The following is a 56999-nucleotide window of genomic DNA, read 5'->3' as shown; positions in this document are numbered from 1 at the left end:
GACCATACTCTTGCTGCTGCAACTGGCCGGAGACATCCTGGCAAGGCTGCTGCAACTTCCGTTGCCTGGCGGCCTTGTCGGCATGCTGTTGCTGCTGGGCGGGCTGATGGTTCGCGGGCGTCTGAGCCCGGAGCTGCAACAGACCAGCCAACTGCTGCTGCAGAACCTGATGCTGCTGTTCATTCCGTTCATCGCCGGCATTCTTGCGCAGCTTGAACACGTGCGTGCGCAATGGTTACCCTTCGTGGCCGCATGCGTGCTCGGCGCCCTGGTTTCGCTGCTGGTCACCGCCTGGACATTCCGCTGGATGCTGGCACGTCAGGAACGCAGGTCCCGCCATGGCGCATGATCCCTCCTCCCTGCTGGCACAGGCAGGCAACTGGCTCATGCACATTCCTGGCGACGCGAACCTGTTCTGGATCAGCGTGACGCTGATTGCCTATGCCTCGACGATGGCACTGTACCGCCGCAGCCGGGCTCATCCGTTGATGCTGCCGGTGGTAACCGGCACCGCCATGGTCGTAGCCCTGCTGGTGGCAACGGACACCCCCTACCCGCACTACCTTTCGGCGGTCTCGCCGCTGGTGTTCATGATCGGGCCGGCGACGGTCGCCCTGGCGGTGCCCTTGTTTGGTCAGGTACCGCGTCTCAAGACGCTGTGGAGGCCGGTGATGGTTGCATTGCTCGCGGGTTGCGTGGTGGCGATGGGGTCTGCCTGGCTGATTGCCTGGGTCTTCGGCGGCAACGCACAGACCCTGATCTCGCTGGTCCCGAAGTCATCCACCATGCCGATCGCCACCAGCCTGAGCCAGCACTTCGGCGGACTGGTGCCACTGGCTGCCGCGGCGGTTGCACTCACGGGAATCTCCGCCACCATGCTGTCCGGCCCGGTTCTTCGCTGGTTCTTCGGACCGCTCGACGACGCGGCGCATGGGTTCGCACTCGGACTGAGCGCGCACGCAATCGGTACCGCGCGTGCATTGCAGATCAGCGAGACAGCAGGGGCTTTCGCGGCGATGGCGATGAGCCTCAATGGCCTGATGACCGCATTGCTGATGCCGCTCGTGGCCGCAGGGATTGCGGCGTACAGATAGCGCCGAAGTCCTTGGGCGCAGAAACGTCATACCCCGAGCAAGAAAAAGGCCAGCTCTCCTGAGGAGACTGGCCTGCAATCGGACTTCCTGGAAGCCTATCGAATTGTAAATTGGTGCGGTTGTCGGATTCGATATACGATCACAACTTATTGTTTTTCATGTAAATTTTTCCAATAAGACAGGCAAAGTACCAACAAAAATACCAACAAACTCGTTTGATACCCCCTGCCTGGCAGTGGCGTCCATGCACCACGCCAAGCCATAGGGCATCCTCATCGTGCCAGGCCGGTTTCTGGACCATTGGGTCAGCTCATGTCCAAATGAAAATCCCGATCTGAAAATCCAAATATGGGCCTAATGGCACCCCCGTAAACCCCCAATACCTATTCCAACCTCATTTTGAAATGAAATACGGGGTATATACACCCCCGTAAACCCCGAAACCAGAAGAGGCATCATCGGGGCGATTCGGCCGGATCAGGCGTCTCCCTCTTCTGGCCAAACAGAAGCGCGGCGACACCAGCCGGGACCGCCGGCGTAGACACTTGCCTGGCGGCCGGAACAACCAGGGCCGGCGCCACCTGCGTGGCCGCTTTCTCCTGCGCCATGCGCACCAGCACGCTGATCTGATCGCCAATCCCCAGCAGCTTGAGTTTGCCGCCCAGACCACCCAGCGCGTCGAGAGCCTTGCCCACCATCATGGCGCCCGTGTTGCTGTTGTTCACGGCGCTGCCGGCAGGCTGGACCTGGACATAATCGGCCACCCGGCCCAGCGCCTTCAGGCCCTCGATCTCCTCCGGGGAGAAAAACGCCTTCAGCTTCTCGGGACCGAACAAGGCAAGCCCCCGGCGATAGCCTGCTGCACTGAACTTGGCCACTTCGTCCGGCGCGCCGTTCACGGCCTTCTGCTTGATGGCGTGCAGCATGCCATTGCGCACCACCTCGAAGGCCTCCGGGCTTTCCTGCTTCAGCACAGCCGCCAGGCGCGATACTTCGTCAACCTTGGCGCTGGATCCGATGTGCTGCCGGATGAAACCGTCAGGCGTGAGCGTGCCATCGTGCAGTGCTCGCAAGGCCGGGATGCGCTCGATCTTGCCCATCATGTTCCGGTTGGCCGTGCGCGCCAGGTTGAAAGCAGCGATGGCATCATCACCCGCTTGCGCCACCTGGCCAGCTGCCGGCATCACAGGTGTATCGTCAAGCGCCTGCCGTACCAGCCCCAACGCCATGCGCTGCTGCCCGTCGCTGGTATTGCGCTGCAGCTTGCCGATCACGGTCTTGAGCTGCTCGGCATAGTTCACATCGAAGGGCACTTCACCCATGGCAATGCGGTTGAGGTGGGTTTCCACACCCTTGGGCAAGGCGTGGCCCAGCAGGTTATCGTCCAGCAACTGGCTGGCCTGCTTGGTAAAGGTTGCGCCATCGAGCTGCACAGCCCGGCCAGAGGTGTCGCGCGCAGCGGTGTACAGGTCATTCACCGCCGCCTTCTGCCCAGTCAGCCAACCATCGAGGGCATCTACCGCCCGCTGGCCGGTCTGGTATTCGTCCAGGGCCTGCCCGGCGCCGAGCTTGTTCAACTGCTCCAGCAGTGTGGCGTTGTTCTGGTTCTCCAGCGCGGCCAGGCCCTGCGCGTCCGGGTTGCCACTGTTGGCACCCACTTTCGCCAGGTTCTTCTCACGCGTGAGCTGCACCGGGTCCAGCGTGAGGGTGCCGCGTGTCGGCGTAGTTCCGACCGTGCGGAAGTCCACCAAGCGGCGCAGCGCATCCGGCGATAGATCGTCTCCGGTCTTCAGCGCCTGCTGCACGTCGGCCCGAATGCTCTGGCGGACTTGCTCGGGGATCTGATCCCAGTCCATGCCGCCACTCTTGAGGGCCGCGCTGATTTCCACGTCCAGCCGCTGCGGCTGGCCTACCGACCGCGGAGCAACCGCCCTTGCTGCGGACTTTACGCCCTGCGCGACACGCTGCACGGCACCGGGAGCAGTCGCGCCGGCAAGGCCACCGCCCAGAGCCGCCAACGTCTGCACCACCGGCCCGGCGCCTCCCTCCCGCGCTGCGCCACCAGCAGCACCAGCCCCCGCACCAGCTGCAATCTGCTGAACGGGGTTTGCTGCAAGAGCCTTCAGTGAGCCGGACACCACGGGGCTGGTGGCTACTTGCGCCAGTCGCCCAGCAGTACCGGCCACGCCGGCGCTGCCGGCCATCAGCCGCGTGGCATCGGCCACAACCCGCTCGGTTGCGTTTTCCGGCTTCGGCAGACCCAGCCAGTCGGCCACGCCAGCCACAGCCTGGCTGCTGGACTGGTTGGCCAATGGTGCGCCTACAGCGCCGGCCACCTTGTTCTGCACGTACCTGATCGGCTCAGTCACGATATCGGCCGCGCTTGCCAGCCCCTCGATGCCATGGCGGACTGTTAGGCCTGCCTGTCGGCCCAGCTCCTGGAAGAATCCTCGTTTTGGAGCCTCTGGCACCAGGGCCATATAGGGGTTGTCCTGCGCGCGCACGGGCGAGGCTTGGGGGGCGCGCGGCTGCTGCTCCGGTTTCGGTACCAGTGCCAAATAGGGGTTGCTCATGGGAGTGACTTTCGGTTGAGTGGGTGCCGGTGCCGGGGATGGTGCGCCAAGCGCAGAAGCTACGAAAGCGGCCGATTTTCGCGGCTGGGCATAGGGGCTGCTCGGCAAGCTCGCCCAGATGCGGCCGGTCTTGGCTACGGCACGATCAAAGCGGCCCTCGAGCACATCGCCAAGCGCCCCGGCCTGTCGGATCAACTCCAGGGCGCCAAGGTCTTGACTGCGCGGGCTGAAGTCTTTAAGGCCCAACTGCTTGGCCAGGCCGTCCCACGTTGATGCGAGAAACTGGTATGCGCCGGCAGCGCTGGTTCGGTTCACCTTCCCATCAGTCTGGCGAAACTCCCGGGTGACCCGCGGGTGATCCGCCAGGCTCGCTATCTGAGAGCCGCCGAAGCCCACGCGGTAAGGGTTGCCGCCGCCCTTCTGCAGGGTGCCTTCGGCCTGAGCCAGCATGCGCAGGAAGCGCTGAGCATTTGCGTTTGACAGCGCAGTATTCAGATCCATGACGCCCCCTTACAGCTTGCTCGGGTCTACACCGTTTTGCCGCAGCATCGCTTCCACAGCTGCGCGCGGCGCCCCCTTGCGCAAGGCTTCCCGCGCCATGTTCAGGTGCTGGCCAGCTGATGGACTTGCCTGCCGACCGGTTCCGGTACCGGGCGCACCAGCCCCGCCACCTGCCCCGCCGACAATGCCCGCCTGGTACGACTGCAGATTTGGCACCTCGGCCAGCATGCCCTTGATTGCGATCTCCCGGTTCCGGGCCTTCTGCGCAATGACTTGGGGAGAGTCGCCAATCTGCGGGAAGTATTGGCGCTCCGCATTGGAGAATTCAGAATCGGAAATCACAGCGCCAGACTCCCGGCGAAGCACCGCATTGATGAAGTCGCGTTTTGCCTGATCCAGTCGCTGATGCTGCGGCCCTTGCACAGCGCTGACAACATCCCCCACGATAGGCAGGCGCGATCCAGGAATGGAGGTGTTCACGCCGGAACGGCCCAACTCCGCCACGATGGCATCCGCCTCTTGCGCACGGGTTCCGAATAGAAGCGCCTTGGACTGGCCTTCGGTGAGGGCCTTATCCGTGCCCACCTTCGTGGGACCGATGACGGGCTGGCCACCCTGTCCGGTTACAGGAGCGGCGCGGCCGGTGCGTCGATCGATCAGCAGAACGCCGCCGCTTCCATCCTGGAACACCTCGTTGCCGCCGTAGCGCATCGAATCACGGTCCTTTTCGGCCTGGGCATAGTCCTTTTGCGCCTGCGCCTGCTCCTTGTTCCCGAACAGCCAGGCCAGTTTCGGATCAGCCACGGTCATGGATCCTGTCGCCTGGTGCATCACACGGCCAGTGTTCCCGACCGACTGCATGGGCATGTACTGGGTACCCGGCTTGGCCAGCGTGTTGTACCGGTTCATGAGGTCGACGTTACCCACGTTGGCGGCTGCAAGGGTGGTCATGTCGGTGTTCAGGCCCGTCTGCATGGCGTCGGCCGCCTTGCTCGGATCGCCGCCGATGAACTGCCAGGCTCGGATCATCCGCTGCTGGCTGGGCGAGAAGCCTTCCGGAACCGGTCCCATGCGGTTCTGGTTCGTCATCATCTGGTCTTGTGCCTCGGCACCATACTTGTTGCCGTGCATGTTGTGCGCATAGATTTGCGCCTGCTTCAACGCGGCTTCCTGCTCGGCCTGCGCTCGCAGAAACGGAGCCTGAGCCATGGCCGTAAAGATGCTTCCAAACCCGTCGCCGGCCGCCTTCCATGCCTCAGCTTTCGTGATGCTTGCCATATTCCCGCCTCCAATCACTTGAAACCAGTACCGATGGCGCCAAACCGGCGCCTGTAGCAATTGAACCCCAGGCGGCAGAGGCTCGGGGAAAATTGTCAAACCGCAGGCGATGGCTGGTAGCGATTGAGGGTCAGCCGGATGACTGGGCGGCCGCGGCCTTCAAACGTTTTGACCCGACCGTCAAAGGCCGCCAGGTCTGCAGGGGAGCCGGCTTCAGGCGCCACCATCACGATGGCTGTCAAAAGGCCGGCGCGCCAACCACCAGCCCGCTCGAGCTCAGATACACGCTTTTGCAGACCCTTCATGTCGTACCCCCATCCTCACCAGATCGCTGCATCATTGCCTCCCATTCGGATTCGGCCATCGCTTCCGGTACCACCAGGAACGAGCCGTGCCGCCCCTGAGCCACTGCCCGAGCCACCGCATCAGCTGAGCCTTCGCCGGGCTTCATCATCACCACGCCACCAGCCACCTGTGCAGCCTTGTGCAGGTCCTTCTCCAAGGCGGCCAGGCGTGCGCTAAGGGTTGCCATGGCTCCGCTCCAGTTGCTCGATCCTGCGGGTCAGCTCATCGATTTCCGCCACGCGCGCCAGCTGGCCAATGGCGGCAACGAGCTGGGCACCTTGGCCAGGAGCCAGCACGCCAGCGGACACCGCGGCGAGAACGGCCCGCCCCTGATCTGTCAGCGTTCCATCGGGCAAGGTAAGGGGCTGGGGTGGCTCTACAGCCTTCAGGGGCGCCACGGTTCGCTCGAGCAGCAGCCGCGCCGCCTGCACGTCGCCGCCAAGTGCCTGATCGGTCAGCTGCTTGATGATGGCCGGCACATGGGCGGCAATTGCCTTGCGCAACTTGCCAACTTCACCGGACCCCTTGGGCCGACCGGCCGGGTTTCCGGACTGCCCAGGCTTCCAGGGTGGCGAAAGGGATTTTTTGCTGCTGCTCATGGTGTTCCCATCATGCTCAATCACCGGTGCACCTGCCGATTTTTGGCAGTCGCGCCAGACAGTCAGTGCGGCATCAGGTGCCGGCCTTCCTTCATCTCCAGATAGGTGGCCTCGTACTGCACAACGCGCTGGACCAATCCCGCCATCATCTCGCCCGAGACCTCCAGCAACTCTGACATGGCGGCGGCATTGACCGGCACCATGCCATCGTCCGGTTCCTCTGCGGCTACGATCTTGATGAACCGGGCGACCAAGTTGCAGTCATTGATCAGCTTGGAAACCGCCTGCTGTTCGTTCTCCTTCATTTCGACTACCTCAATCACGGGTTCCACTGATCGCCATCATCCGGCCACTGGCCGCCGCTGTTCGGCAGGTAGTTGCCATGCTGGCCGCCGTCCTGCTGCTGACCGTCATCACCCTGCACGCGCTGGCGCTTCTTGCGCAAGTGGTACATGGTCAGCACCTGCTGTACCTGCATGTCGAGCGCCGGATGTGCCAGCCCCTCCCTATCCGTCCAGGTCTTGGGCGTGATGCTGCCAGCCGCCGCAACTGGGTCGCCATCGCCCAGCGCCAGAAACTGGCTGGCCGCATCGCCAAACACAATGCAGGACACGAACAGGCTTTCACCTGCTGCCGTGGCCGCCCGTATCTTGCCCAGCGCAAACACCCGGCCCCGGCTGTCCGTTCGGCTCTGTGGCTGGCCGTACACCTTGCCTGCAATCAGTCCATCAATCATTTCCTTCCCCCTTTCGCTGCCCACGGTACCGGGGCCTCTTCATAGCTGCGCCATAGGGCGGCGCCAATACTGCATCGCTCGCCGCGCCGCCTGCCAGCCGTTTTGCACTGGAGGCAATGAGCGTGGTGGTCCAGGTAAGCCCGGTCCAACTCGCGCCAGTCCAGGAAGGTCGGATCGTTCGCTGGCTCGCGTTGTTCGCTCCCTGTCGGGGCTGACTGGTGTGGTTGCACCGGGATCGGCCCATAGTGACTGCAGAAGTGATCAATCCACCCCTGCCGCTCGTCCGCCGCCAAGCTCGCGCAATCGTCCAGCATCTGCCGGCGCGCCCTCGGACCATCACCCAACGCGAAGCACGCACGCAATGCGGCCATGCCCAAGTGCTCCAAGGTCGGATACGGCACACCATTGAGCTGCCGAACCAACACCGGCGTGATTGCGCCGCCGCATGGCTGTTGAGGCTGCTCCAGCTTGGCAACGGCCTTCGTCGCCGAATGCGCCTCCTCGCGCTCCTTCAACCTTGTAAGCCAGCTCATGATGACCTCCGAATGTTGGAATATGCCCATATACACACCCCCGCAAACCCCTTAAACCAGATTTCGGGGTTTAGGGGGCTGGATGCCGTAGCGGAATTCAGGATTTCCATAAGTCCTCCGCCTTCGGGTTAATCGCCCAGGTTTCTGCCGGCCTGCCTCCCTTTTCGCCAGCAGGCGTAACGATGCAGCGGACCCATCCGTATTCCTCAAGCATGGCCGCTGCACGCTTCACATCCTCGGTCGTGGAAAGCCAAGCCCATCCGTTCTGCTGCACCTGCTTCAGCTTGAAGCCGTCTGTCACCTTGCCCTGCCGGATCTTCACAAGCAGAGCATCAGCTGCAGCCGAATCTGGCTGCGTGGCGGCCGCATAGACGCGCGTGGCATGGCTTCGCAAGTAGTCGCCCCAAGCGAAAGCACGCAGCAGCTCAGCTGCCCCCACAGTCTGCGGAGCGTCCGGCGTATCCACCAACGCGAACACCAGGGCAAGCGCAGGAATCAGCTTGCGGTACTTGGACAGATGGCTTTCCATAGCCACGTGCAGTTCACCGCTGCGCAGCTCAGTTTCAAGTTCCCGCCACCACTCATAGAACAGCGTTTGCGCCTCATCATCGAACCGCCAGACTTCTGGCTCATCATCCAAGGGCTCAAGCTTGGCCAGGCGATCAAACACTGCATTAGCATCCTGGCGTGCGCTGGCGCTCGGATGCTGGTCCACGATCCTGAAATCCCGGCCCGCATCCGGCCATACCGCCATGCCAAAGCGCTGCAACAGTCCGTCATCGCCAGCACCCCCGCTGGTGGCGCTGCGCACATACTCCTGCAGCCGCGCTGGCTGAATCCCGCCCAGCAAAGCCAGGCACACGCGCGGGATAGTGGTTTCTCCTCGCCCAATCCGGTCAAAGGTGTACCCTTGGTTGCCGTCGTAGGCTTGCAGGTAAAAGGCACGTGCACCCTCCTGCCCCTGCTTGTCCATGCCCGCTAGCAGCCCGTGCAGTTCGTCGCGATAAGCCAGAAGCCCCCAAGGGTTGGCTGTCAGCAGTTCTCCCAGCTTCTCTACTGTGGCATCGTTCACTACGAAGCGGCGCATCCGCGGTTCTGGTGGCGCTTCCACAGGGGTAAGCAGATGTCGCGCCCGTGCTGGATCCTTGATGGCCACCTTCTTGGCTTCGCTCTCGCTTGCCGCGGCCTGCAGATCTGCCACCCGACAATCCAACTTCCAGGCATCGTGCTCTGCCTTCCACTGTTCGCGCTCATTCGCTTCCAACCTTGAAAGCGGCTTCATCACCTCGGACAAGGTCGGGCTTTTCATGCTGCCCGGCCTTCCCGCAATCAGGCCCCATAAGACTGGAACCACGCGCCAATCGTCATACCTCTTGGGCTGGATTACCGCACGCGCGCCGATGAGGCTGGAAAGCGCCACAACTGCCCCCACGGCCGCAAAGTCCGGCGGTTGCTGCATCCGGTAGGAAATATCGCCGACCCACCACCGCAGGCCATGGGGCAAAAGCTCCAGATCAAAAGGCAGTACAGCTGGCAATGCGCACGGCAGCGGCTCCGGGTCTGGCCAATTCTCCGCATCAGCTACGTTGGGCAAGGCGGCGGCTTCAATACAGGCCCGCACGTCCTCCAGCCCCTGCAACTGGTGCAGGTCGTTGAAGTCGGTAGCGCCTGCCGGTCGGTCGGCAAATGCCGGTACCGCCAAACGCCCGCCAACAGCCTTGGCCGCGTCGTTCGCCTTGGTCAGGCCCGGATTGCCCGGCGTGGCGTGGTCGTCGTCAGCCGCCACGATGATCTGTAGGCCCGGGTGTCGTTCATGCAGCGCCTGCGCCACCGCCTGCAGGTTCCCCGCGTTGAAGGCCACCGCCACAGCGTGGCCGGTCGCTTCGTGGATGCTGGCCCCGGTTGCGTAGCCTTCGCACACCACGATGACGCCTGCAGGCTTGCCAATGGCGTGGTAGCAGCCAGTCACGCGCCCGCCGACGTGGAATCGCTTGCTGCCGTCCGCCGTGATTGACTGCAGGCTGTGCAGTGCGCCGGTCGTATCCCGCAGCGGTACCAACAAGGCATTGCCGTTCTGGCGCAGCACGTATGCCTGCACACCCTTGCGCGTCAGGTAGGGGTGGCCGGTGCAGGGGCTGGCCTGCTCCCAGCGTTGCGCGGCTGCCTGCTGGGCCTCTTGCTGCTGGCGCTGCCGCTCGGCATCCCGCTGGGCCTGCATGGCCTTGATGCGCTGCCGGTGGGCATCCCGTTCGGCTGGCGTCATGGCGTTGTCGTCCTTGCCGCACCAGGTCTGTGTGTAGCCCTGCCGCCAGTCGCCAAAGCTGCCAGCCGGTACGCCGTCCAGGTGAAGGCAGTACCAGCCCGCCATGTCGCTGCTCTTGCCGTTGCTGCTGCAGCGGTGGATGGATCCGTCGGCCTCGATGTGATCGGGTGGTGTCAGGCCAGCCGCTGCCATGGCTTCGCGGAATTGCTCGATGGTGTCTGTCTCGACGGTCATCATGCCCGCCCTCCAATCTGTTTCAGGAAATCCCGCACTTCGTCCAGGTTCGCCAGCGGCTTGCAGTAGCCCCATGCGCTGGCGTAGTACTTGGGCTGGCCGGTGTGCAGGTCGGCCACCTGCCGCAGCGCGTGGCCGCGCTCTCGGTATGCCAGCACCAAGCGGGCAAATTCGCCCGTGGCTGCGTCGTTGGTGTCGGTCTTGCTCATGGCCGCGCCTCCGTGCGTCTGCGCTGCTGGCGGGCCTTGCGTGCTGCCAGCGCCCGGTAGATGGTCCTGCCGGTCATGGCCGCGTCGTTGGCCGCCTCCAGCCCCGGTGGCTCTACCTCAAAGCCGATGGCCTGGGCGTGGGCCTGCAGGTAGGCCACACCAGCCGCTGCCGCTTCGCCTGCCGTGCGGTAGGTGGTTGGCATCCTCTCGCGCCGCAGCAGTGCGGCACTGGTGCCGCTCCATGCGGTGTAGATGGCAAGTCGGAAGGTCATGCCCCGCCTCCCTTGCCTAGCTTCAGCGTCATGTTGTGGATGGTCTCCAGCTCATCATGGATTGCCGATATGGCGTCTCCGGCCAGCTCGGCGATGGCCTTGGCCATGGGCAGACTGGCGAACTGCAGAGACCCCGTATCGCCATGCTCCGTGCGCTGCATCAGCATTCCGGCCAACTGGTCGATCTGGTACAGCGACTCCAGGGCAATCGCCATTCGTTCCTCGCACCAGTAATCCGCATTGCTGGCCGGGGTGGTGGTGGTGGTCGTGGCCATCACGCTGCACCTCCATTCCTGGCATCGCCCCATGCCTTGATGCGTCGCAGCGCCATGTGGTCCGTATAGCCGCAGTCGATGGCCTCCGCTGTGCAGTCGATGGTGTTCTGCATGTCCTGGGCAAGCGAACGGATGACGCTGAAGGCGTGCGCCAGCGGCTCGGTATTGAGTTGACCGTTCGGGGTCTCCATCGCCAGCAGTGCAAGGCGTGCCACTCCTGCGATTTCGTCAAACGCCTGATGCGCGTAGCCGGTGATTTCTTCGACGGCCAGTCGCAGTTGCTGCGTGCTGGGCTGATGAGTGTCGCCAGCGGTGGACGTGGCGGTGCTTGCGCTCGGTGCGCGGGTCTTGGTTGTCATGGTCAGGCTCCTTCGGGAACGATAGGGAAGCCACCTGCTGCCTTACGAAGGGCATAGGGTGGGCAGGATGTTCGTAACACGTCCGAAGCCGTGCCGCCGCCCTTACGGGTAGGCGCATCCTGCCCGCAACCGTGACGGCTGGACGTGGATACACCACGGCCCGCCTGTGGTTCGGACATGACAAAACGCCGCTTGTCGGTGGGCGTTGCAACCGCTTCGGATTTGGTGTTACGAGCACCAGCGCCTTTCAGCGCCGGGGATATTGTGGCATGGGCTGGATGACTCGTGCAAGTGGTCAAGGCGATGGCCGCCAGGGTTGCCAGCGTGAAGGTGAACACGTCACAATGGCGCGTCAGCTTGCTTTGCACAGCCGCCCGGTATGCTCCCCAGCGCCGGGCGGTTTTCCTTTGGTCAGCTCGCTGCATGGCTGGCCTCCTTGTCCACGAAGAACAGGCCCACGCGGTGCAGTTCGCCCGCTTCGGTTTCCTGCTGCACCCAGCTCATGGCAATGCCGACGCCTTCCCGGTGGCGCAGCTCGTGGATGCGTGCATTGGCGTCGTAGCAGTCAAGCAGCCGGATCAGCTCGAAGCTCGTGCAGGCTGCGTGAGACAGCGCCTCCTTGATCCGCTGGCGCTGGCTGTCAGCCCGATTCCCGGGGAACCGATGAAGGACACCGGCCAATAGCGACCGCTTGCATGGCGTGGTCGTGTGGATTGGCAGGCAGCTCATTGCGTCGCTCCCTGCTGTGAAGCAAGCCACGCATTGATGGCCGAGACGTTGAACAACGTTACCCGCGGCCCTGCCTTCACAGGCCGAGGAAAGTCGGTCCGGTGTTTGACCCAGTGCCACAAGGTCGTTGGGCTGATCTTCAGCAGGTCGCAAATGTACTGTGCGCGCTCCCACTGGGGCGCTTGTTCTGCCGGGATCTCCGGCTTAGGTTCGTTCGTGCGTTTTGCCACTGTGGCCTCCTGGTTAAGTTGACAGGCACAAGTAGAAGCCAGGACGCAACCCCCGCCGGATTTTTGTCACTTATCGGCCCTTGCCGATGCAAGCCATACGCTGTGCTAGTTCTCAAGTTCTAGCAAGCGACATTGAAAAACCCAAACTAGCGGACCCCAAGAGCCCGAAAATCTCCTTTCTTTCAATGGCTTACTCCATGAATTTTTTCTTTGTGCCGACGATCCATGCCGGCACCTCGGGCCGTCGAAGTGGACCGCACAGGCAACAAAAAAGCCCACCTAAACAGTGGGCCTTTGGGTCAATGGCCTAGGGTGCTACCGGCGGAACGCGCGTACCGCCTGGGAGCAGTTGACTGGGAAATGCTGGTTATGCCGACTTTTTGTGCTTACGCTTGTTGGCGGCAGGCTTCTGCGGCGTTGACTCTGAAGTCAGCAGCAGCATCTTGTCCAGTACGGGCAACGCCGCTGGGTCACGCGGTTTGAAGTAGCTGACAGCCTTTTGCGGCATCCACCGTTCGGCCATGAGTTTGCGGAAGAGAGGCAAGTGCTCAATGTCGTACAGATTCGCCTCCACTTCACGTCCATCTGGGAAGGTGTGCGTGTATTTGTCGACTGATTTAGTATCGACTCCAAGCGTTTCACGCAACTCTTTGCACAGCATCTTCGCCTGAGAGATGTCCGGCATGAGGTTTTCAGGCATGGTGTAGCCGTGGCTTTCCATGGGGCCAAGCAGGTAGATGGCCATCTCCTGGAGAACTGAAAACTTATTCGATGGCACCTTGTGGTTGTTCAGCACATGGCGCTCAAGGTGATAAGGTAGCTTTCCTGGACGGACTTTTCCGCTCATCCAGTCAACCACCCATTTCGACACCATGACAGCGAACTTGGGGGAAAGCCACTGCGCCAGGTGGATGGCTACCTGGGGATGGACCCACGTACCTTGCTGCGTAGGATCGCCTCCCTTAACTACTTGATTTAATTCCGATATGGGAATTCCCATATCGGAGCTGAGCGCCGCCAGAAAGTCCGAAGTAGTCTTCAAACGCAGGTAGTCTGCCATCAGCTTGTCGCACGCCTTGCACATGGCAGTTGCGTTGATGTAGCCGTCTGCAGCGCGCTGCTCGATGACGTTGTCGTTTACTTTGTGGGGGATGAGGGAGAGAGAGTATTGATGGTCTGGCATCTTGGTACAAAGTTAGCACAGCGGCTAAATTTTGTAACAGAGGCAGGTTTGATGACGTGCATTACTAGAATTCAGGGCTGTGCAAGTGAGAAAACTGCTCGTTGGAATACTTTCCTAGGGTGATCCACCGAACAGCGCTTGATACCCATGATTGCTCCGTATGCCTATTGGCAGCGGGGTTTTTTGTGGGCAAATGAATTCTAGTTGAGCTCAGGCGGCTTTTTGGGAGGATTTCGTCTCCCATCGCAAACGACAGGATTACTGTGTTTCCGCCCATTAGTTCCAGGTAGTCAGATATGCGTCTGGCATCTATGGCCTAGGCCAAGTCCACCTGCTGCACCGGGTCAACGGCCGCATGCGCCAGCATCTCGACCGACGGCAGTCGAATCAGTGCACGCGCCTGCTCTGGCTCCCCGTTGAGCCACACGTCCCAGTCGTCGGGCTCCAGCGGCACGACGGCGCGCTTCTCTTTTCCGGGCCGGTGCATCTTGCTCAGCACCGGATGTTCTGCAGCGGGCTGCGTGATCATCGTGTAGCTGTGCAGCACCTCCCCCGTCTGCCGGTCCGTCCATATCTCCCACAGTCCGGCCAGCGCCCACGGCAGACCATCTCCCCGCGCAAACCGCCACCAGATGTTTTTCCCGGTACCCCAGTACGGCTCGTCCCACGATTCAGCAGGGATCAAGCAACGCTGACTGCGCTGCCACGCATGCCGGAAAACCGGGCTGCTGTGCATCGTCTCCATCCGGCAGTTGTTCGTAGAGAGTGGTCGGCCCTCTCGGCTGATCGCATTTCGCACGGCCGAGTAGGGTGGAATCAGTCCCCATTGCCCGACTTCACACGCACCTGGCGTGACGAATGGCCCAGGCGCTCGCGGCACGATTAGATCCTTGTAGGTGCCCTTCGGGTTGACGCGCCAAGTCTCGTAGATCCTGTCCGCACGTGGCGGGGTGTAGCGATTGCACATTGACAGTCAGCCTATAAACCGGAGGTTCAGTGCGTTCGACACGGCCCCAACCGACCTGTTACTTTGCGCCTGGCAGCTTGAACGCAGTTGCGCTTGCCTTGTGAACGGTCCAACAGTTTCGCAACAGCCCGCTCTCTGTCGAATAGGAAAAGCCTGTGAGCCCGTCATAGCCTTGAGCGTACGCGGCCATGATCAAGTCGTCCTTGAGAGTGTCTTCCGAAGGACGCTCAGAGGTCAGATATTGGTGACATCTTTGCGTCCAGAGTTTCCGCTGCTCCGCAGCGTTCGAAGGCACGGTATCGGTAACCTTGATTGCCAAAACCGCCTTTCGCTTGTCTTCCAGGCCATATCGAGAATTAAGCGCGTTGCCTTCAAGTCCAGCAAAATTCGGATGCGCACAACCACCAAGGAATGCTGCGATCAAAACCACAAATAGCAAGTAACTGAATCTTTGCATGAGCGCCTCCGAGTAATTATTTGTAATGCTACCATCGCCCGGGCACGCACTGACCCCGGCACCATGAGGTTTCAGGGGTTTGCGGGGGTACCACATGGGCCACTTTCAAAAATAACAGGCATCGACACCAAATATAAATGCCTGCATTTTTCTTTGAAATATAAAATAAATAAGAAAAAAGTTAGTATATAAGACAAAACCAGTGTACTGATACAGCCCTGTTGGTGTACCGCCCCGTGTTTCACCTGGTCAGGCCGCCGCCCGCTTGGGCATCATGATGATGTTCTCGGCCGTGCAGGTCGCGACGTAATCGCCCCACCACTGCATCAGTTCAGCGCGTTTGGGCAGGTGAACGGCATCGTTGTAGGCCGCCCGCACCTTGTTGCGCTCCTTGTGGGATAGCTGCAGATCCACCAACTCGATGGGGAAGCCATGCTCGACCAGAATGGTGGTAGCCAGCCCCCGGTACCCGTGGCCAGTCATGATTCCCTTGTAGCCCATCCGATGCAGCGCCTGCAGCATGGTGCCGTCGCTCATGTGCCGGCTGGCGCTGCGCTGGCTGTAGAAGATGAATTCCCTGTGACCATGCATCTGCTGGAGCTTGCGCAGCACCTCCAGCGCCTGGGAGCACAGCGGCACCACGTGATCGGTCATCGGCCTGCCCCGCACCTTCTTCATGCGCTCAGCAGGGATGGTCCAGCGGGCATTCTCCCAATCGACTTCTTCCCACCGGCCGCCGATCAGCTCGCTCGTGCGTACGAACGTCAGGCACAGCAGCTGCAGCGCATAGCTGGTCTGCCACTCCCCGCGGCCAGAGTAGCCGTACACGGCCCGCAGAAGATCCGGCAGGCCCTGCTCTGTCACCCGGGCGAAGTGCTTTACCGTGTGAACAGGCAGGATGTCCGCAGGCCTCACATCCACCGCCGGGTTGCGATCTGCATCACTGTGGGCAACGGCGTAGCGGAACACCTGCGCGCAAGTGTTGAGGATGCGCTCTGCCACGTCCCTGGCGCCGCGCTTGTTCACGGTTTTCACCGCGGTCACCACCATGGGAGTCGTCACCTCCCTGATCGGCAGCGAACCGAAGTGCGGGAACACGTCCTGCTCCAGGCGCTTCCACTTGGCCGCCTTGGTGCCCTCTGCCTTGTCCACGGCCCATTGATCAAACCAGCGCTTTGCCACTGCCTGGAAGGTGTTGCCCGACTCCTCGTACCTCTGCAGCTTGCGGATGCGCTTCTGCTGGCCAGGATCGAGCCCTTGGGCCAATTCCCTCTTGGCTGCATCCCTTGCGGCCCTGGCTTCTGCGAGCGTGACTTCTGGGTACACGCCAATGGAATAGGTGAGCTGCTTGCCGTTGAAGCGGTACGGCATGCGCCAGTACTTGCCAGCTGCCCCAACGAACAGCCACAGCCCATTGCCGTCCGGCAGCTTGTCAAACTTGCGGGCTCCACTCCATACGTGGTTCTTCACCTTGGCGGGGGTCAATGACATTGCGGCCTCCTGTTGGTACCTGTTCTGTTGGTACTTGCGACCCCCTCCGTAGGGAAGTGCCAACAGCGATACCAACAATCCTATTGGATGTCAGTTTAGTGTGCCGCAGCTTACCGGACAACAAAAAGGCCAGTTCCCTCGGGAGACTGGCCTGTAAACGGACTTCCTTGAAGCCCATCGAATTGTAAATTGGTGCCGGTTGTCGGATTCGAACTGACGACCTACCGCTTACAAGGCGGGTGCTCTACCAACTGAGCTAAACCGGCGAAGCGTGCATTATATGCAGAAAAACAGAGGGAACATGCACTTACTTCACGACGCGGAGCGTGCTGCCCTTGCCGGGCTTCACGGGTGCCTTCTCTGTTGCCGACCTTTCTGCCGCAGCCGTCCCGGCAGCCGTCGGCAGCCCGCCAGGCTCAGCGTCCGACGGCCCCTCGGCCTCGGACTTGCCGACCACCGATAACCCGGCCCGCGGTGCTGCCGCCGGATCGGGCGCAGGCGTGGCTGCCTCACCTACTTCCGCAGCCTCGATGGGCTCTCCCGCCCCATCCTGCTCCAGTACTTCGAAGCCCATGCCCTGCCCGGTCTCCCGCGCATAGATTGCCTGAACCCGCTCCACCGGCACAATGATCTCGCGCACCTTGCCCGAGAACCGGGCCTTGAAGCGGATTTCGTCGTTGCCCAGGCTTAGGCCGCCAGTGGCATCCATGCCGACGTTGAGCACGATCTCGCCGTCTTGCACGAACTCGCGCGGAACGGCAACCGTATGGTCAACCTTGACCAGCAGATAAGGCGTGAGGCCATTGTCCGAACACCATTCGTGCCAGGCACGGATCATGTACGGACGGGTGGACGTGAGTGCTTCGGACATGGCGCTTGCCTCCTTAGCGGCGCATCACCTTCTCGGACGGCGTCAGCGCCTCGATGTAGGCCGGACGGGAGAAGATGCGCTCGGCATACTTCAGCAGCGGAGAGGCGTTCTTGCTCAGCTCGATACCGTAGTAGTCCAGGCGCCAGAGCAGCGGAGCGATGGCCACGTCCAGCATGGAGAAGTTGTCGCCCAGCATGTACTTGTTCTTGAGGAACACGGGCGCCAGCTGCGTCAGGCGGTCACGAATCTGGGCGCGGGATTTTTCCAGCGCCTTGTCGTTGCCCTTGATCGTGCGGTTCTCGAGCACGGACACGTGCGTGAACAGCTCCTTCTCGAAGTTGAGCAGGAACAGGCGCACGCGCGCGCGATCCACCGGATCACCCGGCATCAGCTGCGGATGCGGGAAGCGCTCGTCGATGTACTCGTTGATGATGTTGGATTCGTACAGGATCAGGTCGCGCTCGACCAGGATCGGCACCTGGCCATACGGGTTCATCACGCTGATGTCTTCCGGCTTGTTGTACAGGTCGACGTCGCGGATTTCAAAGTCCATGCCTTTCTCGAACAGCACGAAGCGGCAGCGGTGAGAGAAGGGGCAGGTCGTTCCCGAGTACAGAACCATCATGTTGCAAACTCCATCGGCAGCCCGCCGCAACGCGGGCGCACAAAAAGTAAAAGAGTGGGCACCTGAAGTATGCCCACTCTGGAAGGTCCGCGACATCGCGGACACAGATACTGACGAATGCGCAGGGGCTTACTTGACGTCTTTCCAGTAAGCGGCATTCAGACGCCAGGCAGCGTAAGCGAACACGGCCAGGAAAGCCAGTACGATCGCGCCAATCGTCTTGCGGGATTTCTGGGCAGGCTCGCCCATCCACTGCAGGTAGTTCACCAGATCGCCAACGGCCTGATCATACAGGGCCGGCTCCATGGTACCAGGCGTGACCTGCTCCCACTTGCCCGTGAACACGTGCGTTTCACGCTCGCCTTCCTTCTTGACCTCGAACACGGGCTTGCGCTCACCCTGCAGCTCCCACAGCACGTGGGGCATGGCCACGTTGTTGAACACCGTGTTGTTCCAGCCGGTCTGGCTGGCGGGATCACGGTAGAAGCTGCGCATGTAGGTGTACAGGTAGTCTGCACCGCTGCCACCGGCGCCGGCACGCGAACGTGCGATCAGCGTCAGGTCGGGCGGCGTCGTGCCGAACCAGGTCTTGCCCTGCTTGGGCGTCATGGCCACTTCCATGGTTTCACCGATCTTCTTGTCGGAGAACAGCAGGTTGTCCTTGATCTGCTGCTCGGTCAGGCCGATGTCCTGCAGACGGTTGTAGCGCATGAAGGCCGCAGAGTGGCAGTTCAGGCAGTAGTTGGCAAACAGCTTGACGCCGTTCTGCAGGGACGGCAGGTTGGAGACGTCAACCGGAGCCTTGTCCCACTTGACTGCACCACCACCTGCGGCCAGGCTGGCCGTTGCACCCAGCAGGCCGGCCGTGCACAGCAGACCTGCAATGATTTGCTTGAATTTTTTCATTGTTGGATTCTCCTGTGCGTCTGATCAGTGGGGCTTGAAGGTGACGCGTTCCGGGACCGGCTTGGGCTCACCCAGCTGGCTCCACCACGGCATCAGCAGGAAGAAGCCGAAGTAGAACAGCGTACCGATCTGGGAGACACGCTCGCCCACGGGGAACGGAGCCAGGGTGCCCAGGTAGGCCAGAATCAGGAAGTTGATCACGAACACCACATACAGCCACATGTGCCAGGTCGGGCGGTAGCGCAGCGACTTGACCGGGCTGTGGTCCAGCCAGGGCAGGAAGAACAGGATGACGACAGCACCACCCATGGCCACCACACCCCAGAACTTGGCATCGATGAAGTACAGCAGCAGGCAGGCCACCACTGCAGCACCCAGCACCACCATCTTGGCAATGGCAGACAGGCGCAGCTTGACCACGGCGAACAGCGCACCCAGCAGGGCGATGGCCATCAGCACGTACACCATTTCCGTCGTGATGGCACGCAGCATGGAGTAGAACGGCGTGAAGTACCAGACCGGAGCGATGTGCAGCGGCGTCGTCAGCGGGTCAGCCGGGATGAAGTTGTTGAACTCCAGGAAGTAGCCGCCCATTTCGGGAGCGAAGAACACCACGGCGGAGAACACGATCAGGAACAGGGCCACGCCGAAGATGTCGTGCACCGTGTAGTAGGGGTGGAACGGAACGCCGTCAGCCGGAGCCGTGGCAGACCAGCGGTTGCCTTTCGGGCCTTGCTTGATCTCGATGCCGTCGGGGTTGTTGGAGCCGACGTCGTGCAGCGCCATCAGGTGGGCAACCACCAGGCCGATCAGCACCAGCGGAACAGCGATGACGTGGAAGCTGAAGAAGCGGTTCAGGGTAGCGTCGCTCACCACGTAGTCGCCACGGATCAGCAGGGCCAGGTCAGGACCGATGAAGGGGATGGCGGAGAACAGGTTCACGATCACCTGAGCGCCCCAGTAGGACATCTGGCCCCAGGGCAGCAGGTAACCCATGAAGGCTTCGGCCATCAGCGCCAGGAAGATGCCGCAGCCGAACAGCCACACCAGTTCGCGCGGCTTGCGGTAGGAACCGTACAGCAGGCCACGGAACATGTGCAGATAGACCACCACGAAGAAGGCGGAAGCGCCGGTGGAGTGCGTGTAGCGGATCCACCACCCTGCCGGGACATCACGCATGATGTATTCGACGGAAGCGAAGGCGAAACGCGCATCCGGCTTGTAGTGCATCACCAGGAAGATGCCGGTGACGATCTGGATCACCAGCACCAGCATGGCCAGCGAGCCGAAGATGTACCACCAGTTGAAGTTCTTTGGCGCGAAGTACTCGGCCATGTCGCGCTTGTAGATATAGAACGCCGAAGGCAGCCGGTTCTCGAACCAGTTCATGACCTTGGCGCCGGTCGGCGCGTTGGGGGAGATTTCCTTGAATTCAGCCATGTTGTGTCACCTCAAGCCTTCTTGTCTTCGCCGATCAGCAGGCGCGTGTCGGACAGGTACATGTACGGAGGGATCTCCAGGTTGTCCGGAGCCGGCTTGTTCTTGAACACGCGGCCGGCCAGGTCGAACGTGGAGCCGTGGCAGGGGCACAGGAAGCCGCCCTGCCAGTTGTCGGGCAGGGAAGGCTGAGGGCCGGGCGTGAGCTTGTCGGAAGGAGAGCAACCCAGGTGCGTGCAGATGCCGATGGCAACGAAGATGTCTTCCTTGCGCGAACGCCACTGGTTCTTGGCATATTCGGGCGTGGGAATGTTGTTGCGCTCGGACTTGGGATCGGCCACTTCGGCGTCGACCTTCTTCAGGGTAGCCAGCTGCTCGGGCGTGCGCTTCATGATCCACACCGGCTTGCCGCGCCATTCGACGGTGATCTTTTCGCCGGGTTTCAGGGCCGAGATGTCGACTTCAACCGCAGCGCCTGCTGCCTTGGCCAGTTCAGACGGCTGGAAGCTGCTCACGAGGGGTACGGCAACGCCCGCCACGCCCGCTGCACCGACGCAGCTCGATGCAATCAGCCAGGTACGTTTACTGGCGTCCACTGGTGTATCACTCATAGGGATTCCTCACAACGCGTTGTTACGCTTGTTCACAACAGGGTTTAACCTATTCATTGTATCCGAGTGACAGACTGTTATTCAATGTAGCCTGACGTGTCTGCACCATATTTTTATGGAATACTCGTGCCATTCAAACAAGCACTGACTGGAGTCAATCAAATGGGAATGCTGCAGGAATTCAAGGAGTTTGCGGTCAAGGGCAATGCGATTGATCTGGCCGTTGGTGTCATCATCGGCGCCGCATTCGGCAAAATCGTCGATTCGCTGGTCAAGGACGTGATCATGCCGGTCATCTCCTCGGTCGTGGGCAAGATCGACTTCTCCAACATGTACGCGGTTCTGGGCACGATTCCGGCAGGCGTCCCCAATAACCTGGAAGCCCTGCAGAAAGCGGGCGTGCCGGTGTTTGCCTACGGCAACTTCATCACCATCCTGATCAACTTCCTGATCCTGGCCTTCGTGATCTTCCTGATGGTCAAGCAGATCAACCGCCTCAAGCGCGAGACGCCTGCCGCCGAGGAGGCTCCCGCAGAAGAAGTCGTGCTGCTGCGTGAAATCCGCGACAGCCTGAAGAAGTAAGCGGCCCATGACCCTGGCGGCATGGATATGCCGCCCCCGAACCCCTTGTGCTGCCGCTGGCGGACAAGGGGTTTTGTCTTGTCCGCAGCAGACAGCCCTTGCCGTGGCAACCGCCTGTGCCTCAGGCCGCTTGCGTCAGATCCACCGCCATGCGCACCGCTTCGCGCAGGCTGGTACTGTCGGCGCAGGCCTTGCCGGCCAGGTCGAAGGCAGTGCCGTGATCCGGGCTTGTGCGAATCAGCGGCAAGCCGAGCGTCACGTTGACGCCATGCTCGACGCCAAGATACTTGACAGGGATCAAGCCCTGGTCGTGATACATGGCGATGACAGCGTCGCAAAACGGCAACGGATCATGGGCATGGTGGCGCGCCTGCATGAACACCGTGTCCGGCGGATACGGGCCGCTCACGCTGATGCCCTCGGCCCGTGCAGCGTCGCGCGCCGGAATGATGGCAGTGAGCTCCTCGTCGCCGAACAGGCCGCCCTCCCCTGCGTGCGGGTTGAGGCCCGCCAGTGCGATGCGGGGCGCCCTGAGCCTGCCGAGCGCGGTGCGACGCAGGAAGGCGTCGGTAATGCGGATGGTCTGCAGAATCTGGTCGACCTGCACGGCAGCGATGGCGCTGCGCAGACTGAGGTGGATGCTGTTGAGCACCGTGCGCAATTCCGGGTTGGCGAGCATCATGCGCACCGGCATGGCGTCCACGCCGACTCCCGCATGGTCTGCCGCCAGCGCCTGCAGCATCTCGGTATGCCCCGGATGGGCAATGCCTGCCAGGGATAGCGCCTCCTTGTGGATGGGCGCAGTGACCAGCGCTGCGGCCTGACCCTGCAGCGCTGCGCGCGCGCCGAGCACGATGCAGTCCGCCGCCATGCGCCCGGCCTCCTGCTGCACTTCGCCGAAACGCGGCAGCGTCGCGGGGCTGGTACACCCCTGCAGGATCCGGATGCCGGCACGGCCCTCCGGCACAGCCGCCTCCCAACCGGGCACTGCAACAGGCAGCGGAACAGCCGGCCCGGGGTGCACGGTCTGGTAGAGCTGCGCCGCACGCTGCATCACCTGCAGGTCGCCCACGACAATGCAGGGCTGCATCAACCCGGGCTCGCGCACGAAGGCATCGATGATGATTTCGGGGCCGATGCCGGCCGGGTCGCCCATGCTCAGCGCGATGGGCCGGGAAAAGGCTGTCTGGGTCATGCCGGATTGTCGATGTCGATGAAGGTGTGGACCAGACCATGGCGGCGGGCCAGTTCCTCGCCCAGCGCAGACACGCCATAGCGCTCGGTGGCATGGTGGCCGCAGGCCAGAAACGCCACGCCGCACTCGCGGGCATAGTGGGCCTGGGGCTCGGACAGCTCGCCCGTCAGGAAGGCGTCCGCCCCGGCGGCAATGGCCGCCTCGAAATAGCCCTGTGCCCCGCCGCTGCACCAGGCCAGGCGGCGGATCGGGCGTACCGTCCCCCCGTCGACCAGCGTAACGGGCCGTTGCAGCACGTGTTCGACATGGGAAGCCAGTGCAGAAGCAGATGCAAACTCCGGCCCCGCCGGCTTGCCCAGAAATACCATGTCCTGATCGCCCGTGCGGCCGTCCGCCTCGAATCCGAGGCGCCTGGCCAGCTGCGCGTTGTTGCCAAGCTCGGGATGGGCATCCAGCGGCAAGTGGTAGGCAAGCAGGTTGATGTCGTGCGCCAGCAGCAGGGCCAGGCGCTGCTTCATCCAGCCGGTGACCCGGCCATCCTGGCCGCGCCAGAAGAGGCCGTGATGGACCAGGATCGCATCCGCGTCGGCCTCGATGGCCGCTTCGATCAGGGCGCGGCTGGCCGTGACGCCGGTCACCAGGCGGCCAATGTCGGGCTTGCCCTCGACCTGCAGGCCATTCGGACCATAGTCGCGGAAAAGCTGCGGTTGCAGCGTGGAGTCGAGGGACTGAAGCAAGTCGTTGCGCAACATGGTGACAAATGGGGTTCTGTAATGGGAAACTCGCCGGCCATGCGGAGATGCGCCACGATTTCGGCGACAATCCAAGCCATGAAACGATTGTGGTTGCTATTCTCGCAGGTTGTGACCGCCGCGCTTGCGGTTTACTTCGTGATCGCAGCCATGCAGCCGCAATGGCTCAAGCGACCCGCCCCCGACCTGAAGAGCGTGACCGTGCTGGAAGCACCGCCGAGCGACAAGCCGGTGCCGAGCACCCAGACGGAAACGCTGCGTTCCGCCGCACGGCAGGCCGCTCCTGCCGTGGTCAGCATCATCACCAACCCCGACGAGCGCTCCCAGCAGGAAGCAGCGCGACGTGCCAACACGCCGCGCAGTCCGGAGCAGGATGAGGACATGTTCTCCGGCGTTGGCAGCGGCGTGCTGGTGAGCGCGGAAGGCTATATCCTCACCAACAACCACGTGGTGGAAGACGCACAAAGCATCGAAGTGCAGCTGAATGACGGTCGCCGAGGCGCGGCAACCGTCGTTGGCACCGATCCGGATACCGATCTGGCGGTGCTGAAGCTCGACCTGGCCAATGTGCCTGCCATCACGCTGGGCGATTCGGCCAGCCTGCAGGTGGGTGATCCGGTGCTGGCCATCGGCAACCCGTTCGGCGTGGGCCAGACCGTGACCAGCGGGATCGTGAGCGCGCTGGGGCGCAGCCAGTTGGGCATCAATACCTTCGAGAACTTCATCCAGACCGACGCGGCCATCAACCCCGGCAATTCGGGTGGTGCGCTGGTGGACATCCACGGGAATCTGGTCGGCATCAACACCGCCATCTATTCACGTACCGGCGGCTACATGGGCATCGGGTTTGCCACGCCTACCAGCACGGCCAAGCATGTGCTCGACAGCATCATCACCGCAGGCGAAGTGCGGCGCGGCTGGATCGGGGTGGAGCCGAGCGACATCACCGCCGAGATCGCCGCCACCTTCAAGGCGCGGGAGAATGAAGGCGTAATCATCACCGGCGTGGTGCAAGGCGGGCCGGCAGCCAAGGCCGGGCTGAAGCCAGGAGACATCATCACGTCCGTGAACGGCACAGCCATTCACAACGTGCAGGAACTGCTGGATACCGTGGCTGCGCTCACTCCGGGACAAACGGCCACTTTTGCCATTCTGCAGCACGGAGAAGCCAGCACACGCGAGCTGACTCCGCTGCAGCGGCCCAAGCCTCGCGCACGCTGAGGAATCACACCTTGCGTTGCGCCAGGCGGATCACGCAGACCAGCGCACACAGCCACTGGCCTACATAGAATACTGTGCCCACGCTGTGCCAGAGCGCCAGGTTCTGGCGCATCTCGATGCGCGGGGCCGCCACCAGCTGCAGCAACAGCGCCAGCAGCAGGCCCGCGATCAGCAGACCGAAATACAGCATGTCGGGGCGCTGGATGTTGTCCAGCGTGACGCCCTGCCCCGCTTCATAGCGCTTTTCGGAAAAATCGCGCAGCCGGCTACGAAACAGCATCACCAGCAGCAGGACACTCAGGATGGACACCCAGCCCTGCGCCGCAAACAGGCGCGCCGCCATGGTGCCGGCCATGGACGGGGTGGGCAGGTGGGCGAACAGCAGCGGCACGGCCATGAAGCCGATCGCCGACAGGCTGCCCAGCCACAGAGCTGCCAGGAGGGAACTGATGACGTGCTGGCGCGGGCTCATGGCGTGCTCCGTATCAGAGGTAGCGCACGCCGGTGATTTCGTAACGGCGCACGCCGCCCGGGGCCTGCACTTCGGCCGTGTCGCCCTCTTCCTTGCCGATCAGGGCTCGGGCGATGGGGCTGCCGACGTTGATCAGGCCCAGTTTCAGGTCGGCCTCGTCCTCGCCCACGATCTGGTAGGTGACGGCGTTGCCGGAGTCTTCGTCTTCCAGGTCGACCGTGGCGCCGAACACCACCTTGCCGCCGGCATCCAGCGTGGCGGGGTCGATCACCTTGGCAGCCGTCAGCTTGCCTTCGATTTCCTTGATGCGGCCCTCGATGAAGCCCTGGCGGTCCTTGGCGGCCTCGTATTCGGCGTTCTCGCTCAGGTCGCCATGCGAACGCGCTTCGGCGATGGCTGCGATGACGTCGGGCCGGTCCTTGGTCTTGAGTTTGTGCAGTTCGGCCTTCAGTTTCTCGGCGCCCTTGACGGTAATCGGGATGGTCGTTGTCATGTTATTGAGGGAAATGTCTCGTCCAGAAAAGCGAAACCGCCGGGTCTTGCGTCCCGGCGGCAGTCAACGGGCAAATTATGCCCGATTTGGTTGTAGCGTCAAGCCGTGAGCATGCCGTGCATTTCCTGCACGGAGATCACGCCGAGCTTGTCGGCATAGCGCATGCCTTCCACCACGGCTTCGGCGCCGGCAATGGTGGTGTAGGTGGTGACGCGCGCAGCCAGCGAACTGGTACGGATGGCACGGCTGTCGGCGATGGCGTTGCGGCGCTCTTCCACGGTGTTGATGACCATGACGATTTCGTCGTTCTTCAGCATGTCCACCACGTGCGGGCGGCCTTCGGTAACCTTGTTCACCGTGTCGCAGGCGATGCCGGCATCGTTGATGGCCTTGGCCGTGCCGCGCGTGGCGACCAGCGTGAAGCCCATCTCGACCAGCTGGCCGGCGATCTTGATCGCGGTCGGCTTATCGCTGTTCTTCACGGTCAGGAACACCTTGCCGGCGGTGGGCAGCTTTTCGCCTGCGCCCATCTGCGCCTTGAGGAAGGCTTCGCCAAAGGTCTTGCCCACGCCCATCACCTCGCCGGTGGATTTCATCTCGGGGCCGAGAATGGTGTCCACGCCGGGGAACTTAACGAAGGGGAATACCGCTTCCTTCACGCTGAAGTACGGCGGCGTGACTTCCTCGCCGATGCCCTGCTGGTCCAGCGTCTGGCCGGCCATGCAGCGGGCGGCCACCTTGGCCAGTTGCACACCGGTGGCCTTGCTGACGAAGGGCACGGTACGGCTGGCACGCGGGTTCACTTCCAGCACGTAGATGATGTCCTTCTTGCTGCCGTCTTCCTGTTCCTTTTCCTGGATGGCGAACTGCACGTTCATCAGGCCGACCACGTTCAGGGCTTCGGCCATGGCACGCGTCTGACGCTTGATCTCGTCGACCGTGGCCTGGCTCAGGTAGTACGGGGGCAGCGAGCAGGCGGAGTCACCGCTGTGCACGCCGGCCTGTTCGATGTGCTCCATGACGCCGCCGATGAAGGTGCGGCCGGCCGCATCACGCACGCAGTCCACGTCGCATTCGATGGCGTCGGACAGGAAACGGTCCAGCAGCACCGGAGAGTCGTTGCTGACCTTGACGGCCTCGCGCATGTAGCGCTCCAGGTCACGCTGCTCGTGCACGATTTCCATGGCGCGGCCGCCCAGCACGTAGCTCGGACGCACCACCAGCGGGTAGCCCAGCTCGGTGGCCTTTTCCAGCGCTTCGGCTTCGGTACGCGCGGTGGCGTTCGGCGGCTGCAGCAGGTTCAGTTCGTGCAGCAGCTTCTGGAAGCGCTCGCGGTCTTCAGCAGCGTCGATCATGTCGGGCGAGGTGCCGATGATGGGCACGCCGGCAGCTTCCAGGCCCAGCGCCAGTTTCAGCGGGGTCTGGCCGCCGTACTGCACGATCACGCCGGTGGGTTTTTCCTTGTCGACGATTTCCAGCACGTCCTCCAGGGTCAGCGGCTCGAAGTACAGGCGGTCGGAGGTGTCGTAGTCGGTGGAGACGGTCTCGGGGTTGCAGTTGACCATGATGGTCTCGTAGCCGTCCTCGCGCATGGCGAGTGCGGCATGCACGCAGCAATAGTCGAATTCGATACCCTGGCCGATGCGGTTCGGGCCACCACCCAGCACCATGATCTTCTTCTTGCTGGTCGGCTCGGCCTCGCACTCTTCCTCGTAGGTGGAGTACATATAGGCGGTGTCGGTCGCGAATTCGGCGGCGCAGGTGTCGACGCGCTTGTAGACCGGGCGCACGTTCAGCGCGTGGCGCGCATCGCGCACGGCTTTTTCGCTGGTGTGCAGCAACTTGGCCAGGCGACGGTCGCTGAAGCCCTTCTTCTTGAGCATGCGCAGGGTGTCGGCATCCAGCGCGCTCAGGGCGTTGATGCCCTGTTCCTCGAACAGCTTGTCGATGGCCAGCTCGATCTTGACGATTTCCTCGATCTGCACCAGGAACCAGACGTCGATCTTGGTGAGCTGGTGCACTTCTTCCACGCTCCAGCCGGCCGCGAAGGCGTCACCCACGAACCAGATGCGCTCGGGGCCGGGCTCGCCCAGCTCGCGCTCCAGGGTTTCGCGGTCCTGGGTCTTTTCGTTCATGCCGTCCACGCCCACTTCCAGGCCGCGCAGGGCTTTCTGGAAGGATTCCTGGAAGGTGCGACCCATGGCCATCACCTCGCCCACGGATTTCATCTGCGTGGTGAGGTGGTTATCGGCTGCCGGGAATTTCTCGAAGGCGAAGCGCGGGATCTTGGTGACCACGTAATCGATCGAGGGCTCGAACGATGCGGGGGTGGCACCGCCGGTGATCTCGTTGCGCAGTTCGTCCAGGGTGTAGCCCACGGCCAGCTTGGCGGCGATCTTGGCAATCGGGAAACCGGTAGCCTTGGACGCCAGTGCGGAAGAACGCGACACGCGCGGGTTCATCTCGATCACGATCATGCGGCCGTCCTTGGGGTTGACCGCAAACTGCACGTTGGAGCCGCCGGTATCCACGCCGATCTCGCGCAGCACGGCCAGCGAGGCGTTGCGCATGATCTGGTATTCCTTGTCGGTCAGCGTCTGTGCCGGTGCGACGGTGATGGAGTCGCCGGTATGCACGCCCATGGGATCGAGGTTCTCGATCGAGCAGACGATGATGCAGTTGTCCGCCTTGTCGCGCACCACTTCCATCTCGTACTCTTTCCAGCCGAGCAGCGACTCTTCGATCAGCAGCTCGTTGGTGGGCGAGGCTTCCAGGCCGCGCTTGCAGATGGTCTCGAATTCCTCGGCGTTGTAGGCAATGCCGCCGCCGGTGCCGCCGAGCGTGAAGCTGGGGCGGATGATGGTCGGGAAGCCGACGTGCTTCTGCACGTCCCAGGCTTCCTGCATGCTGTGCGCCACGCCGGAACGGGCGGAGCCCAGGCCGATGCGCGTCATCGCGTCCTTGAATTTCTGGCGGTCTTCGGCCTTGTCGATCGCTTCGGGCGTGGCGCCGATCAGCTCGACTTTGTACTTGTTGAGCACGCCGTTGCGCCACAGATCGAGCGCGCAGTTGAGCGCGGTCTGGCCGCCCATGGTGGGCAGGATGGCGTCAGGGCGTTCCTTGGCGATGATCTTCTCGACCGTCTTCCAGGTGATGGGCTCGATGTAGGTGACGTCGGCGGTGGCCGGGTCGGTCATGATCGTGGCGGGGTTGCTGTTGATCAGGATGACGCGGTAGCCCTCCTCGCGCAGCGCCTTGCAGGCCTGCACGCCGGAGTAGTCGAATTCACAGGCCTGGCCGATGATGATGGGGCCGGCGCCGATGATGAGGATGCTCTTGATGTCTGAACGTTTTGGCATGGTGTGTCTTTTTCTGTGCGTTCGCGGAAGGGGCGCGGCCTGGTGGGTGCGCCCTGCTCCAGATCAATCAGGCGACCTTGCTCTCGCGCATCAGCTTGGTGAAGCGATCGAACAGGTGGGCGATGTCGTGCGGCCCCGGGGAAGCCTCGGGGTGGCCCTGGAACGAGAACACCGGCTTGTCGGTGCGCTCCATGCCTTGCAGCGTGCTGTCGAACAGGCTGACGTGGGTGGCGCGCAGGGTGGCGGGCAACGTTTCGGGATCGACGGCAAAGCCGTGGTTCTGGCTGGTAATGCCGACGCGACCGCTGTCCAGATCCTTGACCGGGTGGTTGGCGCCATGGTGGCCGAACTTCATCTTGAAGGTTTTGGCACCGCTGGCCAGGGCCAGCAGCTGGTGGCCCAGACAGATGCCGAAAGTGGGCTTGCCGCTGTCAACGATCTGACGGATGGCCTCGATGGCGTAATCGCAAGCTTGCGGATCGCCGGGGCCGTTGCTCAGGAACACCCCATCGGGGTTCATCGCCAGCACCTCGGCCGCGGGGGTCTGTGCCGGCACCACAGTGATCTTGCAGCCGCGCTCGGCCAGCATGCGCAGGATGTTGTACTTGACGCCGAAGTCGTAGGCAACGACGTGGAACTGTGGCTCGGCCTGCTCGCCATAGCCTTCGCCCAGTTGCCATTCGGTCTGCGTCCAGGGATAGCTGGCGGTGCAGCTCACCACCTTGGCCAAATCCTGACCCGCCATGTCGGGAGCGGCCTGGGCAGCGGCAATGGCCTGGTCGATTTCGGCCTGTGAAGGTGCACCGGTGTGCTCGAGCGCCAGGATGCAGCCGTTCTGCGCCCCATGCACCCGCAGGTGGCGGGTGAGGCGACGCGTATCGATGTCGGCGATGGCGACGGTGCCGTTGGCTTGCAGGTAGCCCTGCAGGCTGGCGGTGCTGCGGAAGTTGGAGGCGATGAGCGGCAGATTCTGGATGATCAGGCCGGCGGCAAACACCTTGCAGGATTCGACATCCTCGGGGTTGGTGCCGTAGTTGCCGATGTGGGGGTAGGTCAGCGTGACGATCTGCTTGCAGTAGCTGGGATCGGTCAGGATTTCCTGGTAGCCGGTGAGGGAGGTGTTGAAGACGACTTCGCCGGTGGTGCTGCCAGCGGCGCCAATGGAGCGGCCGGTGAAGACCGTGCCGTCAGCGAGGGCCAGTACGGCTGTGGGAAGGGGTGCCTGTTGGGACAAGAGCACGTGGTTCTCCGTAAAGGGGTGCGGGATCAGAAGGAAGGCGGTACGCCAGCCCGACCCAAGAACCACCATGCCCTCGTGGGGGGTGCACGGTCTCAGCACCGTTGCTGCATGTGAACTTGAATCGCGGCAAGCGCCGGGTGTGCTGTGAAGCATCCCATTATAGACGGTGAGGGTTACCCCTTGTTTACTCTGTGCAGCAAAAAGCCACACTGCCAGCGCAATTGCTGGCGGTGTGGCTACCAGAAACGGAATGGCCGGAGCGTCAGACGCCGATGCGGCGCGCCTCTTCCATCACGGCCTCGTGCGATTTCAGCATGCTGGCCGACGGGCTGCCCGTACGGCTGACCAGCACGACGGCGATAGTGGACAGGATGAAACCCGGGATGATTTCATACAGGCCCAGCCAGCCGAACTGCTTCCACACCAACACGGTGGCGGCGCCAACGATGATGCCGGCCAGTGCGCCGTTGCGCGTCATGCGGCTCCAGAACAGCGACAGGATGACGATGGGACCGAAGGCGGCACCGAAGCCGGCCCAGGCGTAGCTCACCATGCCCAGCACGCGGGAGTTGGGGTCCTGCGCGATGAAGATGGCGACCAGCGCGATCAGCAGCACCATGGCGCGGCCGATCCAGACCAGCTCCTTCTGCGAGGCGTTCTTGCGCAGGAAGGTGCGGTAAATGTCTTCCGTCAGCGCGCTGGAGCAGACCAGCAGCTGGCAGGACAGCGTGCTCATCACGGCCGCCAGGATGGCTGCCAGCAGGCCGCCGGCGATCCAGGGGTTGAACAGCTGCTTGGACAGCTCCATGAACACGGTTTCGGCGTTGGCGTTGACGGCAGCAGCGCCTTCGGGATGGGCAATGAAATACGGGATGCCGACGAAGCCGACGGCCACGGCGCCCATCAGGCACAGAATCATCCAGGTCATGCTGATGCGGCGGGCGCTGGGGATGGTTTCCACCGAGGAAGCGGCCATGAAGCGCACGAGGATGTGCGGCTGGCCGAAATAGCCCAGGCCCCAGGCCAGCAGCGAAGCGATGCCGGTGACGGTGACGCCCTTCATCAGGTCGAACTTGTCGGCCGGCACCACGGCCGCCCAGTCCTGGCCCGGCTGCAGCTGGCCCTGCACGGCCAGGTAGGCCATGACGGGCGCCAGGATCAGGGCGGTGATCATCATGGAGGCCTGGATGGTGTCGGTCCAGCTCACGGCCAGGAAGCCGCCGATGAACACATAGGCGATGGTGCACAGCGCGCCTACCCACAGGGCGGTTTCGTAGGGCATGCCGAACATGTTCTCGAACAGGCGCGCACCGGCCACCACGCCCGAGGCGCAGTAGATGGTGAAGAAGATCAGGATCACCAGGGTGGTGAAGATGCGCAGAATGTTGGATTTGTCCTCGAAGCGGCTGGCGAAGTAGTCGGGCAGCGTCAGGGCGTTGCCGGCGCGCTCGGTGTACAGGCGCAGGCGCGCGGCAACGAAGCGCCAGTTCAGGTAGGCGCCGATGACCAGGCCGATGGCGATCCAGGACTCGGACAGGCCGGTCAGGTAGATGGCACCGGGCAGGCCCATCAGCAGCCAGCCACTCATGTCGGAAGCGCCGGCGGACAGGGCCGTGACGAAGCTGCCGAGACTGCGGCCGCCCAGGATGTAGTCGGACAGGTTCTTGGTGCTGGCATAGCCAAGCCAGCCGATGCCGAGCATGGCCATCAGGTAGATGGCGAACATGATCGTGGTGGGGTCGCTCCAGTTCAGATGCATGGGAGTCTCCAGGAGAGGGATAGGTTGTTTTGGGGTGATGCACAGCGGCGCGGGTTGCCCGCTTGTGGCGGACGCACCGCTGTGCACCGGAAAATGCCGACTCAGGCCATCGTCATGAGCTGGGCGTTGCCGCCTGCGGCGGCAGTATTCGTGCTGATGCTCTGTTCGTGCACCAGCGCCGAAAGGGTGTAGCCATGGCCGGCAGCGAGTTCGTCGCTGCGGCGGCTGTCGATACGGACCAGGTTGCCGTCGCGCGCTGCAACACGCATGCCGACTTCCAGCAGGGCATCGCCGTCACCTTCGAACAGCAGCGCCTGCATGGGGGTGGCATTATCCGTCAAGGCATCGGCGTTTGCGGCAGCGATCCATCCGGATAGCTCCGGAATCTGCAGCAGCGCGGTCAGGCTGGAGGTGACCTCGTCCGACGGCGCCGGCACGACGCGGCAATGGTTGCCCGTGGCATAGGCGGCGGCAAGCTGGTGCACCAGGCCGAGCGCAGTCTGTGGCATGGCCCAGACGTCGCCCCGCGGCAGCAGACGGTAGCGGTTGCTTTCGCCGGTCGGGCCGGGCAGCAGTTCACTGTAGCCCAGGCGCGAAGCGGTGGCGGCGCTCTCGCATGCCTGCAGGGCGGCGTCACGATCGTGCGCGGGCAAGCCCGTGATCTGGCCGTTGGCGATAGTGCGCTGCAGTGCGGCCAGGGCACCTTCCTGCGCTGCGGCTTCCGCACCTTTGGAAGCGGTCTGTGTTGGCAGCGCGTCCAGATCGGCATGCGCATCGCTGGCCTGCACCAGACGGTACAGATAGAGCGGACCACCCGCCTTCGGGCCGGTACCGGACAGGCCCATGCCGCCAAAGGGTTGCACGCCGACGACTGCACCAATCTGGTTGCGGTTGACGTACAGGTTGCCGGCATGCACGCGCTGCGTCATGCGCTCGATGGTTTCGTCGATACGGCTGTGCACGCAGAAGGTCAGTCCGTAACCGGTGGCGTTGATGCCGTCCACCAGCGCATCCAGCTCGTCGCGCTTGAAGCGCAGCACGTGCAGCACCGGGCCGAACACTTCACGCGTCAGGCGCTCGACGCTGTCCAGCTCGATGATGGCCGGACGCACGAAGTGGCCCTGCTCCAGGCCTTCGCCACGCGTCACGCGCGTGACGGTCTGGCCTTCGGCTTCCATGCGCTCGATATGCGCCTCGATCTGCTGGCGTGCCTCGGCGTCGATCACCGGGCCCACATCGGTATGCAGGCGGTCCGGGTTGCCCAGCGTCCATTCCTGCAGGGCCTGCTTGAGCATGCCCACGGTGCGATCGGCCACATCGTCCTGCACGCACAGCAGGCGCAGGGCCGAGCAGCGCTGGCCGGCGGAGTCGAAAGCGGAAGCCAGTACATCGGCCACCACCTGCTCGGCCAGTGCGGAGGAGTCCACCACCATGGCATTCTGGCCGCCGGTTTCGGCGATCAGCGGAATCGGCTGGCCGTTGGGCGACAGGCGCTGCGCCAGTTGGCGCGCGATGATGCGGGCCACTTCGGTCGAGCCAGTGAACATCACGCCACCCACTGCGGGACTGGCCACCAGGGCTGCACCCACGGTTTCGCCAGTGCCCGGCATCAGTTGCAGGGCATCTTCGGGCACACCCGCTTCATGCAGGATGGCGACCATGGCCGCTGCCGTCAGCGGCGTCTGCTCGGCAGGCTTGGCGATCACTGCGTTGCCGGCGGCCAGTGCGGCAGCGACCTGGCCGCAGAAGATGGCCAGCGGGAAGTTCCACGGGCTGATGGCCAGCACCACCCCGAGCGGACGGTGTGTGCCGCTGTCGAACTGTGCTGCAGCCTGTGCGCCGTAGTAACGCAGGAAATCCACCGCTTCACGCACCTCTGCAACGGCGTTGTTCAGCGTCTTGCCCGCTTCGCGCATGATCAAGCCGAGGAGACTTTGGCTGCGCTGCTCCAGCAGATCGGCCGCGCGTTGCAGCGCATCGGCACGCAGTTGCGGCGGCGTGCCGGCCCAGATCGGTACCGCCAGAGCGGCGCGTTTCGCGGCGGCGGCCACCTGCTCGGCCGTGGCTTCATGCACCCAGCCCACAGTATCACGCTGATCGGCCGGGTTGCGCACGGCTTGCCAGCCTTCGGACTGCGCAGGCTCTTCGGGAATTTCCACGCCGGCCGGCGCGGCGTATTGAGCTTCCCGCGTGCTGTGCAGCAATGCGGCAGCCAGCGAAGCCAGTTGCTGTTCGTGCGCCACGTTGAAGCCGCGCGAGTTGGCTCGCGCCTGCTCCCCCTGCCCCGCAAACAGGTCCACCGGCAGCGGAATGCGCGGATGCGGTGCGCCCAGCACGCCCTCCTCTTCGGCCAGAGCCTGCACTTCCTGCACCGGATCGGCCACCAGCTCCGACACGGGCACGCTGGCGTCGCCAATGCGGTTCACGAACGAGGTGTTGGCACCGTTTTCCAGCAGACGGCGCACCAGGTAGGCCAGCAGTGTCTCGTGGCTGCCGACGGGTGCATAGATGCGACAGGGGCGGCCCAGTTTGCCGTCTCCCACCAGACCGGTCACCTGCTCGTACAGCGGCTCGCCCATGCCGTGCAGGCACTGGAATTCGTACTGGCCGCTGTAGTAATTGGCACCCGCCATATGGTAGATCGCCGCCAGCGACTGCGCGTTGTGCGTGGCGAATTGCGGATAGATGGCATCCGGCACCGCCAGCAGCTTGCGCGCACAGGCCAGATAGCTCACATCGGTATAGACCTTGCGCGTGTACACCGGATAGCCGGCCATGCCGTCCACCTGGGCGCGCTTGATCTCGCTGTCCCAGTAGGCGCCCTTCACCAGCCGCACCATCAGGCGACGGCGCGTGCGGCGCGCCAGATCGATCAGGTAGTCGATCACCTGCGGACAGCGCTTCTGGTAGGCCTGCACCACAAAGCCGATGCCGTTCCAGCCCATGAGCGCCGGCGCCGCACACAGCGCCTCCAGCAGGTCCAGCGACAGCTCCAGGCGGTCCGCCTCTTCCGCATCGATGTTCATGCCAATGTCGTAGCGCTTGCACAGCTCCGCCAGATGCAGCACACGCGGCAGCAGCTCACCCATCACGCGGTCATACTGCGCACGGGTGTAACGCGGATGCAGCGCCGACAGCTTGATCGAAATGCCCGGCCCTTCGAAAATGCCGCGCCCGGCCGATGCGGCGCCAATCGCATGGATGGCCTGTTCGTAGTCACGCAGATAACGCTTGGCATCGGCTTCCGTCGCCGCTGCCTCGCCCAGCATGTCATAGCTGTAGCGAAAGCCCTTCTTCTCGAACGGACGGCTGTTGGCCAGCGCCTCGGCAATGTTCTGACCGGTGACGAACTGCTCGCCCATCAGCTTCATGGCACGGTGCACGCCCTGGCGGATCAGCGGCTCGCCGCCCTTGCCGATCACGCGCGTCAGCGCCGCGGACAGGCTCTTCTCGCTGGTGGTGCTGGTCAGCTTGCCGGTAATCACAAGGCCCCAGGCCGCCGCATTCACGAACATGGACGGCGAACGGCCCACATGGGCACGCCAGTCGCCGTGGCTGATCTTGTCGCGGATCAGCGCATCTCGGGTCGCGCGGTCAGGGATGCGCAGCAAGGCTTCGGCCAGACACATCAGGGCCACGCCTTCCTGGCTGGACAGCGAAAACTCCTGCACCAGCGCGGCAACGCCACTGGTTACCGGCGCATCGCGCAGACCCTGCACCAGCTGGCTGGCCAGGCGCTGCACGGATGCCGCCTGCTGCACATCATCGGCACGGGCCATGGGCAGCAGCACCGGCAGGCACTCCGGTTCCGGGCGATGCCAGGCGGCGGTGATGGCGGCGCGCAGCGGCGTTTGCGGCAGTATGCCCTGGGCAAACTCCAGAAAAGGTTGCACCTCTTCAGGCACCGCGGATGCCTCCGGTTGCACCCCCTCTTCCTGGCCGCCAGCGCCTGCGTGCGTCAGGTGAATCACCTGCTGCCCCCGCTCCAGCGCCTCCACATACTGCACGATGGCCTGCTTCACCAGCCAGTGCGGCGTGCGCTCCATGCCCTGCGCCGCATTGCGGATGCGTTCGCGCAGGGCATCGTCCACCTTGATTCCCATGGTGCTCGCCATGTTTCGTCCTTTCATCGCTTGCCGATAAAGGTTGCACCTTTTGTGAATTGAGGTGCAACCTTGAATGGGCTGCGATGATACTTCTGGCAACAGCGAATCAGCCTAGGGTATTCCCTAGAAGGAAAAAATGGCCATCTTCCCCGAATGAGCAAACGCGCTGGAGCAGGATAACCCTATTGAAGGAAGGCAGTTTAATCAGGCCAGATTCGCCAAGCAGCTGGCATGCATGCAGATGGCAGCCGCAGCCGCAACGTTGAGCGACTCCTCGCCACCAGGCTGGGCGATGCGCAACAGCATGGCAGCGCGCTGCACCAGAGCCTCCTGCACGCCCTGTCCTTCGTGGCCCAGCACCCAGGCGCACGGAGTTGGCAACGCCGCTTCGTGCAAGGGAGTACTGCCCTGAAGATGCGTCACCAGCAACGGCACACGCAGCGTTGCGATCTGCTCCAGCGTCAGACCTTCGTGCAGCTGCAGGCCGAAATGCGCGCCCATGCCGGCGCGCAGCACCTTGGGCGACCAGAGTGCCGCCGTCCCCTTGAGCGCCAGCACCTGCTTGAAGCCCAGCGCACTGGCACTGCGCAGGATCGATCCCACGTTGCCGGCATCCTGGATGCGGTCCAGCACCACGCTGTTCACGTCCGGTGCAAAATCCGCCTGCTGCTCGGCCTTCCACTCCAGCACAAAGCCCATGGTGGCAGGCGATTCGAGCGTGCTGACCTGGGCAAACAGGCCATCCTCCAGCACCGCAACGCGCTCCGCACCGGCATACCAGGACTCCGGCAACTGTCCCCAGGCGCGCGCCGCAATCACGGCCCAGGCGGGCCGCAAGCCCCGCTCCAGCGCTGCGCGGCACAAGTGGTCGCCCTCGACCCAGATCTGCCCCTGCTTGCGATAGGCAGCCGGATCCTGCGCCAGCTTGCGCAGCTGCTTCACCAGCGCATTGTCGCGTGCGGAAATCTGCACCACCTTCATGCACGCACCTCTTGCTCGGCAACCAGCACCACGCCCTCTCGCACCACCATTGCCACCGGCGCAAAGCTGCGTCGGTGGTAGGGTGTGGCGCCCAGCGTGCGCAGCGCCTGCAGGTGCTCGGCGGTGCCATAGCCCTTGTGACGCTCGAACCCATAGCCGGGATACAGCTGCTCGATCTCGCAGCACCAGCGGTCCCGCGTGACCTTGGCCACGATCGACGCCGCCGAAATGGCTGCCACCGTGGCATCGCCCTGCACAATGGCCTCGGCCCGCACCCTCAGCTCCGGAATCCGGTTGCCATCCACCAGCACCTTGTGCGGCAGCAGGCGCAGGCCTTCCACGGCGCGGCGCATGGCCAGCATGGTGGCCTGCAGGATGTTGAGCTGGTCGATTTCCTCTACGCTGGCCTGTCCGATGCTGCAGCACAAGGCATTGGCCAGGATGGCGTCATAAAGCTTTTCGCGCCGCGCTGCCGTCAGCTGCTTGGAATCCGCCAGCCCCTTGATCGGCTTCTGCTCGTCCAGAATGACGGCCGCAGCCACCACCGGTCCGGCCAGCGGACCACGGCCAGCCTCGTCCACCCCGGCAACGAGGGCACCGGGAGCATCCCAGGGCAACAGCCCCTGCTCAGCGGGAGAGAACCTGGGCGATCGCATCGGTAGCCAGTCTGGCAGTATCACGCTGCAGCACGTGGTGCAGCTCGGTAAATCGGGCGCGCACGGCAGCCGCGCGGGCCGGCTGGTCCAGCCAGTCGCTCACGGCAGCCGCCAGCGCGCGTGGCGTCGCCTGGTCCTGCAGCAGTTCGGGCACGACAAAATCCCGGCACAGGATGTTCGGCAGCCCCACCCAGGGCTGCAGTTGCTTGCGCCGCATCAGCAGTGCCGACACCGGATGCATGGCATAGGAAATCACCATCGGGCGCTTGAACAGCGCCGCTTCCAGCGTGGCCGTGCCGCTGGCAATCAGCGTCACATCACAGGCTGCCAGTACCGCATGCGACTGCCCCTTGACCACCTGCAGCTGGCCCTCCATGCCCTGCTCGCGCACCAGTTGGCGCACGCGCTGGTACTGCGCAGGCACGGCCGGCAGCACGCACTGCAGGCCTGGGCGCTGCTTCTGCAGCAGCTTCGCTGCATCCAGGAAGCGTGGTGCCAGATATTGGATTTCCGAGCCGCGGCTGCCCGGCAGCAAGGCCAGCACCTCGCCCTGCTCCGGCAGGCCGAGCGCGCGCCGCGCACCCGCCTGATCGGGCTCCATCGGCAGCGTATTGGCCAGCGGGTGCCCCACATAGGTACTGGAAATACCGTGCCGCGCCAGCAGATCCGGCTCGAACGGGAAAATGCAAAGCACATGGTCGGCCGCGCGGCGGATCTTGTGTACCCGCTCCGGCCGCCAGGCCCAGATGGACGGGCAGACGAAATGCACCGTGCGCACTCCGGCGCTGCGCAGGTCTTCTTCCAGTCCGAGGTTGAAATCGGGCGCATCCACGCCGACGAACAGATCCGGCTTGCGTGCCAGCAACTGCTGGCGCAGCTCGTTGCGGATCTGCCAGATGCCCGCCACCCGGCGCAGCACTTCGAAACTGTAGCCGTGCACCGCCAGCGCCTCGCTCGGCCACTGGGCGACAAAGCCCTGCGCCTCCATCTGGGCGCCGCCAATGCCGCGCGCCTGCAGATGGGGCCAGCGCTGGCGTGCGCCCTGCAGCAGCAGGCTGGCCAGCAGATCGCCGGATGCCTCGCCCGCCACCATGGCGAACTGCAAGCCGTCATTGGCAGCAAAAAACTTCGGCATGTCGCCCCGGCTGATCAGCGCACGATGCCGCGGCGCGACGCAGCGAGGAAATCGCGCATCAGCTGCACGTCGGCAGTCGCTTCGGGATGTTCGGCCTCGATGCCGCACAGGGCTTCCAGCGCCTGTTCCAGCGTCAGGCCCGCACGGTAGATCTGCCGGTACATGGCCTTGACCGCCGCAATGCGCTGCGGGCCGAAGCCGCGACGGCGCAGCCCTTCGACGTTGAAGCCACGCGCCGCCGCCGGATTGCCATCGGCCATGATGAAGGGCGGCACATCCTGGCTGATGGCCGACGAAAACCCCACCATCGCATGCGCACCGATCTTGACGAACTGGTGCACGCCCGACAGGCCGCCGATGATCACCCAGTCACCCACATGCACGTGTCCGGCCAGCGTGGCGTTGTTCGCCAGAATGGTCTGGCTGCCCAGCTGCACATCGTGCGCGATATGCACATAGGCCATGATCCAGTTGTCATCGCCAATGCGCGTGCAGCCGCTGTCCTGCGCGGTACCGGTATTGAAGGTACAGAACTCGCGCACCGTATTGCGGTTTCCAATCTCCAGCCGGGTCGGCTCGCCCGCGTACTTCTTGTCCTGCGGTGCGGCGCCGATGGAGCTGAACTGGAAGAAGGTATTTTCCTCCCCGATCGTCGTATGCCCCTGGATCACACAATGCGCACCGATCTTGCTGCCACGGCCGATGCGCACATCGGGGCCGATCACGGCGTAGGGACCCACTTCGACATCCGCAGCCAGTTCGGCCGCGGGATCGATCAGCGCGGTAGGGTGAATGAGGGTCATGCCTCTGCCTTTCTCCGGATCAGGACTCGATCTTGCGGATGGTGCACATCAGGTCGGCCTCGCACACCAGCTCGCCATCGACGGTAGCCTTGGCGTGGAACTTGTAGATGCCGGCGCGGGCACGCTCCATGGTCGCTTCCATCACCAGTTGGTCACCCGGCTCAACCGGACGCTTGAAGCGGGCATTGTCGATGCCGACGAAGTAGTACACCACATCCGGCGCCAGTTCGTCGCCCTCGGGGATCATGGACAGCAGCGCAGACGTCTGAGCCAGCGCCTCCAGCATCAGCACGCCCGGCATCACCGGACGATGCGGAAAATGGCCGACGAAGAAAGGCTCGTTGATGGTGACATTCTTCAGCGCCTTGATGCGCTTGCCATCCTCGAGTTCAAGCACGCGGTCCACCAGCAGGAAGGGATAGCGGTGCGGCAAGCGCTTGATGACCTGGTGGATGTCCATCGATTTCATTGTTGTTGTTCCGAAAGTTGACGTTCTAGGGTGCGGACACGCTCGCGCAGCCTGGCAAGCTGGCGAACCACCGCAGCATTCTTTTCCCAACTCGCATTATCGTCGAAGGGAAAGTGTCCCGAATAGGTGCCGGGCTTGAGAATCGAGCGCGAGACAAAGGTGGTGGCCGACACGTTGACGCCCTTGACCAGCCGGCTGTGCCCCATGATGTTGGCGGCGCCGCCGATGGTGACGCCTTCCTCCACCGTGGTACTGCCCGCAATGCCGGCATTGGCGGCCATGGCCACGTTGCGGCCCAGATGCACGTTGTGCGCGATCTGGATCAGGTTGTCGAGCTTCACGCCGTCCTCGATCACGGTATCGTCGATCGCGCCGCGATCCACGCAGGTGTTGGCGCCGATCTCCACATCATTGCCGATGCGCACGGCGCCAAGTTGCTCGATCTTGGTCCAGCCGCCACCCTTGACCGGCGCAAAGCCGAAGCCATCGGCACCGATCACGGCACCCGGATGGATGATGCAGCGCTCGCCCACGCTGCAGTATTCACTCAGCTGCACGCGCGATTTCAGCCAGCTGTGCGCACCCACGCGCGCGCCGCGCTCGACCACGCAGAGCGGACCGATAATGGCGGTTTCGTGCACCTGCGCCTCGGGGTGCACCACCGCACTCGGATGAATATGGTGCTCCGGCGCGGGGCGGGTACGTCGCTTCCACCACTGGGTGAACTGCGCATACCAAGCATAGGGATTGTCGGTCACGATGCAGGCGCGACCCTGCTTGCTGGCCGCCTCCAGCATGGCCGGTGCCACGATCAGGCAGGCAGCCGGGGTAGTCTGCAGCAGATCAGCAAAGCGCGGATTGCTCAGGAAGCTGATGCTGTCGGCCGTGGCATGCTCCAGTGCGGCAATGCGCGCCACGCGGATGTTGCCATCTCCGTGCAATTCACCGCCGCAGGCCTGCATGGCCTCGACAATCTCCTGTACGCTCACATCCACCATGGCTCTCTCCTGAAACATGAAAAAAAGGCGCCAAGGCGCCTTTTGCGGTAGCCAGCCTGCGCTACCTTACTTGCCGGCATTGAGGGCGGCAATGACCTTGTCCGTAATATCCAGGCGACGGTCCACATAGACGGCCTCCTGCAGGATCACATCGTAACGCTCGGCCTTGGCCACCTGGATCACCACGCGGTTGGCACGATCCAGCAGTTGCTGCAGCTCTTCGTTCTTGCGGTTGTTCAGGTCTTCCTGAAACTCGCGGCGCTTCTGCTGGAATTCGGCATCCTGCGTCATCAACTGGCGCTGGCGCTCGGCACGCTGCACCTCGGACATGCGGGGAGCGTCCTTCTCAAACTGGTTCATGGCCTTCTGCAGGCTTTCACCCATGCCCAGCAACTGCTTTTCGCGGCTCGCAAACTCCTGCTTGAGCTTGTTCTGCGCATTTTGCGCCGCATTGGTCTCGCTGAACAGGCGATCCGTATTGACGAAACCGATACGGGTGCCAGCCACCGCGACCGGCTCGGCAGCAGGTGCTGCCACCTGTGCCTGAGCCGCGCAACCAAACAACGCAGCCGACGACAGCAGCAGCGCTGCACTCAGGGCGGAGGGAGAAAAACGGGACTTCATGGTCAGAACGTAGCGCCAATCTGGAATTGAACCTTCTGCAGTTTATCACCCGGGTACTTCTTGAGCGGGAAACCGAAAGCCAGACTCAAGGGACCCATGGGCGACAGCCAGCGAATGCCAGCCCCCGCCGATACACGCACCTTTTTGGCATATTGGTTCACATCAACGGTTTCACCGTCCACACTGGTATAGACCGGATTGTAAGCGCCCGCACGATCGGAATAAACATTGCCTGCGTCCAGGAAGCCAAACATCCGGAGCGTTTTCTCATTACCGGCACCTGGGAAGGGGGTGATCATTTCAAGGTTCACGTTGAATGTCTTGTTGCCACCGACCGAATAAACACCTCCATCCCAAGCCTTGTTTTTCGGGCCAAGAGAACCTTGGTCAAAACCTCGCACCGAGCCCAAACCGCCGGAATAGAAGTTCTTGAAGAACGGGAACTCCTTGTTGCCCAGACCCTTGCCATAGCCCAGGTCCGTATTGAAGGCGAGCGTGAACTGCTTGTTCAAGGGGTAATAGTACTGGAAGCGATAGTTGGCCAGCGCATATTTGAGGTCTCCGAACGGGCTCACAGCCGCACTCACTCGCTGGTACATGCCGGTCGTTGGCGCCAATGAGCTGTCGCGGGAATCACGCGACCAGCCAATCGTCAAGGGCACCCCGTACGCGCTGGTCTTGCAGTTCGCAGCGATGTACTTCTTGTCGTCGTCGCTCAAAGGCGTGCTGAACGTTCCGGAGTTGCAGGTATTTTCTGCCAGGAACTGCCATTGCTCATTGGTCAACTTGTTTTCAACGGCAATCGTGGATGCATTGCCCGGCTGGATCTTGTATTGCTCGAAGCCACCGCCGAAATACACGGTATCACGTTCGGTAAACGGAATCCCGAATGCCAGATTGCCACCCAATTGCTGAATGCGGTAGTCATAGGAACCGCTACCCTGCGAAGCGTAGGGCTCGGCGCGGCTGTAGAACGCATTGAACGTACGCGACACGCCATCCGTCGTGAAATACGGATCCACCGATGTGATGGACGCCGAGCGGTTGTACTTGCTGGTATTGATCTCTGCAGACAGCGACTGGCCGGAGCCGAAGATGTTGTCCTGGCTCACGCCGGCGGACAGGGACACCTTGTCCGTCGAGGAGTAGCCGGCACCGATCTGCAGCGAGCCGGTGGGGCGCTCCTTCACCGCCACCGTCAGGTCGGCCTGATCGGAAGTACCGGGCACCGGAGTGGTGTCCACAGTGACTTCGTTGAAGTAGCCCAGGCGGTCCACGCGGTCGCGCGAGCGCTTGATCTTGTCGGCGTCATACCAGGACGACTCGAACTGACGCAGTTCGCGGCGGATCACCTCGTCACGCGTCTTGGTGTTGCCAGCCACGTTGATGCGGCGCACATAGGCGCGCTGGTCGGGGTTGGCGGCAAACACCAGCGCCACCTGCTGGTTCTCGCGGTCGATGGACGGCTGCGGCGTGATCTTGGCAAAGGCGAAGCCGTAGTTGCCGAAGCGGTCCGTCATCGCCTTGACCGTTGCTGCCACATCGTCCACCTTGTAGGGCTCGCCCGGCTTGACCTTGACCAGCGACTTGAACTCGTCTTCCTTGTCCAGGAAATTGCCTGCCAGCGATACGCCGGACACCACATATTTGGGACCTTCGGTCACGTTGACGGTGATGTCGATGTCGCGCTTGTCGGGAGACAGGGCCACCTGGGTCGAATCCACCTTGAATTCCAGGTAGCCGCGGTTCAGGTAATAGCTGCGCACGGCTTCCAGATCGCTGTTGAGGCGCTGCTGGGAGTATCGGTTGGACTTGGTGTACCAGGACATCCAGCCGCCGGTATCCTGCTCCATCTGGCCACGCAGCGTGGACTCGCTGAAGGCCTGGTTGCCGACGAAACGGATGCTGCGGATGCGGGCGGAAGCGCCCTCATGCACGGTGAAGTTAACGTTGACACGGTTGCGGTCGATGGGCGTGACGGTGGTCACTACCTCGGTGCCGTAGAAGCCCTTGTTCTCGTACTGGCGCTTGAGTTCCTGCACGGCCAGGTCTTCTGCCGCCTTGTCGAAGGGACGGCCGGCGCCAATGCCTGCTCCGGCCAGGCCGGCCAGCACCGTCTTCTTGTCGAAGGCATTGAAGGACGTCAGCGTCACCTCGTTGATGGTCGGGCGCTCCTGCACCACCACCACCACGTCGCCACCACGCGTCTCGACCTTGACATCGCTGAACAGGCCGAGGCTGTACAGCGCGCGAATGGCAGCGGAGCCCTTGTCATCGTCGTAGGTCTCGCCCACTTTGACCGGAATGGAGGCAAACACGGTGCCGGCATCGACCCGCTGCAGGCCTTCGACCTTGACGTCCTTCACGATGAAGGGAGTGACAGCCCACGCTGCATTGGCGAGGAAACCCAGACCCACGACGGCAGCAATGGCGGTGTGGCGGAAAGGCAGGGAGGTTCGCTTCATGAATATCGCTTGTATTGGTTCAGGCATTGGCCGCAATCCGCTTGCGGGCACTAGGTGCCCAGCACGCGGGTGAGATCATTGAACAGGGCTATGCCCATGAGACCGATCAGAATGGCCATTCCGATCTGCTGCAGGCGCTGCACAAACGCGTCAGGCACAGCCCGGCCCGTAGCAGCTTCCCACAAATAATACATCAGGTGACCACCGTCCAAGATCGGGATTGGCAACAAATTGAGTACGCCCAGGCTCACGCTGATCAGGGCGAGGAACGCAATATAGGTGGCCAGGCCCGCCCGTGCCGAGCGACCGGCATAGTCGGCGATACTGATCGGACCACTCAGATTCCTGAGCGAGGCTTCTCCCACCACCATGCGGCCCAGCATGCGCAGACTGAAAGCCGCCATGTCCCAGGTGCGCTGCAGGCCGTGCTTGGCACCATCGACGGCGCCCAGACGCACGGTCGTCATTTCGGGGGGCGCGCCCAGAAAGGCGCCGATACGGCCCACGCTGACACCTTCCTGCTGCACGGCTTGCGGGGCAACGGCAATCTCGAGCAGTTCACCGTTGCGGCTCACCTGCCAGAGCTGCCGCTTGCCGCCGGTTTCGGCACGAACCAGACGGCGCAGCTCGGCCGCATCCTCCACCGGCTTGCCATCGACACGCAGTACGCGGTCACCGACCTGCAGGCCGGCACGCTCCGCCGGTTCGCCCGGCACCATCTCGCCGACCAGAGGCGGCATGAAAGGGGCAGCTATGCCGATCCGCTCCAGCGTCCCGGCATCCACATCGCTCAGGCCGGCCTGCTGCATGGCCAGCACATGCGTGCGGATGGAATCACTGCCCTGGCTGGCCTGCAATTCGACATCGCGTCCCTGCAAGGCGGCCTGCGTCAGCTCCCACTGCAGCGTTCCGAGCGAACGGACGGGCTGCACCTCCTGTGCTTCGTCATCGAGCCAGCGCAGGGAGACGATGCGGTCGCCGCTGCGCAGGCCGGCCTTGTCGGCCAGGCTGCCCACAGCAGGCTGCGCGATCACCGGACTGACTTCGCTCATGCCATACCAGGCCAGGCCCGAGTAGATCAGCACGGCCAGCAGCAGGTTGGCCAGGGGGCCGGCCGCGACGATGGCGATGCGTTTCCAGACAGACTGGGTATTGAAGGCGAGGTGGCGCTGGTCGGCCGGCACGGGCGCCTCCCGCTCGTCCAGCATGCGCACGAAGCCGCCCAGTGGCAGTGCTGCCACGGCGTACTCGGTGCCGCTGCGCGGGCTGGTCCAGCTCCAGAGCGGCTTACCGAATCCGACAGAAAACTTGAGCACCTTCACGTCACAGGCACGCGCCACGCGGTAATGGCCGTACTCATGGATGGTGATGAGCAGCCCCAGCGCGACGAGGAAGGCCAGCAGCGTGATCATGTCTGCAGCTGCTGCACCAGCCGGTCAGCCAGCGCGCGCGATTGCCCATCCAGCGCCAGCAGGTCGTCCAGCGATTGCGGCGAGGCAAATTGCGATTGCTCCAGCGTGGCAGCATTGATCTGGTAGATCTGGTCAAAGCGGATGCGGCGATCCAGAAAGGACGCCACCGCCACCTCGTTGGCAGCATTCAGCACCGCCGTGCTGCCCGGTTGCGCCTTCAGCACCTGCCATACCAGCGGCAGACAGGGGAAGCGCTCCGGATGGCCGTGCTGGTCCACCGCCTCGAAGGTCATGGCCGACAGGCTGGCGAAGTCCAGCGCCGCCGCCCCGCTCGCGATGCGCTCCGGCCAGGACAGGCCATAGGCAATCGGCACACGCATGTCGGGCGTGCCCATCTGCGCCACGATGGAGGCGTCGCGATATTGCACCATGGAATGCACGATGCTCTGCGGGTGGATCACCACGCCCATGCGCTCGGGCGGCATGCCGAACAGGTAGTGCGCCTCGATCACCTCGAGCGCCTTGTTCATCATGGTGGCGGAATCGACCGAAATCTTGCGACCCATGCTCCAGTTGGGATGGGCACAGGCCTGCTCGGGGGTGACGTCCCTGAGCACAGCCGGGTCGGCCGTGCGGAACGGCCCGCCGGAAGCGGTCAGGATGATTTTTTCGACGCGCTGCTGCCAGGTGGCCGGATCTTCTGGCAACGACTGGAAAATGGCGGAGTGCTCGCTGTCAATCGGCAGCAAGGTGGCACCTCCCTGCTCCACCGCATCCAGGAACACGCGGCCACCGACGACCAGCGCCTCCTTGTTGGCCAGCAGCAGGCGCTTGCCGGTACGCGCTGCCGCCAGACAGGGCGCCAGCCCGGCGGCACCCACGATGGCGGCCATCACGGCATCCACATCGGGATGGCTGGACACATCCACCAAACCCTGCTCGCCACTGAGCACCTCGACAGCCAGGCCATGCGCCTTGCAGGCCCCGCGCAGCGCCTGCGCATGCGGCTCGGAAGCCATCACCGCATAGCGGGGCACAAAGCGGCGGCACAGCTCCAGCATCTTGTCGGTCTGGGTGGCGGCGCTCAGCGCGAACACCCGGAACTGCTCCGGATGGCGGGCGATCACGTCCAGCGTATTGGTACCGATGGAGCCAGTGGCGCCGAGAACGGTGACTTGTTGCGGGAAGGAAGAAGGAGAAGACGGAGTCATGCGCACAGGCCGGCTCATGCCAGCCACAGGGTAACGGTCAGGGCCAGTGGCAGTACCGGCAGCAAAGCATCTATCCGGTCCAGAATGCCGCCATGGCCGGGCAGCAGCTGGCTGCTGTCCTTCATGCCCATACTGCGCTTCATCAGGGACTCGACCAGATCGCCCACCACGCTCATGGCGGTGAGGGCTGCCACTACCAGCAGCAGCACCGCAATACCGGCACGGCCTGCCACATCGGCATGGAAATTGGCTACCGGCAACTGGGTGCAGACCAGCGCCAGCACCAGTGCGCCGGCCAGACCGCCGTACACGCCGGCCCAGCTCTTGCCGGGGCTGATGGAAGGTGCCAGCTTGCGCTTGCCGAAGGCGCGGCCGGCGAAATAGGCAGAAATGTCGGCCGCCCAGGCCAGTGCCAGCACCGAGAGCAGATACCAGACGCCGAAACGGCCATGCAGCTGCACGGCCGCCAGCCAGGAGGCGCACAACACAAACAGACCCATGGCCAGACGCAATGGCGTCGGGATGCGCTGCCAGACGGGAACCCCCGCGCGCAACAGCCAGGGAGCCAGCCCCAGCCAGGCCAGGCTGGCCAGCGTCACGAACAGGCGCACCCCTTCGGAGGCACTGGCATGCCAGCCCCAGGAGGTCATCAGGGCACAGGCTCCGGCTGCCAGCACCGCACTTGCCCAGCACAGGCCGGACTGGCAGCCACTCAGGCGCGCCCATTCCCATGCGGCGGCGGCCATGACCACGGCCATCAGCAGGCCGAAGGCAGCCTCGACCGGCGCAAACAGGGCTGCCAGCAGCACCAGCAGCAGCAGGACGGCGGTGATGACGCGCTGCTTCAGCATGCGCTGTCCTGCTGGACCTGCTCGGAGGTCTGGCCGAAGCGGCGCTCGCGCGCGGAGAAATCGGCGATGGCACGGTCCAGCGCCGCCTCGTCGAAATCGGGCCAGAGCGCCTCGGTGAAATGGAATTCGCTGTAGGCGGACTGCCACAGCAGGAAATTGCTGATGCGGAATTCGCCGCCGGTACGGATCACCAGATCGGGATCCGGCACATGGTGCAGCGCCATGGCGCCGGACAGCGAGGCTTCTGTCATCGGCTCGCCCCGCGCGGCCAGAGTGGCAGCGGCCTGGGCAATGTCCCAGCGGCCCCCATAGTTGAAGCAGACGTTCAGGATCAGGCGCTGGTTGCCCTGCGTGGCGCGCTCTGCCTCATCCAGGCCCTGACGCACGCCGTCGGACAGGCCGGTGCGTGCGCCCACGAAATGCAGTTGCACCCCGTCTGCATGCAGCTGCGGCACCTCGCGTGCCAGCGCCTTGCCGAGCAGTTCCATCAGGCCGGAGACTTCATCCTCGGGACGATTCCAGTTTTCGGACGAGAACGCAAACACCGTGAGCACCTGGATGCCTCGAGCAGCACAGGCGCGCACGCAGCGCTTGAGGGATTCGACACCCTGGCGGTGGCCCGCCAGGCGGGGCATGAAACGCTTGCGCGCCCAGCGACCATTGCCATCCATGACGATGGCGACGTGGTGCGGCACGGAAGCAGGCAGAGGGGGCTTGCGCATCGGTCGTTACCGGTCGTGCCGCCAGCGGAGGCCGGCGGCAGGCCTTACACGGCCATGATGTCCTGTTCCTTGGACGCAACCAGCTGGTCAATCTCCGCAATTTCCTTGTCGGTGATCTTCTGCACGTCGGCTTCGCTGCGCTTCTGGTCGTCTTCGGAGATTTCCTTGTCCTTGACCAGCTTCTTGACGGCTTCGTTGGCGTCACGGCGCAGGTTGCGGATGGCGATCTTGGCGTTTTCGCCTTCGTGACGCACGATCTTGGTCATCTCGCGACGACGTTCCTCGCTCATGGGCGGCATCGGCACGCGGATCAGGTCGCCCATGCTGGCGGGGTTCAGGCCCAGGTCGCTCTCGCGGATGGCCTTCTCGATCTTGGCACCCATGGGCTTTTCCCAGGGCTGCACGCTCAGGGTGCGCGCGTCGATGGCGGATACGTTGGCAACCTGGCTCAGCGGCACCATGGAGCCGTAGTAATCGACCAGCACCGTATCCAGGATGGCCGGGTTGGCGCGGCCGGTACGGATCTTGGTCAGGTTGTTCTTGAACGCGTTGATGGACTGCTCCATCTTGGTCTGCATGTTTTTCTTGATTTCGGCAACCGACATGACTTCTCTCCAGATGACTGATTTCGCTGCAAACGGCGGAATGTTCAAATATATACCAGTGTGCCTTCGTCTTCACCCATGACCACACGCTTGAGCGCACCCGGCTTGAAGATGGAGAACACCTTGATCGGCAGTTTCTGGTCGCGGCACAGGGCGAACGCGGTGGCGTCCATGATGCCCAGATTCTTGGCGATGGCTTCGTCGAATGTAAGCTTGTCATAGCGGGTGGCCGACGGATCCTTCTTCGGATCGGCAGTGTACACGCCATCGACCTTGGTGGCCTTGAGCACCAGCTGGGCGCCGATTTCGGCACCGCGCAGCGCAGCGGCCGTATCGGTGGTGAAGAAAGGGTTGCCGGTACCGGCAGCAAACACCACGACCTTGCCCTCTTCCAGGTATTGCAGCGCCTTGGGGCGCACATAGGGCTCGACTACCTGCTCGATGGAGATGGCGGACATGACGCGTGCCGTCAGGCCCACGTTGTTCATGGTGTCGGCCAGGGCCAGGGAGTTCATCACCGTGGCCAGCATGCCCATGTAGTCAGCCGTGGCGCGGTCCATGCCGGCGGCGCCGCCTGCCATGCCGCGGAAGATGTTGCCGCCACCGATCACCACGGCCACCTCGACGCCGAGCTTGCTCACCTCGGCCACTTCATTGGCCATGCGCAGGATGGTGTCGCGGTTGATGCCGTAGGCATCGTCGCCCATCAGGGCCTCCCCGGAGAGCTTGAGCAGTACGCGTTGAAAGGCGGGTTTTTCTGTGGTCATGGCAATCTCCTGGGATGATGGTAACGGATTGGGAAAAAAGGAACAGGCGAAAAAAAGGCCGCGGAAGCCGGGTGCATGCACCCGTTTTCCGAGGCCCTTGCGGGGATGCGATCAGCCCTGCTTGGCAGCTGCCACCTGGGCGGCCACTTCAGCGGCGAAATCGTCCACCTTCTTCTCGATGCCTTCGCCCACCACGTACAGGGTGAAGCCCTTGACGGTGGTGTTCTTCTCTTTCAGCATCTGCTCGACGGTCTGCTTGTCGTTCTTGACGAAGGGCTGGCTCAGCAGGGCCACTTCCTTCAGGTACTTCTGCACGGAACCTTCGACCATCTTGGCGGCGATGTCGGCCGGCTTGCCGGATTCGACGGCCTTGGCGTTGGCCACGCTGCGCTCGCGCTCGATCAGCTCGGCGGGAACGTCGGCGCTGGACAGGGCCACGGGCTTCATGGCGGCCACGTGCATGGCGACGTCCTTGGCGGCGGTTTCGTCACCCTCGAACTCGACGACCACGCCGATGCGGGTGCCGTGCAGGTAGGACACCAGCTGGCTGCCTTCGAAATACTTGAAGCGGCGGAAGCTCATGTTCTCGCCGATCTTGCCGATCAGGCCCTTGCGCACTTCTTCCAGCGTGGGGCCGAAGCCGTCCTGCTCGTAGGGCAGCGCGCCCAGGGCTTCGACGTCGGCGGGGTTGTTCTTGGCGACCAGGTCGGCAGCGGCCTTGACCAGGGCCAGGAAGCTGTCGTTCTTGGTGACGAAGTCGGTTTCGCAGTTCACTTCGACCAGCGAGCCCTTGTTGCCTTCGATGGTGCTGGCAACGGCGCCTTCGGCGGTGATGCGGGCTGCCGCCTTGCCGGCCTTGCTGCCCAGCTTGACGCGCAGGATCTCTTCGGCCTTGACCATGTCGCCGTCGGCTTCGGTCAGGGCTTTCTTGCATTCCATCATCGGGGCGTCGGTCTTGCCGCGCAGTTCGGCCACCATGCTTGCGGTAATTGCTGCCATCTGTAGTTCTCCGTATTCAGTTGGGTTCGTTCGACTGTACTTACAGAAAAGGGGCACAGTGCGCCCCTCTTCCCTTATTGTGCCTTATGGGCGTGGCAGTGCCGTGACTCAGGCGCTGGCTTCGTCCACTTCGACGAATTCGTCGTCGCCTTCGGACACGGCCTTGACCACGTCGTTGACGGCGTTGGCACGACCTTCCAGGATGGCGTCAGCCACACCGCGGGCATACAGGGCCACGGCCTTGGCGGAGTCGTCGTTGCCGGGGATCACGTAGTCGATGCCGTCGGGGTTGTGGTTGGTATCGACCACGCCCACCAGCGGGATGCCCAGCTTCTTGGCTTCGGACACGGCGATCTTGTGGTAGCCAACGTCGATCACGAAGATGGCGTCAGGCAGGGCGTTCATGTCCTGGATGCCGCCGATGTCCTTTTCCAGCTTTTCCAGTTCGCGGGCGAACATCAGCTGTTCTTTCTTGCTCATGCTGTCCAGACCGGCTTCCTGCTGGGCTTTCATGTCCTTCAGGCGCTTGATGGAGGTCTTGACCGTCTTGAAGTTGGTCAGCATGCCGCCGAGCCAGCGTTGCTCGACGTAGGGGACGCCGGCGCGCTGGGCTTCAGCAGCGACGATGTCGCGGGAAGCGCGCTTGGTGCCGACCATCAGGATGGTGCCACGGTTGGCAGCCAGCTGACGCACGAACTTCATCGCTTCTTCGTACATCGGCAGGGTCTGCTCGAGGTTGATGATGTGGATCTTGTTGCGGGAACCGAAGATGAAGGGGGCCATCTTGGGGTTCCAGAAGCGGGTCTGGTGGCCGAAGTGAACGCCGGCTTCCAGCATCTCACGCATATTGGTAGACATAGAGTTTCTCCAGAGGTTGGGTCTAAAATTCCGCTACGTTTGCCTGCACGGCGGCAGCTGGCTGGAAAGCGCAACTGGCAGCAGGCAACACCCGGATCAGCGGATTTGCGATTTGCTTAGCAGGGCATGGCAGGGCGCCATGTGCAAAGCCGCGAAATTATAGCACGCCCATACACAGCCGGATAGTCATGACAGGCAGCCCCACCCTCTCCTTCCCGCCAGCGCGCCTGCATCTGTCGGCGCGCGGCCACACCCTGCCCTTGCACGATGTTGCCGCAACACGCCGTGTGGAACAGCGGCATATGACGCTGCTGCCTCCTCATGCGCTGATGCAGCGGGCCGGCCTCGCTGTGGCGCGGGTGGCGCTGGCGGTTGCGCCGCATGCCCGCACGATCTGGATTGCCTGCGGGCCGGGCAACAACGGCGGCGACGGACTGCAGGCCGGTGCCTGGCTGCAGGCGCAGGGCAAGCAGGTGCTGGTGACCCTGCTGCAGCAGCCGGATGCCCTGCCGGACGATGCGCGCGCCGCATACAGGGATGCCGTGGCGGCCGGCGTGCGCTTCGTGGACCGGGCGCCTGCCTTGCTGGCCCAGGATCTGTGCATCGACGCCCTGCTCGGCATCGGCGCCAGCCGGGCGCCGAGCGCTGCGATGCAAACCTGCATAGCCGCGATGCGGCGTGCGCCTTGCCGGACACTGGCGGTGGATATTCCCACCGGCCTGCATGCCGAAACCGGCCACTGGCTGGATGGTGGCAGCGCGGAGCAATGCGTGCATGCCGACCATACCGTGACCCTGCTGACGCTGAAACCGGGGCTGTTTACCGGACACGGGCGGGATGCGAGCGGGGTGTTGTGGTTTGACGGGCTGGGAACAGCGCCGGTGAATGCGCCGCACGCTGCGGAAGCCACGGCCTGGCTGTATGGCGCGCAGTTGTCTGCTGAAGAAGCTCCGGCGCCGATTCCTGAAGCGCCGCATGCCAGCCACAAGGGCAGCTTTGGCGATGTCTGCATCGTGGGCGGCGCGGCCGGCATGACGGGCGCTGCCTGGCTGGCGGGCAGTGCAGCCCTCCATTCGGGCGCGGGGCGTGTCTATGTGGGGCATCTGGGTTCGGAAGCTGGCTACGGCTGGCCGGAACTGATGCCGCGGCAGCTGCCGGATGTGTCTGCTCTGGAACGCTTGCCACGGGCTACCGCAACCACGGCTTGTGGCTGCGGCGGAGGCGCTGCCATTGCGGAGTTTCTGCCCGCCCTGCTGGAGCAGTGTCCGCGGCTGGTGATCGATGCCGACGGCCTCAATGCGCTGGCCGCAGATTCCAGCCTGCAGGCGCAATTGCGCAGACGCGCCGGCCGGCAGCAATGGACGGTACTGACGCCTCATCCTCTGGAAGCCGCCCGGCTGCTGGGCATTCGGGCACAGGAAGTGCAGGCCAATCGCATGGCTGCCGCTGGCGAACTGGCTGAACGTTTCCAGTGCGTGGTGGTGCTGAAGGGCTCGGGCACCCTCTGCGCCGCACCGGCAGTGAGCGCTGCCCCCTCCCATGGCAGTTCCACCTGCTTCATGGAAATGGCGGAACTGGTTGATCCGATGGCGTCCGCCCCGCTGCCGACGCTGCATTACGCCGGCAATGCGCGGCTGGCGACGGCAGGCACTGGCGATGTGCTGGCGGGATGCCTGGCGGCTTGCTGGGCGCAACTGCACCAGGCCAGCGAGGACGTGGTCGGCACAGCACTGGCGCAGCGCGCCGCCAATGTCGCTGTGCATCTGCATGGCTGGCAAGCCAATGCCTGGCAAGACGAAACCACGCTGACCGCCTCGGCACTGGCTGCCAGGCTGCCGCGCTACGCAGGCACCAGCCGCGAAGCCTGAAGCCAGCGGCCAGGCCGCTCAGGCCTTGCGTCGCTTCGAGGGCTTGGCCGCTGCGCTGCGCGAGGCGCCGTCGGCGCGCGCTCCGCTCGCCGGACGCGAAGCCGTCCGGCCACGCGCCTGTCGACGTGCTTCCTGCACCGGGGAAGCTGACCGGGTACTGCGTGTCGTGCGCTTGCGCGGTTGCCAGACGGTTTCCTCTTCAACCCCGGTGCCGGCCGCTTCCACGGCACCCGCCTCGTCGTCCTCCGGAGATTTCGCGGCCTCGGCGCTGCGCTTGGCATTGCGCTTGCGCTGCGTGGCGGTTTCGCCCGTCAGCGCGCCTTCGCCAGCGCGCACCAGGCGGAAGTCGATACGGCGGCCATCCAGGTCGACGCGAATCACCTGCACCTGCACGCGGCTGCCCAGGGCAAAGCGCACCCCGGTGCGTTCGCCGCGCAACTCCTGGCGCGCCTCGTCGAACTTGAAGTAGTCGCCTCCCAGTTCGGTGATGTGCACCAGGCCCTCGACATACATCGCATCCAGCGTGACGAACAGGCCGAAGCTGGTGACGGTGCTGACCACGCCGCTGAATTCCTCGCCGAGGAAATCGCGCATGTACTTGCACTTGAGCCAGGCCTCGACGTCGCGGCTGGCTTCGTCGGCACGGCGCTCGTTGGCGCTGCAGTGCAGGCCGGCAGCTTCCCATGCCTGCACTTCGGCGCTGGCCTTGCGCGGTTTCTGCGTGGGCGCCTTCACGCGGGCGGCAGCCGTTTTTTCGAGGCGACGCGCCAGTTTGGCATGGGCCTCGCCCGGTGTCGGCAGGGCCGGCAGCACGTAGCGCTCGTTGTTCAGGATGGACTTGATGACGCGGTGCACCAGCAAGTCAGGGTAGCGGCGGATCGGGCTGGTGAAATGCGTGTAGGCGTCGAACGCCAGACCGAAGTGGCCGCTGTTTTCCGGCGTGTAGATGGCCTGCTGCATGCTGCGCAAGAGCATGGTGTGAATCTGCTCGGCGTCCGGGCGCTCCTTGGTGGCCTCGGCAATGGCGGCGAACTCGCGCGTTTCCGGCTCGTCGCTGATGCCCAGGGGCACGCCCATGGTACGCAGGTAGTTGCGCAGGGTTTCGACCTTCTCGGGCGTAGGCCCCTCGTGCACGCGGAACAGGCCGGCGCGCTTGTGCTCGCCAATGAAGTCGGCCGCACACACGTTGGCCGCCAGCATGCATTCCTCGATCAGCTTGTGCGCATCGTTGCGCACGCGCGGCACGATCTTCTCGATGCGGCCGTTCTCGTCGCAGACGATCTGTGTCTCGACCGTATCCAGATCGACGGCACCGCGGCGCTCGCGCGACTTGAGCAGTGCCTTGAACACGCCATGCAGGTTGAGCAGATCATCGACGCGATGCTTGAACTTGCGTGCTTCCAGCCCCTTGGTGTTGGACAGGATGGCCGCCACCTGTGTGTAGGTGAGGCGTGCGTGGCTGAACATCACCGCCGGATAGAACTGGTAGGCGTGCAGTTCGCCCTCTTCCGTGATCAGCATGTCGCAGACCATGCACAGCCGGTTGACTTCGGGGTTGAGCGAGCACAGGCCGTTGGACAGTTTCTCGGGCAGCATGGGAATCACGCGGCGCGGGAAATAGACGCTGGTGGCACGGTCGTAGGCGTCGATGTCGATGGCATTGCCGGTCTGCACATAGTGGCTGACGTCGGCAATGGCGACCAGCAGGCGCCAGCCCTTCTTCGCGGATTTCCCCCGGCCCGACAGCACGGCGGGCTCGCAATACACGGCATCGTCGAAGTCGCGCGCATCCTCGCCGTCGATGGTGACGAGCGGGATGTCGGTAAGGTCGACACGGCCCGGCAGGTCGCCCGGCTGCACCGTGCTGGGCAGCGCCTTGGCCTGTTGGAGGCAGGCATCGGAAAAGATGTGCGGTACGCCGTACTTGCGCACGGCGATCTCGATCTCCATGCCCGGGTCGTCAACCTCGCCCAGCACCTCCTTGACGCGGCCAACGGGCTGGCCATAGAGCGCGGGCGCCTCGGTCAATTCGACCACCACCACCTGGCCGGGGCCGGCAGTAGCGGTGGCATCCTTGGGAATCAGCACATCCTGGCCATAGCGCTTGTCTTCGGGCGCAACCAACCAGACGCCGTTTTCCTGCAGGAGACGCCCGATGATGGGCTGCTTGCTGCGCTCGATGATCTCCACCACGCGCCCTTCCGGGCGGCCACGGCGGTCGAGTCGCGCGATACGCACCTTGACGCGGTCCTTGTGCAGCACGGCGCGCATTTCGTTGGGCGGCAGATACACATCGGGCCGGCCGTCATCCGGAATCACGAAGCCGTGCCCGTCGCGGTGCCCCTGCACCACACCTTCAATTTCTTGGTCAAAATCTTTTTCTTGATTTTGTTTTTTTGCGGAATTCTTGATACAATCACCTTCTTCAGTTGATGCCCAGGTGGCGGAATTGGTAGACGCACTAGTTTCAGGTACTAGCGAGTAACATCGTGGAGGTTCGAGTCCTCTCCTGGGCACCATCAACAGAAGCAAATCATAGCCGCCATTGGGCGGTTTTTTGATGCCGCAGGGAATGTTTCGGGATCAAGTCCTTCTTCAGACAGATGGCACCGAAAAAATTTTCTGCAACAGGCACCAGATCAAAAAATTTGCTGTTATAGTTACGCCTTCTCTAGATGACGCCCAGGTGGCGGAATTGGTAGACGCACTAGTTTCAGGTACTAGCGAGTAACATCGTGGAGGTTCGAGTCCTCTCCTGGGCACCAGTCATCGAAGGAAACGCAATCAACCGCCCTTGAGGCGGTTTTTTGTTGCCTGTCCTTTTCTGTCCTTGGTAGATGGGCGGATCAACGGCTTTCGACGGTCACACGCAACCCGCCCAGGGTGTCGCTCCGCGCCAGGGTGATGTCGAGCCCGTGCCGCGCCGCAATGCGCCGCACGATGGACCAGCCCAGGCCGCTTCCGGTCTTGCCGGTGCCGAGCACGCGGAAGAAGCGTTCTCCGAGGCGTGCCATGTCTTCCTCGCTCATGCCGGGGCCGCTGTCTTCCACCACCCAGCGCATGCCGCTGCCGTCCGCTTGCTGCGTGAAGGCAACACGCACCGTGGCACCGTCGGGACTGTAACGCAAGGCGTTGTCCAGCAGGTTGCGCAGCAGCACGCCCGCGAGGGTCGGCGGCAAGCGGGCCGGCAGCTGGTCCGGCGCTTCGCACGCGATGGTCTGGCCGCGCGGATCGGCCTGCGTGTACTGCAGGTCCTGCACGACCTGACGCAGCGCAGGGAGGATATCCACCGATTCGGAAGCCGCTCCTGCGGCACGCTGGGCTGCATCGTCGGTGTCAGCTTCCAGCCGCGCCAGTTGCAGCAGTTGCTCGACCATGCGCGTGGCGCGGTCGCACCCCTGCAGCACGCCTTGCAGCGCCTGCTGGCGCTCGCCGGCATCCTGCGCGCCCGAGGCCACCTGGGCCATCATGCGGATGGCGGCAATCGGGGTGCGCAGCTCGTGCGCGGCATCGGCGGTGAAGCGGCGCTCGTTGTGCAGCATGTCGCCCACGCGCACGAACAGCTGGTTGAGGGAGTCGGTCAGCGGCTGGATTTCACGGGGTGCGCTGTCCAGCGCC

General features: G+C 63.4%; 54 protein-coding genes and 3 tRNA genes (1 of these 57 only partly in view). 7 read left to right on the top strand and 50 right to left on the bottom strand.

The window, feature by feature from the left end; all coding sequences use genetic code 11:
* Window positions 1-10 precede the first annotated feature (10 nt).
* Both ACX36O_RS04555 and ACX36O_RS04550 read left to right on the top strand, forming a co-directional pair.
* Window positions 11-349, top strand: coding sequence for a CidA/LrgA family protein (locus tag ACX36O_RS04555; RefSeq protein WP_488360112.1), 339 nt, complete (start codon window positions 11-13; stop codon window positions 347-349).
* The gene (locus tag ACX36O_RS04550) at window positions 339-1094 is read left to right on the top strand and encodes an LrgB family protein (RefSeq protein WP_488360111.1); all 756 of its coding nucleotides are present in this window, start codon (window positions 339-341) and stop codon (window positions 1092-1094) included. The genes ACX36O_RS04555 and ACX36O_RS04550 overlap by 11 nt, the downstream gene beginning before the upstream one ends.
* 455 nt (window positions 1095-1549) lie before the next feature.
* Here ACX36O_RS04550 and ACX36O_RS04545 read toward each other — a convergent pair whose 3' ends face one another.
* From ACX36O_RS04545 to petA, 24 genes are all read right to left on the bottom strand, one after another.
* The gene (locus ACX36O_RS04545; protein WP_213360054.1) at window positions 1550-4168 is read right to left on the bottom strand and encodes a glycoside hydrolase family 24 protein; all 2619 of its coding nucleotides are present in this window, start codon (window positions 4166-4168) and stop codon (window positions 1550-1552) included.
* 9 nt (window positions 4169-4177) lie between these two features.
* Complete coding sequence (locus ACX36O_RS04540) at window positions 4178-5446, bottom strand: hypothetical protein (protein ID WP_213360051.1); 1269 nt, start codon at window positions 5444-5446, stop codon at window positions 4178-4180.
* Between the two features lie 95 nt (window positions 5447-5541).
* A complete protein-coding gene (locus ACX36O_RS04535; RefSeq protein WP_213360048.1) occupies window positions 5542-5751 on the bottom strand; it encodes a hypothetical protein in 210 nt (69 codons plus the stop codon).
* Window positions 5748-5978, bottom strand: a complete 231-nt coding sequence (locus tag ACX36O_RS04530; RefSeq protein WP_213360045.1) for a hypothetical protein — start codon at window positions 5976-5978, stop codon at window positions 5748-5750. The genes ACX36O_RS04535 and ACX36O_RS04530 overlap by 4 nt, the downstream gene beginning before the upstream one ends.
* Entirely contained in the window at window positions 5965-6390 is a 426-nt protein-coding gene (locus ACX36O_RS04525) for a DUF5681 domain-containing protein (protein WP_213360042.1), read from the bottom strand. The genes ACX36O_RS04530 and ACX36O_RS04525 overlap by 14 nt, the downstream gene beginning before the upstream one ends.
* A gap of 62 nt (window positions 6391-6452) precedes the next feature.
* Window positions 6453-6713: a hypothetical protein gene (locus ACX36O_RS04520; RefSeq protein ID WP_213360039.1), complete on the bottom strand. Its 261-nt coding sequence runs from the start codon at window positions 6711-6713 to the stop codon at window positions 6453-6455.
* A complete protein-coding gene (locus ACX36O_RS04515) occupies window positions 6710-7126 on the bottom strand; it encodes a single-stranded DNA-binding protein (protein ID WP_213360037.1) in 417 nt (138 codons plus the stop codon). Before ACX36O_RS04515 ends, ACX36O_RS04520 begins: the two co-directional genes overlap by 4 nt.
* Window positions 7123-7659 carry a hypothetical protein gene (locus ACX36O_RS04510; RefSeq protein ID WP_213360035.1) on the bottom strand — a complete coding sequence of 179 codons (537 nt, stop codon included), beginning with the start codon at window positions 7657-7659 and terminating at the stop codon, window positions 7123-7125. The genes ACX36O_RS04515 and ACX36O_RS04510 overlap by 4 nt, the downstream gene beginning before the upstream one ends.
* 97 nt (window positions 7660-7756) lie before the next feature.
* Window positions 7757-10159: a DUF3987 domain-containing protein gene (locus tag ACX36O_RS04505; protein WP_213360033.1), complete on the bottom strand. Its 2403-nt coding sequence runs from the start codon at window positions 10157-10159 to the stop codon at window positions 7757-7759.
* Window positions 10156-10365 carry a hypothetical protein gene (locus ACX36O_RS04500; protein WP_213360032.1) on the bottom strand — a complete coding sequence of 70 codons (210 nt, stop codon included), beginning with the start codon at window positions 10363-10365 and terminating at the stop codon, window positions 10156-10158. The genes ACX36O_RS04505 and ACX36O_RS04500 overlap by 4 nt, the downstream gene beginning before the upstream one ends.
* The gene (locus ACX36O_RS04495) at window positions 10362-10637 is read right to left on the bottom strand and encodes a hypothetical protein (protein WP_213360031.1); all 276 of its coding nucleotides are present in this window, start codon (window positions 10635-10637) and stop codon (window positions 10362-10364) included. Before ACX36O_RS04495 ends, ACX36O_RS04500 begins: the two co-directional genes overlap by 4 nt.
* Complete coding sequence (locus ACX36O_RS04490) at window positions 10634-10912, bottom strand: hypothetical protein (protein ID WP_213360029.1); 279 nt, start codon at window positions 10910-10912, stop codon at window positions 10634-10636. Before ACX36O_RS04490 ends, ACX36O_RS04495 begins: the two co-directional genes overlap by 4 nt.
* Window positions 10912-11271, bottom strand: coding sequence for a hypothetical protein (locus ACX36O_RS04485; RefSeq protein ID WP_213360027.1), 360 nt, complete (start codon window positions 11269-11271; stop codon window positions 10912-10914). Before ACX36O_RS04485 ends, ACX36O_RS04490 begins: the two co-directional genes overlap by 1 nt.
* 411 nt (window positions 11272-11682) lie before the next feature.
* Window positions 11683-11952 (bottom strand): helix-turn-helix domain-containing protein, encoded by a 270-nt coding sequence (locus tag ACX36O_RS04480; RefSeq protein ID WP_488360110.1) that lies wholly within the window; start codon window positions 11950-11952, stop codon window positions 11683-11685.
* A 645-nt stretch (window positions 11953-12597) separates the two neighbouring features.
* Window positions 12598-13413, bottom strand: a complete 816-nt coding sequence (locus tag ACX36O_RS04475; protein ID WP_213360020.1) for a KilA-N domain-containing protein — start codon at window positions 13411-13413, stop codon at window positions 12598-12600.
* Between the two features lie 316 nt (window positions 13414-13729).
* Window positions 13730-14380 (bottom strand): SOS response-associated peptidase, encoded by a 651-nt coding sequence (locus ACX36O_RS04470; RefSeq protein ID WP_213360018.1) that lies wholly within the window; start codon window positions 14378-14380, stop codon window positions 13730-13732.
* 58 nt (window positions 14381-14438) lie between these two features.
* Window positions 14439-14837 (bottom strand): hypothetical protein, encoded by a 399-nt coding sequence (locus ACX36O_RS04465; RefSeq protein ID WP_213360016.1) that lies wholly within the window; start codon window positions 14835-14837, stop codon window positions 14439-14441.
* Window positions 14838-15086: 249 nt separating this feature from the next.
* Entirely contained in the window at window positions 15087-16322 is a 1236-nt protein-coding gene (locus tag ACX36O_RS04460) for a tyrosine-type recombinase/integrase (protein ID WP_488360109.1), read from the bottom strand.
* Between the two features lie 196 nt (window positions 16323-16518).
* Window positions 16519-16594 (bottom strand) — tRNA-Thr (locus tag ACX36O_RS04455).
* A 41-nt stretch (window positions 16595-16635) separates the two neighbouring features.
* The gene (locus ACX36O_RS04450; RefSeq protein WP_213360014.1) at window positions 16636-17199 is read right to left on the bottom strand and encodes a ClpXP protease specificity-enhancing factor; all 564 of its coding nucleotides are present in this window, start codon (window positions 17197-17199) and stop codon (window positions 16636-16638) included.
* Window positions 17200-17212: 13 nt separating this feature from the next.
* A complete protein-coding gene (locus ACX36O_RS04445; protein WP_091816992.1) occupies window positions 17213-17824 on the bottom strand; it encodes a glutathione S-transferase N-terminal domain-containing protein in 612 nt (203 codons plus the stop codon).
* Between the two features lie 129 nt (window positions 17825-17953).
* A complete protein-coding gene (locus ACX36O_RS04440; RefSeq protein WP_488360108.1) occupies window positions 17954-18730 on the bottom strand; it encodes a cytochrome c1 in 777 nt (258 codons plus the stop codon).
* Between the two features lie 24 nt (window positions 18731-18754).
* Window positions 18755-20170 (bottom strand): cytochrome b, encoded by a 1416-nt coding sequence (locus ACX36O_RS04435; RefSeq protein ID WP_213360009.1) that lies wholly within the window; start codon window positions 20168-20170, stop codon window positions 18755-18757.
* 11 nt (window positions 20171-20181) lie between these two features.
* A complete protein-coding gene (gene petA / locus ACX36O_RS04430) occupies window positions 20182-20778 on the bottom strand; it encodes a ubiquinol-cytochrome c reductase iron-sulfur subunit (protein WP_213360005.1) in 597 nt (198 codons plus the stop codon).
* 162 nt (window positions 20779-20940) lie between these two features.
* Between petA and mscL the strand changes: the two genes are divergently transcribed.
* On the top strand, window positions 20941-21360 hold the full coding sequence (gene mscL / locus ACX36O_RS04425; RefSeq protein WP_371699414.1) for a large conductance mechanosensitive channel protein MscL: 420 nt from the start codon (window positions 20941-20943) through the stop codon (window positions 21358-21360).
* Between the two features lie 121 nt (window positions 21361-21481).
* On the opposite strand, the gene pdxA is transcribed toward mscL, so the two are convergent.
* Both pdxA and ACX36O_RS04415 read right to left on the bottom strand, forming a co-directional pair.
* Window positions 21482-22555 (bottom strand): 4-hydroxythreonine-4-phosphate dehydrogenase PdxA, encoded by a 1074-nt coding sequence (gene pdxA / locus ACX36O_RS04420; protein WP_488360107.1) that lies wholly within the window; start codon window positions 22553-22555, stop codon window positions 21482-21484.
* Window positions 22552-23307 (bottom strand): Nif3-like dinuclear metal center hexameric protein, encoded by a 756-nt coding sequence (locus tag ACX36O_RS04415; RefSeq protein WP_371699411.1) that lies wholly within the window; start codon window positions 23305-23307, stop codon window positions 22552-22554. Before ACX36O_RS04415 ends, pdxA begins: the two co-directional genes overlap by 4 nt.
* Window positions 23308-23385: 78 nt before the next feature.
* Between ACX36O_RS04415 and ACX36O_RS04410 the strand changes: the two genes are divergently transcribed.
* Window positions 23386-24528: a S1C family serine protease gene (locus ACX36O_RS04410; RefSeq protein WP_371699410.1), complete on the top strand. Its 1143-nt coding sequence runs from the start codon at window positions 23386-23388 to the stop codon at window positions 24526-24528.
* Window positions 24529-24532: 4 nt separating this feature from the next.
* Here ACX36O_RS04410 and ACX36O_RS04405 read toward each other — a convergent pair whose 3' ends face one another.
* From ACX36O_RS04405 to rpsB, 22 genes are all read right to left on the bottom strand, one after another.
* Window positions 24533-25000 (bottom strand): DUF4149 domain-containing protein, encoded by a 468-nt coding sequence (locus ACX36O_RS04405; RefSeq protein WP_213359993.1) that lies wholly within the window; start codon window positions 24998-25000, stop codon window positions 24533-24535.
* A 13-nt stretch (window positions 25001-25013) separates the two neighbouring features.
* Window positions 25014-25493, bottom strand: a complete 480-nt coding sequence (gene greA / locus ACX36O_RS04400) for a transcription elongation factor GreA (RefSeq protein WP_213359990.1) — start codon at window positions 25491-25493, stop codon at window positions 25014-25016.
* Window positions 25494-25591: 98 nt separating this feature from the next.
* Window positions 25592-28852 (bottom strand): carbamoyl-phosphate synthase large subunit, encoded by a 3261-nt coding sequence (gene carB, locus ACX36O_RS04395; protein ID WP_488360106.1) that lies wholly within the window; start codon window positions 28850-28852, stop codon window positions 25592-25594.
* A 67-nt stretch (window positions 28853-28919) separates the two neighbouring features.
* Window positions 28920-30092, bottom strand: a complete 1173-nt coding sequence (carA, locus tag ACX36O_RS04390) for a glutamine-hydrolyzing carbamoyl-phosphate synthase small subunit (protein ID WP_371686537.1) — start codon at window positions 30090-30092, stop codon at window positions 28920-28922.
* Window positions 30093-30354: 262 nt separating this feature from the next.
* Window positions 30355-31851: a sodium/proline symporter PutP gene (gene putP / locus ACX36O_RS04385; protein ID WP_488360105.1), complete on the bottom strand. Its 1497-nt coding sequence runs from the start codon at window positions 31849-31851 to the stop codon at window positions 30355-30357.
* 101 nt (window positions 31852-31952) lie between these two features.
* A complete protein-coding gene (gene putA, locus ACX36O_RS04380; protein ID WP_488360104.1) occupies window positions 31953-35966 on the bottom strand; it encodes a trifunctional transcriptional regulator/proline dehydrogenase/L-glutamate gamma-semialdehyde dehydrogenase in 4014 nt (1337 codons plus the stop codon).
* Between the two features lie 195 nt (window positions 35967-36161).
* Complete coding sequence (locus ACX36O_RS04375; protein WP_371686540.1) at window positions 36162-36938, bottom strand: TrmH family RNA methyltransferase; 777 nt, start codon at window positions 36936-36938, stop codon at window positions 36162-36164.
* Complete coding sequence (gene rnhB, locus ACX36O_RS04370) at window positions 36935-37594, bottom strand: ribonuclease HII (RefSeq protein ID WP_371686541.1); 660 nt, start codon at window positions 37592-37594, stop codon at window positions 36935-36937. Before rnhB ends, ACX36O_RS04375 begins: the two co-directional genes overlap by 4 nt.
* The gene (lpxB, locus tag ACX36O_RS04365) at window positions 37566-38729 is read right to left on the bottom strand and encodes a lipid-A-disaccharide synthase (protein WP_371686542.1); all 1164 of its coding nucleotides are present in this window, start codon (window positions 38727-38729) and stop codon (window positions 37566-37568) included. Before lpxB ends, rnhB begins: the two co-directional genes overlap by 29 nt.
* Window positions 38730-38743: 14 nt before the next feature.
* Entirely contained in the window at window positions 38744-39532 is a 789-nt protein-coding gene (gene lpxA, locus ACX36O_RS04360) for an acyl-ACP--UDP-N-acetylglucosamine O-acyltransferase (protein WP_213359957.1), read from the bottom strand.
* A 19-nt stretch (window positions 39533-39551) separates the two neighbouring features.
* The gene (fabZ, locus tag ACX36O_RS04355) at window positions 39552-40001 is read right to left on the bottom strand and encodes a 3-hydroxyacyl-ACP dehydratase FabZ (RefSeq protein WP_250130975.1); all 450 of its coding nucleotides are present in this window, start codon (window positions 39999-40001) and stop codon (window positions 39552-39554) included.
* Window positions 39998-40999, bottom strand: coding sequence for a UDP-3-O-(3-hydroxymyristoyl)glucosamine N-acyltransferase (gene lpxD, locus ACX36O_RS04350; protein ID WP_371686543.1), 1002 nt, complete (start codon window positions 40997-40999; stop codon window positions 39998-40000). Before lpxD ends, fabZ begins: the two co-directional genes overlap by 4 nt.
* A 66-nt stretch (window positions 41000-41065) precedes the next feature.
* Window positions 41066-41623 (bottom strand): OmpH/Skp family outer membrane protein, encoded by a 558-nt coding sequence (locus ACX36O_RS04345; protein WP_371686544.1) that lies wholly within the window; start codon window positions 41621-41623, stop codon window positions 41066-41068.
* Window positions 41624-41625: 2 nt separating this feature from the next.
* Window positions 41626-44088 carry an outer membrane protein assembly factor BamA gene (gene bamA / locus ACX36O_RS04340; RefSeq protein WP_371686545.1) on the bottom strand — a complete coding sequence of 821 codons (2463 nt, stop codon included), beginning with the start codon at window positions 44086-44088 and terminating at the stop codon, window positions 41626-41628.
* A gap of 50 nt (window positions 44089-44138) precedes the next feature.
* Window positions 44139-45500: an RIP metalloprotease RseP gene (gene rseP, locus ACX36O_RS04335; RefSeq protein WP_213359944.1), complete on the bottom strand. Its 1362-nt coding sequence runs from the start codon at window positions 45498-45500 to the stop codon at window positions 44139-44141.
* Complete coding sequence (gene ispC / locus ACX36O_RS04330) at window positions 45497-46711, bottom strand: 1-deoxy-D-xylulose-5-phosphate reductoisomerase (protein ID WP_213359941.1); 1215 nt, start codon at window positions 46709-46711, stop codon at window positions 45497-45499. The genes rseP and ispC overlap by 4 nt, the downstream gene beginning before the upstream one ends.
* A gap of 14 nt (window positions 46712-46725) precedes the next feature.
* Window positions 46726-47562 (bottom strand): phosphatidate cytidylyltransferase, encoded by an 837-nt coding sequence (locus tag ACX36O_RS04325; RefSeq protein WP_213359932.1) that lies wholly within the window; start codon window positions 47560-47562, stop codon window positions 46726-46728.
* Window positions 47556-48284 carry a polyprenyl diphosphate synthase gene (gene uppS / locus ACX36O_RS04320; RefSeq protein WP_213359927.1) on the bottom strand — a complete coding sequence of 243 codons (729 nt, stop codon included), beginning with the start codon at window positions 48282-48284 and terminating at the stop codon, window positions 47556-47558. Before uppS ends, ACX36O_RS04325 begins: the two co-directional genes overlap by 7 nt.
* A 44-nt stretch (window positions 48285-48328) precedes the next feature.
* Window positions 48329-48889, bottom strand: a complete 561-nt coding sequence (gene frr, locus ACX36O_RS04315) for a ribosome recycling factor (protein WP_213359924.1) — start codon at window positions 48887-48889, stop codon at window positions 48329-48331.
* A gap of 44 nt (window positions 48890-48933) precedes the next feature.
* Window positions 48934-49656 carry a UMP kinase gene (gene pyrH / locus ACX36O_RS04310; RefSeq protein WP_213359922.1) on the bottom strand — a complete coding sequence of 241 codons (723 nt, stop codon included), beginning with the start codon at window positions 49654-49656 and terminating at the stop codon, window positions 48934-48936.
* Between the two features lie 111 nt (window positions 49657-49767).
* Window positions 49768-50655, bottom strand: a complete 888-nt coding sequence (gene tsf, locus ACX36O_RS04305) for a translation elongation factor Ts (protein WP_213359916.1) — start codon at window positions 50653-50655, stop codon at window positions 49768-49770.
* A 108-nt stretch (window positions 50656-50763) separates the two neighbouring features.
* On the bottom strand, window positions 50764-51513 hold the full coding sequence (rpsB, locus tag ACX36O_RS04300) for a 30S ribosomal protein S2 (RefSeq protein ID WP_213359914.1): 750 nt from the start codon (window positions 51511-51513) through the stop codon (window positions 50764-50766).
* Window positions 51514-51701: 188 nt separating this feature from the next.
* Between rpsB and ACX36O_RS04295 the strand changes: the two genes are divergently transcribed.
* The gene (locus ACX36O_RS04295; RefSeq protein ID WP_213359912.1) at window positions 51702-53381 is read left to right on the top strand and encodes an NAD(P)H-hydrate epimerase; all 1680 of its coding nucleotides are present in this window, start codon (window positions 51702-51704) and stop codon (window positions 53379-53381) included.
* A gap of 18 nt (window positions 53382-53399) precedes the next feature.
* Here ACX36O_RS04295 and rnr read toward each other — a convergent pair whose 3' ends face one another.
* On the bottom strand, window positions 53400-55793 hold the full coding sequence (gene rnr / locus ACX36O_RS04290; RefSeq protein ID WP_213362638.1) for a ribonuclease R: 2394 nt from the start codon (window positions 55791-55793) through the stop codon (window positions 53400-53402).
* A 22-nt stretch (window positions 55794-55815) separates the two neighbouring features.
* On the opposite strand from rnr, the gene ACX36O_RS04285 reads away from it, so the two are divergent.
* Window positions 55816-55900, top strand: a tRNA-Leu gene (locus ACX36O_RS04285).
* 161 nt (window positions 55901-56061) lie between these two features.
* Window positions 56062-56146: transfer RNA gene (locus ACX36O_RS04280), tRNA-Leu, on the top strand.
* 81 nt (window positions 56147-56227) lie between these two features.
* Here ACX36O_RS04280 and ACX36O_RS04275 read toward each other — a convergent pair.
* On the bottom strand, window positions 56228-56999 hold the 3' portion of the coding sequence (locus ACX36O_RS04275) for an ATP-binding protein (protein ID WP_213359910.1). The gene runs 665 nt beyond the window's last position; only the last 772 of its 1437 coding nucleotides appear in the window; its start codon lies beyond the right edge, outside the window; its stop codon occupies window positions 56228-56230.

Source organism: Brachymonas sp. KE5 (assembly GCF_057773645.1).
The sequence above is the reverse complement of the archived record's forward strand: the minus strand, read 5'-3'. Positions and strand labels throughout refer to the sequence as shown.

Bases quoted from the DNA above. Each gene is read 5' to 3' on its own strand.
- ACX36O_RS04485 (WP_213360027.1), bottom strand. From the start codon at position 11,271: ATGACAACCAAGACCCGCGCACCGAGCGCAAGCACCGCCACGTCCACC.
- ACX36O_RS04535 (WP_213360048.1), bottom strand. From the start codon at position 5,751: ATGAAGGGTCTGCAAAAGCGTGTATCTGAGCTCGAGCGGGCTGGTGGT.
- putA (WP_488360104.1), bottom strand. From the start codon at position 35,966: ATGGCGAGCACCATGGGAATCAAGGTGGACGATGCCCTGCGCGAACGC.
- ACX36O_RS04465 (WP_213360016.1), bottom strand. From the start codon at position 14,837: ATGCAAAGATTCAGTTACTTGCTATTTGTGGTTTTGATCGCAGCATTC.
- ACX36O_RS04375 (WP_371686540.1), bottom strand. From the start codon at position 36,938: ATGAAGGTGGTGCAGATTTCCGCACGCGACAATGCGCTGGTGAAGCAG.
- tsf (WP_213359916.1), bottom strand. From the start codon at position 50,655: ATGGCAGCAATTACCGCAAGCATGGTGGCCGAACTGCGCGGCAAGACC.
- ACX36O_RS04410 (WP_371699410.1), top strand. From the start codon at position 23,386: ATGAAACGATTGTGGTTGCTATTCTCGCAGGTTGTGACCGCCGCGCTT.
- ACX36O_RS04295 (WP_213359912.1), top strand. From the start codon at position 51,702: ATGACAGGCAGCCCCACCCTCTCCTTCCCGCCAGCGCGCCTGCATCTG.
- ACX36O_RS04470 (WP_213360018.1), bottom strand. From the start codon at position 14,380: ATGTGCAATCGCTACACCCCGCCACGTGCGGACAGGATCTACGAGACT.
- rpsB (WP_213359914.1), bottom strand. From the start codon at position 51,513: ATGTCTACCAATATGCGTGAGATGCTGGAAGCCGGCGTTCACTTCGGC.
- mscL (WP_371699414.1), top strand. From the start codon at position 20,941: ATGGGAATGCTGCAGGAATTCAAGGAGTTTGCGGTCAAGGGCAATGCG.
- ACX36O_RS04515 (WP_213360037.1), bottom strand. From the start codon at position 7,126: ATGATTGATGGACTGATTGCAGGCAAGGTGTACGGCCAGCCACAGAGC.
- ACX36O_RS04500 (WP_213360032.1), bottom strand. From the start codon at position 10,365: ATGAGCAAGACCGACACCAACGACGCAGCCACGGGCGAATTTGCCCGC.
- lpxB (WP_371686542.1), bottom strand. From the start codon at position 38,729: ATGCCGAAGTTTTTTGCTGCCAATGACGGCTTGCAGTTCGCCATGGTG.
- ACX36O_RS04445 (WP_091816992.1), bottom strand. From the start codon at position 17,824: ATGATGGTTCTGTACTCGGGAACGACCTGCCCCTTCTCTCACCGCTGC.
- bamA (WP_371686545.1), bottom strand. From the start codon at position 44,088: ATGAAGCGAACCTCCCTGCCTTTCCGCCACACCGCCATTGCTGCCGTC.
- ACX36O_RS04450 (WP_213360014.1), bottom strand. From the start codon at position 17,199: ATGTCCGAAGCACTCACGTCCACCCGTCCGTACATGATCCGTGCCTGG.
- pdxA (WP_488360107.1), bottom strand. From the start codon at position 22,555: ATGACCCAGACAGCCTTTTCCCGGCCCATCGCGCTGAGCATGGGCGAC.
- carB (WP_488360106.1), bottom strand. From the start codon at position 28,852: ATGCCAAAACGTTCAGACATCAAGAGCATCCTCATCATCGGCGCCGGC.
- petA (WP_213360005.1), bottom strand. From the start codon at position 20,778: ATGAGTGATACACCAGTGGACGCCAGTAAACGTACCTGGCTGATTGCA.
- greA (WP_213359990.1), bottom strand. From the start codon at position 25,493: ATGACAACGACCATCCCGATTACCGTCAAGGGCGCCGAGAAACTGAAG.
- ACX36O_RS04405 (WP_213359993.1), bottom strand. From the start codon at position 25,000: ATGAGCCCGCGCCAGCACGTCATCAGTTCCCTCCTGGCAGCTCTGTGG.
- fabZ (WP_250130975.1), bottom strand. From the start codon at position 40,001: ATGAAATCGATGGACATCCACCAGGTCATCAAGCGCTTGCCGCACCGC.
- pyrH (WP_213359922.1), bottom strand. From the start codon at position 49,656: ATGACCACAGAAAAACCCGCCTTTCAACGCGTACTGCTCAAGCTCTCC.
- ACX36O_RS04505 (WP_213360033.1), bottom strand. From the start codon at position 10,159: ATGATGACCGTCGAGACAGACACCATCGAGCAATTCCGCGAAGCCATG.
- ACX36O_RS04415 (WP_371699411.1), bottom strand. From the start codon at position 23,307: ATGTTGCGCAACGACTTGCTTCAGTCCCTCGACTCCACGCTGCAACCG.
- ACX36O_RS04345 (WP_371686544.1), bottom strand. From the start codon at position 41,623: ATGAAGTCCCGTTTTTCTCCCTCCGCCCTGAGTGCAGCGCTGCTGCTG.
- ACX36O_RS04490 (WP_213360029.1), bottom strand. From the start codon at position 10,912: ATGGCCACGACCACCACCACCACCCCGGCCAGCAATGCGGATTACTGG.
- ACX36O_RS04325 (WP_213359932.1), bottom strand. From the start codon at position 47,562: ATGCTGAAGCAGCGCGTCATCACCGCCGTCCTGCTGCTGCTGGTGCTG.
- ACX36O_RS04510 (WP_213360035.1), bottom strand. From the start codon at position 7,659: ATGAGCTGGCTTACAAGGTTGAAGGAGCGCGAGGAGGCGCATTCGGCG.
- lpxA (WP_213359957.1), bottom strand. From the start codon at position 39,532: ATGACCCTCATTCACCCTACCGCGCTGATCGATCCCGCGGCCGAACTG.
- ACX36O_RS04495 (WP_213360031.1), bottom strand. From the start codon at position 10,637: ATGACCTTCCGACTTGCCATCTACACCGCATGGAGCGGCACCAGTGCC.
- ACX36O_RS04550 (WP_488360111.1), top strand. From the start codon at position 339: ATGGCGCATGATCCCTCCTCCCTGCTGGCACAGGCAGGCAACTGGCTC.
- ACX36O_RS04545 (WP_213360054.1), bottom strand. From the start codon at position 4,168: ATGGATCTGAATACTGCGCTGTCAAACGCAAATGCTCAGCGCTTCCTG.
- ACX36O_RS04530 (WP_213360045.1), bottom strand. From the start codon at position 5,978: ATGGCAACCCTTAGCGCACGCCTGGCCGCCTTGGAGAAGGACCTGCAC.
- ACX36O_RS04525 (WP_213360042.1), bottom strand. From the start codon at position 6,390: ATGAGCAGCAGCAAAAAATCCCTTTCGCCACCCTGGAAGCCTGGGCAG.
- uppS (WP_213359927.1), bottom strand. From the start codon at position 48,284: ATGCGCAAGCCCCCTCTGCCTGCTTCCGTGCCGCACCACGTCGCCATC.
- ACX36O_RS04540 (WP_213360051.1), bottom strand. From the start codon at position 5,446: ATGGCAAGCATCACGAAAGCTGAGGCATGGAAGGCGGCCGGCGACGGG.
- ispC (WP_213359941.1), bottom strand. From the start codon at position 46,711: ATGACTCCGTCTTCTCCTTCTTCCTTCCCGCAACAAGTCACCGTTCTC.
- ACX36O_RS04475 (WP_213360020.1), bottom strand. From the start codon at position 13,413: ATGCCAGACCATCAATACTCTCTCTCCCTCATCCCCCACAAAGTAAAC.
- ACX36O_RS04435 (WP_213360009.1), bottom strand. From the start codon at position 20,170: ATGGCTGAATTCAAGGAAATCTCCCCCAACGCGCCGACCGGCGCCAAG.
- putP (WP_488360105.1), bottom strand. From the start codon at position 31,851: ATGCATCTGAACTGGAGCGACCCCACCACGATCATGTTCGCCATCTAC.
- ACX36O_RS04440 (WP_488360108.1), bottom strand. From the start codon at position 18,730: ATGAAAAAATTCAAGCAAATCATTGCAGGTCTGCTGTGCACGGCCGGC.
- rseP (WP_213359944.1), bottom strand. From the start codon at position 45,500: ATGATCACGCTGCTGGCCTTCCTCGTCGCGCTGGGGCTGCTCATCACC.
- rnhB (WP_371686541.1), bottom strand. From the start codon at position 37,594: ATGCGATCGCCCAGGTTCTCTCCCGCTGAGCAGGGGCTGTTGCCCTGG.
- lpxD (WP_371686543.1), bottom strand. From the start codon at position 40,999: ATGGTGGATGTGAGCGTACAGGAGATTGTCGAGGCCATGCAGGCCTGC.
- frr (WP_213359924.1), bottom strand. From the start codon at position 48,889: ATGTCGGTTGCCGAAATCAAGAAAAACATGCAGACCAAGATGGAGCAG.